Genomic DNA, 57,671 nt, shown 5'->3' with positions numbered 1-57,671 from the left:
CAAGGGTTTCGCGGATGGCAGCCTCCTGCAAGGTTTCATCGGGATCGAGGTGGCCCGCAGGTTGGTTGTACACCTGCTTACCATCCGCTTCTTCATAAACCAGCAGGAAGCGACCAGCGCGTTCAACGATGGTGGCGACAGTGACGTGAGGAGCCCAATTCATGTACTTCATTCCTATATCAATATGGCGTTAGCCCATAGCGGGAAATGCACTTTATGTACGCATCATGCGGTTATTTATCTTCAGGTGAAAGCCTGGATTTGTTCTTGTGGATGATCACAGCTTTGACCGGCGTTTTGGTTTTGCCGCTGGCGGCCTGCGCTGTTTTTGGTTTTCCGGCGGTGTTACCCCGTTTTTTAACCGGTGCTTTAGTGTTTTTATTTCGCACTGATGCCCGAGGTGACGCCTCCGGCGTATGCACGGTTTCCGTGATGTATTTTCCCGGTTCTATGTTTTCAATACTCCAGTTGCCAATCTTCACCCGCACCAGGCGCAAGGTGGGATGGCCTACCGCTGCCGTCATGCGTCGTACCTGGCGATTCCTGCCTTCACTGATTACGATCTCCATCCATTGTGTGGGAATATTTTTGCGTTCGCGGATCGGTGTCTCGCGTTCCCACAGTTTCGGTGCAGGGATAAGCTTTACTTGCGCCGGCAAGGTGATGCCGTCATTGAGGGGAACGCCCTGGCGCAACTGCGTCAAGGCGTAACTGGTCGGAGCGCCTTCAACCTGAACCCAATAGGTTTTGGGCAGTTTGTGCATAGGGTGGGAAATCTGGTGTTGCAACTGCCCATCGTCTGTCAGCAGGAGTAGACCTTCTGAGTCGTGGTCCAGTCGGCCGGCAGGGTACACATTAGGCAGCCGTATGTACTGCGCCAGAGTAGGGCGGTTTTCTGTGTCGCTGAATTGTGACAATACGCCGTAGGGCTTGTTAAATAAAATCAGTTTTGCCATATAAGAACGTCGATTGAGTGGTTAAAAAACAGACTGTCCGTTTCGCGAATGCGAAAAGTTTACATCACTGTTATACTGCGCGCGATTTATCGGACCGGCTTCCTCCTGAGCGGTTTTCAGCAAAAGCCGTTGTCCCACTCGGAGCCTGGCTCGGAGTTTCCCTCTTCCTCCCTATGCAAGGGTGCCTGTCGGCGGGTTCGTTGGCGTGGCGCGCTTTATATTTGCTCGACAGCATGACTAACGGAGTTAACGTAAAAAATGACTGATTCAAAGATTATCTATACCGAAACCGACGAAGCCCCGGCGCTAGCCACTTATTCCTTACTCCCGATTGTCAAAGCCTTCACCCAATCTTCCGGTATCCGGGTAGAAACTCGCGATATCTCTCTCTCCGGTCGCATCATCGCCAACTTCCCTGAATACCTCACCGAAGACCAACGCATTGGCGATCATCTGGCTGAGCTGGGTGAATTGGCGAACAAGCCGGAAGCCAATATCATCAAGCTGCCCAACATCAGTGCATCTGTTCCGCAGTTAAAAGCGGCTATCAAAGAACTGCAAGACAAAGGCTATAAATTACCGGACTATCCGGAAGAGCCAAAAAGCGATACTGAAAAAGATGTGAAGGCACGTTACGACAAGATCAAGGGCAGTGCCGTAAACCCGGTGTTGCGCGAAGGTAACTCAGACCGTCGAGCGCCTTTGTCAGTAAAAAATTATGCGCGCAAGAACCCGCATAAGATGGGTGCCTGGGTGGCAGATTCAAAATCCCACGTTGCGCATATGAGCAGCGGTGACTTCTATGGCAGTGAAAAATCAGCATTAATTGCTGAAGCCGGCAGCGTTCGAATTGAATTATTGGGTGCAGATGGTAGTACTCAAGTACTAAAAGAAAAAACAAACGTAATGAAAGGCGAAATCATTGATGCATCGGTGATGAGCAAAAACGCGTTGCGCCAATTTATTGCACAGGAAATTGACGATGCCAAGCAAAAAGGTGTGTTGTTTTCGCTGCACCTGAAAGCCACCATGATGAAAGTATCGGATCCCATTATCTTTGGTCATGTGGTATCGGTTTTTTATCAGAACGTATTAACCAAACATGCTGATGTATTGAAATCTCTAGGCGTGGACCTTAACAACGGTATCGGTGATCTCTACGCCAAAATCAAACATCTGCCGGCGGAGAAGCAGGCGGAAATCGAAGCGGATATCAAGGCTGTTTATACTCAGCGTCCTTCCCTCGCGATGGTCAACTCCGACAAGGGGATTACCAATCTCCATGTACCCAGCGATGTCATTGTTGATGCCTCCATGCCTGCCATGATTCGCGATTCCGGCAGAATGTGGAATGCTGAAGGCAAACTGCAGGACACCAAGGCGGTCATTCCGGATCGTTGCTATGCCGGCGTTTACCAAATGGTTATCGAAGATTGTAAAAAACACGGTGCGTTTAATCCCGCTACCATGGGTAGCGTTCCTAACGTAGGTTTGATGGCCCAAAAAGCGGAAGAATACGGTTCGCACGATAAAACGTTTGAAATCCCGGCCAACGGAACCGTACGTGTAGTGGATGCGGCAGGTCAGGTGCTGCTGGAGCAGATCGTCGAAGCGGGTGATATCTGGCGCATGTGCCAGGTGAAAGACGCCCCGATTCAGGATTGGGTTAAATTGGCGGTTAATCGTGCGCGCGCATCGAACACCCCCGCTGTTTTCTGGTTGGACTCAGCGCGGGCTCATGACGCGTTACTGATTGAGAAGGTGAAGACCTACCTCAAGGATCACGATACCTCCGGGTTGGAGATTCACATCATGTCACCGGTAGAGGCCACCCAGTTTTCCCTGGATCGGATTCGCCAGGGCAAGGACACAATTTCCGTGACCGGTAACGTATTGCGCGACTACCTCACCGACCTTTTCCCGATCATGGAACTGGGAACCAGCGCCAAGATGTTGTCCATCGTACCCTTGATGAATGGTGGTGGTTTGTTTGAAACCGGCGCCGGCGGCTCTGCGCCGAAGCACGTGCAACAGTTTGTGGATGAGGGCCATTTGCGCTGGGATTCGTTGGGTGAATTCCTGGCTCTGGCAGAGTCGCTCGATCATTTCGGTAATACTACCCATAACGCGAAAGCCAAAGTCTTTGCCAAAACCCTGGACCAGGCGAACGGCAAGTTCCTGGATAACAACAAATCTCCAGGCCGTGCCCCCGGGGAGCTGGATAATCGCGGCAGTCATTTTTATCTGGCACTCTACTGGGCTCAAGCCCTGGCTGAACAGAATGAAGACAGCGACCTGAAGGCTCAGTTTGCCGGACTGGCTAAAACCTTGGCCGATAACGAACAGAAGATTGTCGGTGAACTGATTGCCGCTGCAGGTAAGCCCGTTAACATTGGTGGCTATTACCGCCCTGACAGCGAGCTGACGGCAAAAGCCATGCGCCCCAGTAAAACGTTTAACGAGGCGCTAGCTTCCCTTGGCTAATTGAAATGGTCATATTCCACAACTAAAAAGAAAACCCGGCACAAGCCGGGTTTTCTTTTTGGACGGGTAGATAAGAAACTATTTTTTCTATCTGGCGATGCCTCAGCATTGAAATTCGCTTTATCCTCCCAAACTACCTGAGTAATGATTGAGAAGGCTCAATATCTTTATAGCCTATGGTTATAAATAAATTCAAGCAGCAGAATTTGCCAAGCCGTAAGGCAGTAAACCTCGAACCGATCAGGCGAGAGCCGCTTTTGGCTCGGTGGCTACGGCTGTAATGTTGACAGCGTGTAAACCTTTATCGCCTTTGGTGATTTCAAAGGAAACTACCTGACCGGCTTTCAATGTTTTATAACCGTCCATCTGGATGGCTGAGTAATGTGCAAAGAGGTCTTCGCCTCCCTCATCAGAGAGGATAAAGCCATAACCTTTTGCGTTATTGAACCACTTGACTGTACCTGTAGGCATGATTAAATCCTTCTGCCCCGGCACAAGAGTTTTAATAACCCCTGCACCTTATCGTTATTATTTTCCAAGGAAAAACAGTTCAATATCGTTACAGCTGGGAGGCGATATCGGACGAGTTTTATAAAGCCCTTGGCGTGTTTTTGGGTGTTGGTTAAACATTTTGGAATAATGCCGAGCAAAATGATGATTATTTGAGCGGCGACCATGTGTTTTATCCAACAATTGAACCAAAGTCAAGTCTTCGCCCGTATATAGCCCTGTCAGTGTGAGCGGTATACCATTGGGTTAGAATGGCTCTTAGCCGCTAGAACACTTTCAATTTCTGTTGATTCACTATGAGAAATCCAGACGACCTTCAACTAACCTTAAGTAAAGACGAAGATTCCGACAGCAATGAATTCGATGGGAATCTTGCGGTCCTAGAGGCGAAGCCAAAACTCAAGCGTCCACCCATGTATAAGGTGTTGATGTTGAATGATGACTACACGCCGATGGACTTTGTGGTGGAAATACTTGAGCTGTTTTTCGCCATGTCACGCGAGAAAGCAACCCGAGTGATGTTAACAGTACATATTCACGGCAAAGCTGTTTGTGGCGTCTATACTCGTGATATAGCGGAAACAAAAGCCGCTCAGGTTAATCAGTACGCCAGGGAGCACCAACATCCGCTACTGTGTGAAGTAGAAGCGGTAGAAGATGAAGAGCGGTAATCCTGTTGCAGCAAGTTTCTGTGTGCTGCGTCCAAGTTGCTAGCTTCCAGAGGTTGAATGCGATGTTAAGCAAAGATTTAGAAGTAACCTTGAATCTCGCCTTTAAAGGCGCTCGCTCCAAGCGCCATGAGTTCATGACCGTTGAACATTTATTGCTAGCGTTGATTGATAACGATTCTGCGGCAAGTGTACTGCGTGCTTGCGGTGCTGATCTCACAAGTTTGCGCAAAGAGCTGATTGAGTTTGTTGACTCAACGACGCCGCTTATTCCCGAAAATGATACTGAACGCGAAACCCAGCCTACGCTTGGTTTTCAGCGCGTTTTGCAGCGCGCGGTATTTCATGTGCAGTCATCTGGTAAGCAGGAAGTTACGGGCGCAAACGTACTGGTGGCAATTTTCAGTGAGCAGGAAAGCCAGGCGGTTTACTACCTCAAGCAGCAAAATATTGCACGTATTGATGTAGTGAATTACATCACTCACGGCATTCATAAAGTGGCGGGTCATTCTGAGCACGGCAATGACGCTGGTCACTCTCATGAGCAACAGGATGAAGATGCGATTGGGGGTGATTCCGCTTCGCAAAGCCCGTTGGAAAGTTTCGCGGCTAATCTCAACGAGTTGGCTATGCAGGGGCGAGTTGATCCCTTGGTTGGACGGGAGTTCGAGGTTGAGCGTGTCTGCCAGATTCTTTCCCGGCGCAGAAAAAACAACCCTTTATTGGTGGGCGAATCCGGTGTCGGTAAGACTGCCATTGCCGAAGGTTTGGCTAAACGTATTGTGGATGGAGATGTGCCTGAGCCGCTGGTAAACAGTGTTGTTTACTCGCTCGATATGGGTGCCTTATTGGCCGGAACCAAATACCGCGGCGACTTTGAAAAACGTTTTAAAGGGTTGTTAACAGAACTTAAAAAGCAAAAGAATTCGATCCTGTTTATCGACGAGATCCATACCATTATTGGTGCCGGTGCCGCGTCCGGTGGGGTGATGGATGCCTCTAACTTATTGAAGCCACTGCTGTCGTCCGGCGAAATCCGGTGCATGGGCTCGACTACCTATCAAGAATATCGCGGTATCTTTGATAAAGATCGCGCGTTATCACGGCGTTTCCAAAAAGTTGATGTCAACGAGCCTTCAGTGGATGAGACGTACCAGATCCTCAAAGGACTCAAGAGTCGTTTCGAGAAACACCACAATCTGCGCTATACCGATCCGGCGTTGCGCGCAGCGGCAGAGTTGGCTGAACGTTATATCAATGATCGGTTTTTGCCCGATAAAGCGATTGATGTTATTGACGAAGCAGGTGCTTATCAACAATTGCTGCCACCGAGCAAACGCAAGAAAACCATTGGCGTTGCCGATGTGGAAAATGTGGTGGCCAAGATTGCGCGGATTCCCCCCAAGAGCGTTTCTTCTTCTGATAAGGAGTTGCTCCGTAAGCTGGATGAAAACCTGAAGATGACCGTCTTCGGACAAAACGAGGCGATCGATACATTGGCCACGGCGATCAAGCTGTCCCGTGCAGGGTTGAATTCGGTTGAAAAACCGATCGGTTCCTTCCTGTTTGCTGGTCCTACCGGTGTAGGTAAGACTGAGGTTTGTCGTCAGCTGGCTAAATGCATGGGACTCGAACTGTTACGGTTTGACATGTCCGAGTACATGGAGCGCCATACGGTGTCGCGTTTAATTGGTGCTCCTCCAGGCTACGTTGGTTTTGATCAAGGTGGATTGTTGACGGACGCTGTGACCAAGCAACCGCACTGCGTCGTGTTGTTGGATGAAATTGAGAAAGCGCATCCGGAAGTCTTTAACCTGCTTTTGCAAGTGATGGATCATGGGACGCTGACGGACAACAATGGTCGCAAGGCAGATTTTCGCAATGTCATCTTGGTCATGACAACCAATGCCGGAGCGGAAATTATGAGTCGGCCGTCCATCGGTTTCACGCATCAGGATCACACCACTGATGGTATGGAAGCGATCAAAAAAATGTTTACGCCGGAATTCCGTAACCGTCTTGATGCCATTGTACAGTTTGCGCCATTGACCATTGAGGTCATCAAAACTGTCGTGGATAAATTCCTGATGGAGTTGCAAACTCAACTGGATGATAAGCATGTCACCCTTGAGATTTCGGAGGATGCGCGCGAGTGGCTGGCTGTTCATGGTTACGATGAGAAAATGGGTGCTCGCCCTATGGCTCGCCTGATTCAGGAAAAGCTCAAGAAACCCCTCGCGGAAGAGATACTCTTCGGTTCTCTTGCCAACGGAGGCGGTATAGTAGCGGTGGACCTTGACCCCTATAAGGATCAGCTGGTTCTGGATATCAAGGCGAAGCAGGATTTACAGCCAGCCTGATATTGATCGGTTCCGTCACAGTATGCCAGTAACAACAAAAGCCGCTTAGCGGCTTTTGTTGTTTAAGGAACCGGGATATGAGGGGATGGCTTAGCGCGCGCGGTAGGTGATCCGGCCTTTGCTAAGGTCGTAAGGTGTCATTTCGACTTTGACTTTATCGCCGGTCAGGATGCGAATGTAGTTTTTGCGCATTTTGCCAGAGATGTGGGCGGTAACTACGTGACCATTTTCCAGTTTTACCCGGAAGGTTGTGTTGGGCAGGGTATCGATTACTTCGCCTTCAAATTCAATATTGTCTTCTTTTGCCATGCGGCAGTGTCCTCGGTGTCCTAACGGATGGGGGTAAAAATAGGTGCGAATTGTGCCTGAAATACCCGGTTGCGCCAAGTGAAATGCGGGACAAAAGAAGGGTTTGGTTAGTTTTGTACTAATTTAACCGCATCCATCGGCGGTTTATCAGAAGCTCCAGGGGGCGATACTGGATTTTATAGCGCATTTTTTCGCACTGTTTAATCCAATACCCCAGGTAGAGGTTGGGTAAGCCAAGCGAGCGCGCCTTATCGATTTGCGCCAGGATGGCAAAAACGCCCAGACTCCGCTTGGTTTCATCGGGATCATAAAAGGTGTAGACCGCCGAGAGGCCGTCATCCAGACGATCACAAACGGATACACCGATCAATTTTTCACCCAACCGAAATTCAAGATACTGCGTCACACCCCATTCGCTGGTCAGAAAAGCCTCGTGTTGGGCCTGGGAGGGCGGAAACATATCGCCATCATTGTGGCGTCGGATGATGTAGTCCGCGTAGAGTTCATAGTGCTCATCGGTATTAATGTTGGACACCACTGCAATCGTCAGGTCCTGGTTGCGCTGCCAGCAACGGCGCTGGCTGCGGTTGGGCCGAAACAGATTGACGGGAATACGACAGGAAATACAGGCCTGGCATAACGCGCATTGGGGTCGATACAAATGGCTGCCGCTGCGCCGGAACCCCAACTGGGACAACTGGCTGTACAAGGTGACATCCATCGCCGCATCTGGATCAACGAACAGGGTTGTGGCTTCCTGGCCATCCAGGTAGCTGCAGGGATGGGGCTGGGTGGTAAACAGTTTTAGGGTCGAGAGATCGGTCACTTCTGTCTCCTGATTCCTGAGCGGGTGGAGCAATCATTATCGATATGATGTATTTATAGCTTATCCGGGGTAGGCATCGGTAGCCAGCGGTTTGATCACAGGCGGTCTATCTCACCGTATTATCGGAGTGAATCTGGCGATACTCTTGGCTGGTTCTGCCTACATGTCCATTGAGTGACGCTTCGGCTAAAAGTTCGGAAGCTCGCGGTGTCCCTCAGAGTCTGAGTGCCATACCGGGCTTATTGCCTTCCAGTCATTACCAGTTGGTCCCGCTGCAGGCATATCGGTGAAATCTGACAGGATTCTCTGAAAAGCTTCCCGGGAAATTTCCCGGGCGCCGAGGCTAAAAAGGTGATCGTTGGCCACCTGGCAGTCGATTAGCTCGAACCCCCAGGTTTGCAAGTGGTGGGCAAGGTGAGCAAAGCCGACTTTGGATGCATTATCCGCGCGACTGAACATGGATTCACCGAAGAAAACCCGCCCCAGTGCGATGCCATACAAGCCGCCGACCAATGTGGGTGATTGATCGGGTTGTTGGTGCCAAACCTCAACAGAATGGGCGAGGCCCATGCGGTGGATGTGGGTATAGGCGGCGATCATGGGCTCGCTGATCCAGGTGCCATCGGCATAAGTGCGCGGCGCGGCGCAATGTCGCATAACCATCTCAAAGGCACGGTCGAAGGTAACCTGGTATAAACCCTTGCGCAGGGTTTTGCGCAGGCTGCGCGAAATGTGTAATTGGCTTGGGTAGAGCACCGTGCGCGGGTGAGGGCTCCACCATAAGATCGGATCGCCGGGATTGAACCACGGGAAGATGCCTTTGCGGTATGCGGCCAGGATCCGTTGAGGCGACAGATCGCCGCCAACAGCCAGTAAGCCGTTGGGGTCGTCCAGGGCCAAAGCGACCGGTGGAAACTCGAGGCTGTATGGGTCCAACCAGTGCACGTGGGTCATAGTGTGATAACAAACCGGGCCTGCTGCTGGGCGGCCCGGCGTCCGGCATTATTTAATGATGCGATAACAGGGTTTGTAGTGTCGTCCCGGCAGCTTCATCCGGCTTTGCTCGGCAAAGGAGGTCAGCAGGGCATCTACGGGTTGCATGATGCTGGCGTCGCCGTGTAATTCAAAATGCCCGTGCTCTTCAATTGCCCGTATGCCTTCATCTTTTACATTGCCGGCTACGATGCCAGAGAAGGCGCGCCGCAGGTTGGCTGCTAACAGATGGCTTTCCTGGTTTTTATGCAGCTCCAGATTGCGCATATTGATATGCGTTGGAGCGAAGGGTTGTTGGAAGTCGGGGCTGATCTTTAGCTGCCAGTTGAAGTAGTAGGCATCGTCTGTTTTTTTGCGGAATTCGCGCACGGTTTTGATGCCTTTCAGCATCTCCCTCGCTACCGTTTCCGGATCATTGATAATGATCTTGTAACGGTTCTGCGCATCAGCGCCAATCGTATCGCCGATGAATTGGTGGATATGATCAAAGTAATCGGCGGCGCTGGCCGGCCCGGTAAAAATCAGGGGGAAGGGGATATCGCGGTTATCCGGATGCAGCAAAATGCCCAGAATATACAGGATCTCTTCCGCTGTACCGGCGCCACCGGGAAAGATCACGATACCGTGACCGGTGCGCACAAAGGCTTCCAGACGTTTCTCGATGTCCGGCATGATCGTCAGTTGATTGACGATAGGATTGGGCGCCTCAGCGGCAATGATGCCAGGCTCGGTAATACCCACATAGCGGCCGCCACTGATACGTTGTTTGGCATGGCCGATGGTGGCGCCCTTCATTGGACCTTTCATGGCGCCCGGGCCGCAGCCGGTGCAAATGTCCATACCTCTCAGACCCAATGCGTAGCCCACCTCTTTGGTGTAATCATATTCTCCCCGGCTGATGGAGTGTCCCCCCCAACAAACCACAAGATTGGGATCGCGGCCGGGCTGGAGCAAACCTGCGTTGCGCAGCATATGAAAGACTGCGTCTGTGATGCCCTCACTGGTGCTCAGGTTGAACTTGGCATTTCCACGCAATTCGTCGCTGGCATAGATAACATCGCGCAGCACGGTAAACAGGTGCTCACTGATGCCCTTGATCATCTTGCCATCAACAAAAGCGCTGGCGGGGGCACCGCGTACATCTAGCTTTATCCCGCGTTCCTCCTGAATAATGCTGATGGAGAAATCGCTGTAGCGTTCAAGCAGCTCTTTTCCATCATCCAGGTAATTTCCGCAATTAAGGACGGCCAGTGAACAGCTGCGAAACAGGTTGTATAAACCACTTTGGCTGGCGTCCAGGAGCTTGGATACTTCTATCTTGGAAAGAATATTCAGGGGACCCATCGGGGAGATGATGGCATCGATGGTTTCGTAGTTACCGCTTTCGTGATGAGTGGAGATATAGGGATTGTTGCTATAACTATTTGTCATGCGCGTCTCTTCTACTGCCGGTTTCGGGAGATGTTATTGTCAGTTTAGTGGTATTTCGTTCGTTATGGGGTGATTTTATTGAGATCTGCGATGTTCATTCTGCTTGTCAATAAGGTATCATATAAGATATTTAATGGATTAAAAACCATTTTTTTGTATCTTAAAAGATCTTTTAATAAAAAATCCCATTGATTTTTGATTTCATAAATGATACTTAGCTATTATTTTTGCTACTTAAAGATCCTTTAAGATACATTACAAACCTACTGGGGGTGAAATATGACGCTAGCCTTCCATCAGTTAAGTGATCAGCAGATCCATGATGAGTTGTGTAGTCGCCTGAGGGCGGCTCGGCTTGAGATCAATATTACCCAGGCGGAATTGGCAGAGCAGGCGGGCATCAGCCTGATTACGGTAAAGCGTGCAGAGTCTGCCAAAGGCAACATTACCCTGATGACGTTGATCGCCATATTGCGCGCTTTGGGGCGGCTCGATCAACTGGATAACTTCCTGCCTTTGCCTGCATTGAGTCCACTGCAGCTAAAGGCGGTTGGAGGGCAGCGACGCCAGCGAGCTTCATCGGCCCGCACCGATGTTAATGAGCCGGTAGCTGGCTGGAAATGGGGAGATGAAGCGTGAGTGCGACCCAGGAAAAAAAACCTGCGAAGGTTGATGTGGCGGATGTGTTTATCTGGGGTACGCGCGTTGGTGCCGTGGCTTGGGATGATGAGCGGTCTTTGGGTTTTTTTGAATATGATCCCGCATTTTTACGGGCACCGGTTGAATTGGCACCTTTGATGATGCCGCGAGCGCGGACTATCTACAGTTTCCCGGAGCTTGATCGTCAGTCTTATAAAGGCTTGCCAGGTATGCTGGCAGATGCCCTGCCGGACAAGTTCGGTAACCTGCTGATTGATCGGTGGCTGGAGCAACAGGGTCGTGACAGGTCGAGTTTCAGTCCGGTGGAGCGTTTATGCTACATGGGCGAGCGCGGCATGGGAGCGCTGGAATTTCGGCCGGCAATCAAGCGAGTGCAGGCCAGTCAGCCATTGGAAATTGCCGAGTTGGCCGCCCTTGCCAATCGGGTCTTGTCGGCTAAAAGCCATCTGCATGAGCGGCTCTCTGATGACTTGAGTGATCAGCGCTCGGCGCTGGGGCATATTCTTGCGGTGGGAACCTCCGCTGGCGGCGCCCGGGCCAAGGCGGTCATCGCCTGGAATCCCGAGACGGGAGAAGTGCGTTCCGGTCAAATTCCCGCAGGCAAGGGTTTTGAGCATTGGTTGTTAAAGTTCGATGGCATTGTTGAAAATGCAGATAAAGAATTAAACGACCCCAAAGGATTCGGGCGCATTGAATACGCCTATTATCTGATGGCAACAGCGGCAGAGATCGAGATGTCGGAAAGCCGTTTGCTGGAAGAGGGTGGTCGCGCACATTTTATGACGCGGCGGTTTGACCGGCGTGCCGATGGCGATAAGTTGCACATGCAATCCTTATGTGCAATTGCGCACTACGACTTTAATATCGCCGGTGGTTACAGTTATGAACAGGCCATGCAAATTATCAAGCGATTGAATATGAATAATGAGCAGGCGGCCCTGGAGCAACAATATCGACGCATGGTATTTAATGTGGTCGCGCGCAATCAGGATGACCACACGAAAAATATTGCTTTCCTCATGGATCGGCAAGGGAATTGGCAATTGGCCCCCGCCTTTGATGTGATTTACAGCTACAATCCACGCGGTGAGTGGACGTCGCGCCACCAAATGACAGTCAACGAAAAGCGTGATGATTTTTCGTTGGATGATTTATTGTCCGTTGCAGCTCATGGCAACATAAAAACAGTGCGGGCAAAAAAAATCACTGCCCAGGTTGTTGATGTTGTTCGCGAGTGGAACGCATTCGCTGTGCGCGCCGGCGTGTTCCCGGAATGGCGTGAAGAGATTGCGCAGCATCATCGTCTGGATTGGTAATTAATCGGAGTTTTATGCATGTCTTATTTACCTTGTGTGGAAATTAAGTCGCAACAGCAAGCCGATAGCGCGGTTATCTGGTTGCATGGTTTGGGTGCAGATGGCCATGACTTTGCCTCTTTGGTCCCACAACTCAACTTTCCGAAAAAAGTGTCCACACGTTTTATTTTTCCTCATGCGCCGAGCATGCCGGTCACGATTAATGGCGGATACATTATGCCGGCCTGGTACGACATTCTGGAGATGTCGATTGATCGCAAGGTGGATGTTGTGCAGCTGGAAAAATCTGCGGCGGAGGTTGCCAAATTAATTCTGCGGGAGCAAGAGCGTGGTGTGGCAAATCAGCGCATCATATTGGCCGGGTTTTCCCAGGGTGGTGCGGTGGTTTATCAGGCGGCCCTGTCACACGCTGAGCCATTGGGTGGGTTACTTGTATTGTCGAGTTATTTTGCGACCTATCAAACTATTCAGGCACATCCTGCCAATCAACAAATCCCCATTCTGATTCAACATGGTACGCAGGATAATGTTGTGCCGGAAGCCTTGGGGCAGCGCGCGGTTCAATTGTTGAGTGAGCGCGGATACCATGTTGACTATCAAAGATATCCCATGGCTCATACGTTATGCGCCCCGCAGATTGACGATATCAACCGTTGGTTTGGACGGGTGTTATAGGTTAATACACTGAGATTGCCACAGGGGCAGTCTCAGTGCGGTTTAAGGCAAACTGCGTTACAGTTTTATGATTTCTGATGCAGCCAATAATAAAGCGCCCACACCGTAAAGCTGGGTATCATCAGGAAGGATTTTTTCGGGCGAGGCGCCGACCTGCTGCACCCAGCCGAGCTTGCCTGAATCGTCAACTGCGCTCGCCAACCCCCGCCAGCCGTCATTAACGGCAGGTAAATATTGTTCGCGAGGCAATAAACCATTGTTGATACCCCATGCCAACCCAAAGGTCATAAAACCTGTACCGCTGGTTTCCGGTACATTAAATTCTGTGCTATCCAATAATGATGATGGCCAAAAACCGGAAGGCTGCTGCAATGTGATCAGTTTTGCTGCCATGCGTTGAAAAAGCATTTCATATTTTCTTCGGCGCGGATCATCCTGGGGTATCTGTTCCAATAATAAAGGCAAGCCGGCAAATACCCAGCCGTTGCCGCGACTCCAGAAAATCTTTTTGCCGTTTTTATTGCGTTGCGTTAGGAAGCGGCCGTCGCGGTAGAAAAGGTTTTCTTCCTGGTCAAATAGATAATCCACGGTTGCCTGGTACTCTTCATCGACATAATCCAGATAGGCGGGATCGCCGGTGAGCTTTCCTATTGCGGCCCACACCGGCGGTGCCATAAATAATGCATCGCACCAACACCAACGTCTCTGGCAGGTGGCTTCACCCTGATGAGTCGGATCGGAAGCGTACGCCAGGCTGTTGGTTGCGCGATTGGCCAGGATTTCCTGGAAGGCGTTTTGAGTAGGTTGCAATAAAGACAGGTCATTGGTTCGCTCGGCTACAGAAGCATAGGAGAATGCAATCACTTGATCATCGGCATGCCAGGTTTTTTCGCCAGGCCTCCACCGATTCATTTCGCCTTTGGCGACGACGGCTCGTTGGTAGCGTTCGCTATGCGTGGTATTGGCCCAGCGGTCCAGGCCAACAAAGAGCGCGCCCTGAATCCAGCCATGGGAATACTCGGTGTGATCCTGAAACGTCCGCACATAATCAAAGGTGCCCATATGGGCTAACTGCCAATCGGCGACACGATTGGCAGTTTCAGTGACACTATCGGCATTCGGTGTATTTTTTTCAGTGTTCAAATTGCTGCACGCACTCAGGCACAAAAAACTTAACACGCTGATCAATAGGCCGATGTGGTAAAAATATTTATCTTTCTTCATGACACAGTTTCCTTATTCAAGTAAAAACTTTTCGCAGGCCGAAAAACTAACGGATGTGTGTGCTTGCTATGCAAGCGTGGTTCAAACATTCCCGATAGATTCGCGATAGCCCGCATGTATTGCTTATTGTTATCAAAGTGTCAGGTTTTTTATTCTGTTAAACAGGCTGGGTCGAATTGATAGCCGCCATTCAACCAATCAATTATTTCCGCCGCGTAAGGATCGTTTGGAAAATGCTGATATCGTTTAATCAGCGCTTGTCGCTCCGCAGCGGATAACTTATTTAAACCCGTGTCTTGTAGTAATGCGATATCTTCAATGATCTGACCCGCCAGGGCGGGGCCACAAAGTAGATGGCAAGCATTCACAAACGCCTGATGCGGGTCGTAAGCGGGCCCTTCATGATAAGCCTGAGGCAATGTCATTAGCGGAATGCGCGACAGCCATGATTGATTCATCGGGTTTACGGCGTGTCCTGCTATCTTTCCTTGCAGCTCACTGTGTGATTGATCAAATGCGCGCAGCTGTAAAATATTGGACTTTACCGCGCCGTCATTAACAGGGTAGTTGTCCCATAAAAATGGTTGGCGTTGCAGCAGTTCTGTAACTTCCTGTAAATGTTCTGCCGGATAATGCGTGGAGCATACCTTGGGGCCAGTCCAAAAAATATCAATTCCTGGATCAATCTGCCGTCCCAATGTCATCCAATAGTCTTCGGGGCGCGTGCCAAAGACTTTTTCCAGGACAGGATCAAAGCTGTAATAGGTCGGGCAAAAAATGATATGTTTTGCACTGCTGTGTTCTGCGGCACATTGCACCAACTCACACTGGATTTTGGCCAGGTGGGGCAGGTCGCCGCGCATATCATCAAATAAAAGGCATAACAGATCGGGTTGCAGTTGGTTTAGCTGGCGAATTTTTTTTATCAGCTTGAGGTTTCGTTCAGGATAGGGCTCAAGGTAGAGTTCATAAGGGCTTAATCCCAAGCCGAAATCAATGTGGTGTTGCCGGTAAGTATCGCGCAACGCTTGCAGTTGCGAAAACCTGATATCTGGCCAGTTCTCCTGCCAGTGCTTGCGCAAAAAAGCGTCATCTTTTGGTGCATAAATATAGTAATGAAAACCTGTGCTGGCTAAAAAATCGGCATAACTCACGCGGGACTGCCATGACCAGCTGCGCCCAAAAAAACCTTCAATGACGCCGAGTTGCGACGGTGAATTTTTATTCACGTAATAAGTGCTCCATCAAATAATAGTAAGCACAGCATAATCAGCAGGTTTGATGAAAGAAAGAAATCCGGCATGTGCATATGAATGCCGTAGAAATTATTATCGGGAACCACAGCTAACCGGTCTGGTCGACTTGAGAGCGAATTGACACTTAGGGACCATCTGCCTATGATAGCGGGCTTTTTGCACCGTCGAATTTTATGTCAGCCCTGCCTTTGAGGCGCCTTTCTTTACCGAGCTTTACCCGAATATCCAGCAGGTAAGCCCGGTCAGGGAGGTGGGCAGGGTTGCGTCGCGCTATGTGTTTGTCAATACCGCAAGGGGACATAGATCCACCCATCGGTAGCCAGACCACAACAGGAATCAACCCAATGCAGACTTGTACTTACGGAGTGCTCCATGGCTAGCCGCACTGATTTACCGTCCTGGCAAGCGCTTGTTGCCCATGCGCAACAGATGAAAAAGCGCCATATTAAAGAATTGTTTAACGAAGACGATTCCCGCTTTAGTAAATTCTCCATCGAACTTCCGCACCTGCTGTTCGACTACTCCAAGAACCTGATCACCGATGAAACCAAAGCTGCGTTGCTGGCTTTGGCCCAAGAGACTGAAGTCGAGTCCTGGCGAGACAAAATGTTTGCCGGTGAGCACATTAATCGCACAGAAGACCGGGCGGTAATGCATGTAGCGCTGCGCGATCAATCCACTCAGCCCATTATGATTGACGGTCAGGATGCTCGTCCGGCGATCAACGCCGAACTGGAGCGTATGCGCAAACTCTCAGAAGAAGTGCGCTCCGGTAACTGGCTGGGATATACAGGCAAACCTATTACTGATGTTGTCAGTATTGGTATTGGCGGCTCCAACCTTGGCCCGCTGATGGTGACAGAAGCGCTCAACGCTTATAGTGACGGCCGCCTTGCCATGCACTATGTCTCCAACGTGGATGGTGTGCAGGTCGCTGAAGTCCTGGCTCAACTGAATCCCGAAACCACGCTGTTTGTTATTTCCTCCAAAACCTTTACCACCCTTGAAACCATGACCAATGCGCGCACCGCCGAGCAATGGTTTCTCAAGGCAGCGAAAGAGCGTAGCGCCATCGCGCGTCACTTTGTTGCTGTGTCTACCAACCGCAAACTGGTTACTGAATTCGGTATTGCGGAAGAAAATATTTTTGATATGTGGGATTGGGTTGGCGGTCGTTTTTCTTTGTGGTCTGCCATCGGCCTGCCCATTGTATTGTCCCTGGGCTATGAGCGGTTTAGCGAGTTGCTGCAAGGGGCATACGAAATGGATCAGCATTTCAGGCAAGCGCCCCTGGCGGAAAACGCGCCGGTTATGCTGGCTCTGATCGGCATCTGGAATCGCAATTTCCTCAATTACAGCGCCCAGGCGCTCTTGCCTTATGACCAATGTTTGCACCGTTTCCCGGCTTACATGCAGCAGGCGGAGATGGAGAGCAATGGCAAATCCGTTAATTGGGCCGGCGAGCAAATTCCCTATGGCAGTGTTCCCCTGGTGTGGGGCGAAGTTGGCATCAATGGCCAGCACGCTTTCTACCAGATGCTTCACCAGGGCACAGATATCATTCCGGCGGATTTTATCGGTTCTATCGCCAGCAACATTGATGTGCCAGGGCACCATGATGCTTTGATGGCAAACTTCTTTGCCCAGTCCCAGGCCATGATGCAGGGTATCGATGCTGAGCAAGTGCGCAGCGAATTGCGTACCAAAGGTTTATCTGAAGCGCGTATAGCGGAACTGGTGCCGCAAAAAGTACACCGGGGCAATCGTCCCACGAATACGTTGCTGCTGAATAAAGTGGACGCCCGGACATTGGGTGCGTTGATTGCGCTTTACGAACACAAGATCTTTGTCCAGGGCATTATTTGGGAAATCTACTCATTTGATCAGTGGGGTGTGGAGCTGGGCAAGGTTCTTGCTGCAGGTATCCAGCCGGAATTGGCGGCGGATAAAGCGGTCAGCGCCCATCACGATGCCTCTACCCGCAATCTGATAGACTACTACAAGCAAGCAAAACACAAACAGCAGTAATCTCGGCTGTTGGGAGTGAGAGAAGAGCTGCGGCTATCCTGTGACAATGTATTGCGGGAAGCCACAGCGGCTGTTTTGGCAGCCATTAAAGATCACCAATGTTGATCGCCAAGAGAAAAGGTACTGCATGTAACCGGTGCTCACGGGGTGGAAGGTTGGTAGTGATACCAATTCACTCTATCTATGAGTGTCGAGTGATTTAACCGGTGCCCAGCTACCGGTATCGAGGCTGATGATTCTGAAGCCAACAATTGACAGTACCTGTGACTTTTGCAGTGGCTTTATCAACTGTTACTGCATCCCGTGGCAGCCTTATCGAGAAATGGTACCAACATGACCGACCCGAGACTCGTCGACATTACCGACCGAATCATTGAGAGAAGTCGCGCGAACCGCGCGGCTTATTTGGAGCGCGTGGCCAGGATGCGTAGCAATGGCCCCGCTCGTAAGCGTTTATCCTGCGGTAATCTGGCTCATGGTTTTGCCGCCTGCGGTCAAGAAGATAAGCACGCGCTGGCTGAAGGTGATGCTCCCAATCTGGGCGTCGTTTCGGCCTATAACGAAATGTTGTCCGCGCACGTTCCCTATGGCACCTACCTGGAACCCATCAAGAAAGCCGCCCATGGCATAGGCATGACGGCACAATTTGCCGGTGGTGTGCCGGCGATGTGTGATGGCGTTACCCAGGGGCGCGATGGCATGGATATGTCCTTGTTCAGTCGTGATGTGATCGCCATGGCGACCGCTGTAGCTCTGTCGCACGATATGTTTGACGGTGTGATGTGCCTGGGAATTTGCGACAAGATCGTACCGGGCCTGTTGATCGGTGCCTTGTCGTTCGGCCAGTTGCCGACCATATTTATTCCCGGCGGGCCAATGACCCCGGGCCTGCCCAACGCAGAAAAAGTGCGTGTGCGCCAGCTGTTTGCTGAAGGTAAGGTTGGCCGTAAAGAGTTACTTGAAGCAGAGAGCGCCTCTTACCACGGTGCAGGCACCTGCACATTCTACGGCACTGCCAACAGCAACCAGATGTTGATGGAGATTATGGGGCTGCACCTGCCGGGCAGTTCTTTTGTTAATCCCGATACGCCGTTACGCGACGCCTTGACCAAAGCGGCGGTTCAACAACTTGGCAGTATTACTTCAGCCAAAGGCAATTACACACCGCTGGCCGATATCGTTGATGAAAAAGCAATTGTCAACGGTATGGTTGGTCTGATGGCGACAGGCGGTTCAACCAATCACGCAATCCATATTATGGCCATCGCCCGGGCGGCGGGTGTTATTGTCAATTGGCAAGACCTCTCCGATATCTCTGATATTACTCCCCTGATGTGCCGCATTTACCCTAACGGTCTGGCTGATATCAACCGGTTCCAGGCGGTGGGCGGAATGGGTTACTTGATGCGCGAATTGCGAGCCGCTGGTTTGCTGCACGATGATGTTAAGACGGTAATGGGTGAGGGCGGTTTGGCGCCTTACTGCAAGGAACCCTTCCTTGAAAACAACGAGATTGTCTGGCGCGACGCACCGGAAGAGAGTCTTGATGACGCTGTATTGCGTCCGGCTTCCAAGCCGTTCAGCCCGGAAGGTGGTATGAAGCTGCTGAAGGGTAACCTGGGGCGCTGTGTTATCAAGATTTCGGCCGTAAAACCGGAATACCGCAAAGTAAAAGCCCCCGCCGTGGTTTTTCACACCCAGGAAGATATGCAGTCCGCCTTCAAGCGGGGCGAACTGGACAAAGACTTCATCGCCGTGGTGCGTTTCCAGGGTCCCAAAGCGTGCGGAATGCCTGAGCTGCATAAATTGACCCCTGCATTGGGCGTATTACAGGACCGCGGCTTCCGCGTTGCGCTGGTTACTGATGGCAGGATGTCTGGCGCGTCTGGTAAGATTCCCGCCGCTATCCATTTGACGCCTGAAGCATTGGATAATGGCCCTATCGGCCTGATTCAGGACGGCGACATGATCGAACTGGATGCAGAAACCGGCAAACTGGAATTGTTGGTGAGCGAAGCAGAGTTGCAAACCCGGCAACATGCACAAGTGGATTTATCCGGCAGTCACTACGGCATGGGGCGCGAGCTGTTCGCTCCCTTCCGCGCCACAGTAGGATTGGCCGAAGAGGGTGCTACGGTCTTTAACTGGTAGCCGTAGCCGTTGGTTATTGCAGTCATACGTCATGCAGCGATGACTGCGATAACACCGCACATCAACCGATCTAGAAGTCGAACACAGGATTAACCCCCATGCTCGAAGCATTTGATTTTGTCATCTTTGGCGGCGCCGGCGATTTGGCTCTGCGTAAACTGGTTCCTGGTTTATACCGCGCCCATCGCAATGGTGAATTACCCGAAGGTACCCGCATTATCCCTACCTGCCGCAACACCCAGGTTGTCGCGGAATATAAAGATAAGGTACGCAAGGCCGCGCAGGAACATTTGCGTGAAGGCGAATTTGTTGCCGCTGACTGGGACAAATTTGCCCAATGTATTCACCCGATCTTCGTGGATATTGCAAAAAAAGATGAGCATTGGGAAGAGCTTGCCGCATTACTGAACAGCGGCAACAAACAGCGAGTGTTCTATCTGTCTACCCCACCTTCTGTTTTCAGTGTGTGCTGTAAACATTTGTCAGAGATGAATTTGATCACCAAAACTGCTCGCGTCGTGGTGGAAAAGCCGCTCGGCTATGACGCGGTTAGTGCTGAAGAAATCAACAGCCAGATTGCTGAATATTTTGATGAAAACTGCATCTTCCGCATTGACCACTACCTGGGCAAAGAAACGGTGCAGAACCTCCTGGCATTGCGTTTTGCCAATGGCATGTTCGAGCATCTATGGGATGCCAAAACCATCGACAACGTGCAGATCACCATCTCTGAAACGGTTGGCCTTGAAGGTCGCGCCAGTTTCTACAACGATGCCGGTGCACTGCGCGATATGGTGCAGAATCACATCCTTCAATTGTTGTGCCTGGTGGCGATGGAGTCACCGAACAAGATGACCGCCGAGCGTATCCGCGCAGAAAAACTAAAAGTATTGGAGAGCTTACGCCCGTTAACAGGCAATTCAGTGCGCTTCAATACCGTGCGTGGTCAATACGCGGCGGGCGAGATCAATGGCAAGGCCGTGCCGAGTTACCAGGAAGAATTGGGTAACTCCAGTTCCATCGAAACCTTTGTAGCCATTCGTGCGCATATCGATAATTCCCGTTGGGCGAATGTTCCGTTTTACCTGCGTACTGGTAAGCGCATGAAACAACGTTTTGCTGAAATTGTTATTCAGTACAAAGATGTTGCACACCGTGTTTACCCTGAATCCGCCGGTCGTACCGTACCGAATCGCCTGGTGATTCGCTTACAGCCGGAAGAAAGCATCAAAATTATCATGACCTCCAAAAACCTGGAGAAGCACGAAACTGAATTGCGCCCGGTGGTTCTGAATTTCAATTTTGCGGATACCTACAAAGATTTTTTCAGCGATGCATATAAGCGTTTGATGCTTGATGCTGCTGCCAATGACCCGAGCCTGTTTATTCATCGTGCCGAAGTAGCCGCCGCCTGGTCCTGGATTGATCCGATTATCGAGGCCTGGCAACGCCCGGAAAACAATCCGCAGTTTTATAAAGCGGGTGGATGGGGTCCCCGTGGGGCGGACGAGATGATCCATGCCGATGGGCGTGAATGGTTCAATATGGACGACGTATTTGCCAGCGAGGACGTTTAATGCTTGTTGAGAAATTATTTGATAGCCGCGCAGACATGATTGCGGCCTTGCAGAAAGAATGCCTTGCCGCTTTGCGTGAAGCCGTAGACGAGCGCGGTGAAGCAACCTTTATGGTCTCCGGCGGCAGTTCACCAGAGCCTCTGTATAAAGCCTTGAGTTCAGCGGATCTAAAATGGGAGTCCGTCTATGTAGCCTTGGTTGATGAGCGCTGGGTGGATTTCGACAACGAAAAAAGTAACGAAGCGTTTATTGTTCGCACCCTGATGCAGAACAATGCGGCAAAGGCTAATTTGGTCGGCATGAAGAATACTGCAGAGACACCGGCAGCTGGATTGGCTGATTGCGAAAATGCGTACCAGCAATTGGCGCAACCCTTTGATGTCACCATACTCGGTATGGGATCTGACGGCCATACCGCGTCGCTGTTTCCCCATGCTCAGGGGTTGTCCGAAGCGTTGGATGTAAACAGCGAAAGTCTGTGTGCTGCGATCACCGCCAAACAAAGCGAAGTCACAGGTACAGCGGTTGAACGGATGACCTTGAGCCTGGCTGGATTGCTGCGTTCGAAGTCCTTGCTGCTATTAATCACCGGCGAGGAAAAGTTAAATGTTCTGCGTCAGGCACAGGCGGGTACAGATGTGAATGAAATGCCCGTACGCGCAGTACTTCAGCAGCAACAAGTGCCGATTACCGTTTATTGGGCACCTTAAGTATTTGCAGCGAAACAGATAGACCAACCATATTTTTTACATATCAGGTAATGAGGGATAAATAGTGGGTTTACCAATCAACGAAATTGTCAAAGTCGCCCCCGTCGTACCCGTCATGGTGGTAGAGCGCATTGAAGATGCTGTGCCTTTAGCGCAAGCACTTTATAACGGCGGTTTGAAAGTTCTCGAAATTACCCTGCGCACTCCCTGTGCCCTGGATGCTATCACCGCCATGGTCGAAAACCTCCCCGCTGATGCGGTGATCGGTGCAGGTACCATTATTACGCCTGCTGATCTGGAAAAAGCCGTTAAAGCCGGTTCCACCTTTCTTGTCAGCCCTGGCACCACGCCAGCACTGATTGAAGCCGCAAAAGCTTCTGCTGTGCCATTGTTGCCCGGTGTGGCCACGCCAACGGAAGCCATGCATTTATTGGTAGAAGGCTTCACCCATCAAAAATTCTTCCCGGCAGAAGCGGCCGGTGGTGTGCCGATGTTGAAGTCGATCGGTGGTCCGTTGCCGCAAATTACGTTTTGTCCAACCGGTGGAATTGATTTGGCCAAGGCGCCGACCTATCTGGCGTTGCCCAATGTGGCCTGTGTCGGCGGTACCTGGATGGCGCCCAAGGAGTTGATGAAAGCGGGTCGATGGGACGAGATAGAGCGCCTGGCTCGCGAAGCGGCCAGCCTGCCTCGCTAAACCTGACTACCCTATGCGCGTGTTGCACCTGACACGCGCATTTATTTTTTTAACGTTATTGCATTAAAACCCACATCTGTGGCGTTGATAAATTAACTGGAGAACCTGTAATGACTATCAGAGTAGCTATCAATGGATATGGCCGTATCGGCCGAAATGTCTTACGCGCACTGTATGAATCTGGCAAGCGCGAGCAAATTCAAATTGTAGGTATCAATGACCTGGGCGATGCTAACCTGAATGCCCACCTGACCAAATACGACTCCGTTCACGGCGCATTTAATGGTAGCGTGGTTGTGGATGGTGACAAGATGATCGTGAATGGCGATGCTATTCGCATTACCTCTGAGCGCGACCCGGCTAAATTGCCCTGGGCTGAATTGAAGGTTGATGTGGTATACGAATGTACCGGTATCTTCACCAGCAAAGAAAAGGCAGGTCAGCATCTGGCGGCGGGTGCCAAAAAAGTCATTATTTCAGCTCCAGGCACGGACGTTGATGCGACCGTTGTATTCGGTGTGAACAACAATGTGTTGAAAGCTACCGATACCGTTATCTCTAATGCATCCTGTACCACCAACTGTCTGGCGCCTATCGCCAAAGTGCTGAATGACAACTTTGGTATCGTGCAAGGCTCGATGACCACAATCCATTCCTACACCAACGATCAGGTGCTGTCTGATGTATTCCACAAAGACATCTACCGCGCCCGTTCAGCTACTCAATCCATGATTCCGACCACAACCGGTGCAGCTAAAGCCGTTGGTCTGGTATTGCCGGAATTGAAAGGTAAGCTGGATGGTATTTCTGTGCGTGTGCCGACCATCAACGTTTCGCTGGTTGACCTGAACGTGCTGGTTGAAAAAGACGTGAGCGTAGACGCCATCAATGCGGCTATGCAGGCAGCTGCTACCACTGAAATGCCCGGCGTGTTGGCCTACGTTGACGAGCCACTGGTATCGGTTGATTACAACCACAACCCGCATTCTTCCAACTATGATGCCCTGCAAACCAAGGTGTATGGTAAGTGGGTGAAAGTATTGGCCTGGTATGACAACGAATGGGGCTTCTCCAATCGCATGCTGGATAACACGCTTGCCCTGATGCAAGCTAAATAATCCGAGAGAGCGTTATGTTAAGACGTACAAAAATCGTCAGTACCCTGGGGCCAGCATCAGAGTCGGCAGAGGTGCTGGAACAATTGATTTTGGCTGGCGTGAACGTGGTTCGTTTGAACTTCTCTCACGGCTCGCCGGAAGATCATCGTCGCCGTGCGGAAATGGTGCGTGACATTGCCGCCAAGCATAAGCTGTACGTGGCCGTGTTGGGCGATCTGCAAGGTCCCAAGATTCGTGTTGCACGCTTTGCTGAGGGTAAGATTCAGCTGAAAGTAGGCGACAAATTTATTCTTGATGCGGCACTGCCACGCGATGCCGGCGATCAGCACCAGGTGGGTATCGACTATAAGGAACTGCCCAATGACTGTCGCCCCGGCGATAAGCTGTTGCTGGATGACGGCCGGGTTGTGCTGGGCGTGGATCGTATCGAAGGCACCAAGATTTACTGCACCACGCTGGTTGGCGGTCCTTTGTCTAACAACAAGGGTATTAACCGGCAGGGCGGCGGCTTGACGGCTCCTGCACTGACAGAGAAAGACCTGGCAGACATCAAGACCGCTGCTGAGATCGACGTGGATTACCTGGCCGTTTCTTTCCCGCGCAGTGCTGAAGATATGAATTATGCGCGCTCCCTGATGGAAGCCGCCGGTGGTAAAGCCGGTCTGGTTGCCAAGGTGGAACGCGCAGAAGCCGTCGCGGATGACGCCGTACTGGATGACATTATCCGGGCGAGTGACGCGGTAATGGTTGCCCGCGGTGACCTGGGTGTGGAAATTGGTGATGCTGCATTGATTGGTGTTCAAAAGCGTATTATCGAGCGCTCCCGTGCACTGAATAAAGTGGTGATCACCGCGACCCAGATGATGGAATCCATGATCAACAGTCCGCTACCAACCCGTGCAGAAGTCTTCGACGTGGCTAACGCCGTGCTGGATGGTACCGATGCAGTGATGCTGTCAGCGGAAACAGCGGCGGGGAATTTCCCGGTGCAAACCGTTGAGGCCATGGTACGTATCATCATCGGTGCAGAAAAACATCCGATGGCAAGCTTCAGCAAGTACCGCATGGATGAAGAGTTCACATCCATCGATGAATCCATTGCACTGGCTGCTATGTATACCGCGAACCACCTGGATAAAGTGAAAGCCATTATTGCCTTCACCGAATCCGGCAGCACACCGCGCCTGATGTCAAGAGTGGGTTCGCAATTGCCGATCTTTGCATTCTCTCGCCATATGCACACCCAACGCCGCGTTGCACTTTATCGCGGCGTCTATCCGGTGCCTTTCGATACGGCGAGTACACCTTGCGCAGATGATTATTTACGTGCAGTGAATAATCTGAAGGATGCTGGTGTCCTGGTGGATGGTGATTTGGTTATCCTGTCGAGCGGTGACACGAATTTGCTTGGCGGCACCAACACGATGAAGATCCTGCGGGTCGGCGCTAAGCTTTAATCGCTGAATCTTCTCGGTTATGCGCAATCCAAAACGGCAGCTTGTCTGCCGTTTTTTATGTCGGTATTGTGTGTTTTTTATTCATCAGTAGCATGATCACCACGGAGTTCTCGTGTTCAGATATTTCGTCTTGTTGTGTATTGGAGCCTCTCTGAGTGCCGCTGTGTTTGGCCTGGAATTTAAGGGACAGTGGCAGCAGGGCGCTGTCTTATTGGGGCGTGTTCCGACAGGTACACAAGTTGAATTTATGGACCGAAGTGTACGTGTGACCGAGGATGGCCAGTTTGTTATCGGTCTGGGACGTGATGCAAAACCCCAAGCCATTGTGGCCACCATTGATGCGAGTGGAAAACGGCAGGAGCATACATTTGATGTTGCTGCGCGAGATTACAATATCCAGCGGGTGACAGGTGTCCCGCAGCGGACAGTGACTCCGTCGCCGGAGCAGATAGAACGCAGCCGCCGCGAGGCGAAGATGGCAGCAGACGCACGCAAGGTAGATTTACCTCTGCGGAATTTTGCACAAGAATTTGAATGGCCCTTGGTAGGGCGAATTACCGGGGTGTACGGTAGCCAACGATTTTACAATGGTGAGCCCAACTCTCCCCATTATGGAATAGACATCGCCGCCCCGACTGGCACCGCAGTACGGGCGCCGGCTGGCGGTGTGGTGACGCTGGTCCATCCCGATATGTTTTTTTCCGGTGGCACCCTGATTGTCGACCATGGTCACGGTTTATCATCGACGTTTATCCACCTCCACAAAATTCTGGTCGAAGAGGGTGATCACATTGAGCAGGGGCAGGTGATTGCACAAGTCGGCGCGAGCGGTCGCGCCACGGGGCCTCATCTCGATTGGCGCATGAATTGGTTTGGAGAGCGGGTTGATCCCTCATTGATGGTGGGGCCGATGCCTGAACAGAAGCCGGCTGCGTCCAAGGAATAGTCCCTGATATTCCCGGCGTTAACCTATGGTGGCCATAGCGCAAGGCTAGAGACAGCCTCCTGCCCGACAGTGTAAGATACCGCCCTTTTAAACCTCTTGACCGTCGCCCGCGAGCGGCGGTTTATGGATCAAGCAGAGTCAGTGTCATGATCGATAAAAAACTTCTCAGCATTTTAGTCTGCCCGGTCAGCAAGGCCGAGTTGGAATATCAACCGGAAAAACAGGAACTGGTCTGCTGGGCAAGTGGCTTGGCTTATCCGATTCGTGACGGCATTCCTGTCATGCTTGAAAGTGAAGCTCGCCAATTGACGAGTGAAGAAAAAGCCCAACGTAATAGCTGATTGCTGTCTACCTTTTCCCTTGCCATGCAGAGTTGATGAACGATCTATGAAGAGCGCAGAAATTCGTGACGCTTACTTGAAATTTTTTGAGAGCAAAGGGCACACCATTGTTCCCAGCAGCTCATTGATTCCGGGTAATGACCCCACGTTGCTATTCACCAATGCGGGGATGGTGCAGTTTAAAGATGTATTCCTGGGCGGCGACAAACGCAGCTACACCCGTGCAGCCAGTTCCCAGCGATGTGTGCGTGCCGGTGGCAAGCATAATGACCTTGAAAATGTGGGCTACACCGCAAGACACCATACATTTTTCGAGATGCTGGGTAACTTCAGTTTTGGTGACTACTTCAAGCGTGATGCCATCCAGTTTGCCTGGGAATTTTTGACAGAAGTCTTGAAGCTTCCCAAAGAGCGTTTATGGGTAACAGCACATATTTCCGACGATGAAGCAGCCGATATCTGGGTAAAAGAAATAGGCGTAAGCCCTGATCGTATTTCGCGTCTTGACGCGGATAACTTCTGGCAGATGGGTGATACAGGTCCTTGTGGTCCCTGTACTGAAATTTTCTATGACCATGGTGAAGATATTCCCGGTGGCCCTCCCGGCAGTGAAAATGATCACCTGGATCGTTACATTGAAGTCTGGAATGTGGTGTTCATGCAATATGAACGTCAAACCGACGGCACCCTGATTCCCTTGCCCAAGCCCTCTGTTGATACCGGTATGGGCCTGGAGCGTATTGCTGCCGTCATGCAGCATGTGCACAACAATTACGATATCGATTTATTCCAGCACCTGCTAAAGGCGGCGGCGCAAGCTACCGGTACCCAGGATATGGAAAATAAATCCCTGCGGGTTATTGCCGACCATATTCGTTCCTGCTCATTCCTGATCAGTGATGGTGTTCTCCCCTCCAATGAAGGGCGCGGCTACGTTCTGCGCCGCATCATTCGCCGCGCGACTCGCCATGGTAACCAGTTGGGTCAAAAACAGCCTTTTTTCCACAAGTTGGTTGCGGCATTGGCCGACGTTATGGGGGATGCTTATCCGGAACTGGTAAAAAACCGTGCGCATATAGAGCGCATCCTGTTGCAGGAAGAAGAGCAATTTGAAAAGACGCTGGACAAGGGAATGGCTGTGTTGGAAGACGCTCTGGCAAAGCTGAATGGTTCAGAAATCCCCGGTGAGGTGGTCTTCACACTTTACGACACCTACGGTTTTCCACTGGACTTGACCAATGATATCGCTCGCGAGCGTGGCTTGACGATTGATATGCCCGGTTACGACAAGGCGATGGAAGCTCAGCGCGCCCGTGCCCGTGCTGCTGGCGCTTTTAAGGTGGACTACACCGCCGCCGGGTTGGATGTTCCGGCCACAGAGTTTATAGGCTACAGCTCTCTGGCAGAGCAGGGTGTGATCCTCGCGCTGCTAAAAGGCGGTGCAGCAGTAGATCACCTCAGTGAAGGTGACGATGGTGTGGTTGTTCTGGATCGCACGCCCTTCTATGGTGAATCGGGCGGACAGGTGGGTGACTCCGGGTATATTGAGAGTGGTTCCAGTCGCGCAGAAGTCCGGGATTGCCAAAAACAGGGTGATAGTCATTTGCATATTGTGCATGTGCTGCAAGGAACCCTGCGTGTAGGTGACACGATTAAGGCTAAAGTTGATGAGAACGTGCGTCAGGCTACGGCCTTAAATCACTCTGCCACACATTTATTACATGCCGCCTTACGTAAAATACTGGGCGAGCATGTGACGCAAAAAGGTTCGTTGGTGGATTCTGAGCGTCTGCGTTTTGATTTCTCCCACTTCGAAGCTGTTAAGCCTGAGCAATTGAAAGCGATTGAAGTGCTGGTTAACGACCAGATCCGTGCGAACAGTGCGGTAACGACCGACCACTGTGATATGGATGAAGCCAAAGCCAAGGGTGCAATGGCGTTATTTGGCGAAAAATATGGTGATCGGGTGCGCGTATTGACCATGGGTGAAGGTTTTTCCGTGGAGCTTTGCGGGGGTACGCATGTCAGTCGTACTGGTGATATCGGCTTGATGCGAATTACCTCAGAGTCAGGTGTTGCCGCAGGTGTCCGGCGTATTGAGGCGGTAACCGGAGCCAAGGCGCTGGCTTTGTTCGACAATCTGGATCAATTGGTGGAGAGCGCCACCCGCACACTTAAAACGAATCGCGATAACCTCATTGAAAAAATCGAGCAATTGACCAATCAAAATCGCAAGCTGGAAAAAGACCTGGCGCAAATGAAGACTCGCCTGGCCACTTCCGGCGGTGGTGATGTGCTCGGTCAGGCGCGCGATATCGAGGGGATTAAAGTGCTGGCACTGAATCTGGAGGGTGCCGATAGTAAATCGCTGCGCGACACCGTGGACCAGTTCAAGAATAAGCTGGGCAAAGCAGTTGTTCTGCTGGCGACGGTAGAAGAGGACAATAAAGTAGCCCTGGTTGCTGGTGTAACCCAAAACCTCACCGATAAAATCAAGGCCGGCGATTTAATGCGCCATGTGGCTGAACAGATCGGCGGCAAGGGCGGTGGCAGACCGGATATGGCGCAGGGTGGTGGCAATGATGTCCCCGCGCTGGAAAGCGCTTTGGCTTCTGTTGTCTCCTGGGTGGAGCAGCAACTGAAGTCTCATTAACTGTAAGGAAACGTGAAAATAGCGCTTATTTTGCGCTTTTTTGTTGTGATTGATTAACTTTTCGAGCAATTTGTTGTTTAATTGCCCGCCGTTTGCGGTGCGCTAATTGTGGCTTCTGTTTCATTTTAATGAGGGATAGGCTGGGAATGAGCTTATTGGTTCAAAAGTATGGTGGTACCTCCGTGGGGTCCATCGAGCGTATAGAAGCTGTCGCCGATAAAGTGGCCGCTTTCCGCGCCCAAGGCCACGACATGGTCGTGGTGTTATCCGCTATGAGTGGCGAAACCAACCGCCTGATAGGGTTGGCCCAACAAATTCAGCAGACACCAGACCCGCGTGAACTGGATGTTTTGGTGTCTACAGGAGAGCAGGTAACCATTGCTCTTTTATGTATGGCGTTGAAAAAGCGCGGTGTGGACGCAAGATCCTATACTGGCGGCCAGGTTCGCATCCTGACAGACAATGCTCATACCAAGGCCCGCATTCAGGCTATCGATGAAACCAACATGAGAGCCGACTTACAGGCTGGTCGTGTGGTCGTGGTAGCGGGATTCCAGGGGGTAGATGAGCAGGGCAATATCACGACATTGGGTCGTGGCGGTTCTGACACCACCGGTGTGGCATTGGCCGCCGCACTCAAAGCCGATGAATGCCAGATCTATACCGATGTTGACGGCGTATATACCACTGATCCTCGTGTTGTCGAGCGTGCGCGCCGGCTTGAAAAGATTACCTTTGAAGAAATGCTGGAGATGGCCAGCCTGGGCTCAAAAGTCCTGCAAATCCGCTCGGTGGAATTTGCCGGCAAATACAACGTGCCCCTGCGTGTACTGTCCAGTTTCAAAGAAGGCCCAGGTACCCTGATTACCCTCGATGAGGAAAACTCTACAATGGAACAACCGATTGTCTCCGGTATTGCATTTAACCGCGATGAAGCAAAAGTGACTGTTGCCGGTGTGCCTGATACACCCGGCGTAGCGGCCAAAATCCTGGCTCCGATTGGTGCGGCTAACATCGAAGTCGATGTGATTGTGCAAAACGTTGCAGCGGATAACACTACCGACCTGACGTTTACCGTGCATAAAAACGATATGAACAAAGCCGTCGCTGTGCTGCAAAGCGTGGCCAAAGAAATTGGCGCACGGGAAGTTCGCAGTGATGACAAAGTCGCCAAGGTGTCTATAGTTGGAGTAGGTATGCGTTCCCACGCTGGTGTGGCGTCGCGCATGTTTACTGCCCTGGCGCAGGATAGTATTAATATTCAAATGATCACGACCTCTGAAATCAAGATTTCGGTGATTATTGATGAGCGTTATCTGGAGTTGGCTGTGCGCAGTTTGCACACCGCATTTGGCCTGGATGCCGAGCCGTCGGAGAACAGAGTGCGGGGGTAATAGTTACTCCGCGCGGCGAATAACAAGCAAGACTCTAGCGGTACAGTAAGGCTGTTTGGTGAGCTACAAACAGAAAATTTTGGGGGTTTCTTCCTTTTCGCTAAAAGTAGACGATACTTATTCCGGAGCTAAGCAGTTCTGGTAGCGACAGGGGTTAGTCGAGAGACGGCGAAGGACATTGGAGTCTCAGTCGTACTCTTACAGGATGAGTGAAGGAGATTAAAGATGTTGATTTTGACCCGCCGTATTGGCGAAACCTTGATGGTTGGTGATGAAGTAACCGTAACTGTACTGGGTGTGAAAGGTAACCAGGTTCGTATCGGTGTAAACGCACCTAAAGATATTGCAGTGCATCGCGAAGAAATTTATCAGCGTATTCAACGCGAAAAGCAAAATCAGGATGAACAGCCTAACTAATCACCTCCGTGGTGTTTGGCTTGTTTGTATAACCTGCTTTGTGTGTGCTCGCGGCGGAGATAGCCTAATAAGCCGCCGCGCAGTTCACTATGAAACTCTTCCCTTTGTTTACCTATTTTATATTATCAGGCTTACGCCGAAGACGGCGCATTAGCGGTATAAAATTCATATCAAGCCTTTGATTTTTTTTGAAATATGGTATTATGCCGCACCTGTTGAGACGGCGATCCACTCTTACGCCGGCTGAAATTTTTATAGTTTTCAACAGGTTACAAATTGATCATTTGATTGATTTGATTTAATCCGGAGAGGTGGCCGAGTGGCCGAAGGCGCGCCCCTGCTAAGGGCGTATACCCGTTAAACGGTATCGAGGGTTCGAATCCCTCTCTCTCCGCCATATTAAAAAGCCCGGTTATCGCTAACCGGGCTTTTTTATTTTGTGTGGAGGTATTTCGGAATTCGTTTGTCATTAGGGTAAATGTTTCGAAAGCGCATGACAAATTGGCAGGAGAGCCAATTTGCACAGCGAAGCTGCCCGAAGGGTGAGCCATAGGGATGTGGCGAATGAATCTTCCCTGTAGCTCCCTCAATTCATCCATGAATTGAGGGTTTCGAAACATTTACCCTAACGCCAAACTCGCATTGTGTGAGCATCCGTCCTTACAAAGAATTTATTTTAGTTATTTCTTCATTTAATTTTTCCAGCGAATTTTGATATTCGATAACGCGCCTGCGCTCATTGGTTACAATTTCCGCAGGAGCTTTCTCCAGGAAAGCAGGATTACTCAGCTTCGACGTTATTTTGTCAATTTCTTGCTGGAGTTTGCCCTGTTCCTTTTTGAGTCGGGCAATTTCCGCATCTTTATCGATTAGATCTGCCATTGGCACCAGGATTGTCATACTGCCGATGACTCCCGAAGCCGAAAATGGCCCTTCTTCGATCGGCTCCAGCCATGAAATATTTTCAATGGATGCCATTTTCTTCAATAGCGGCTGGTTTCGATTTAGCACTTCCTTGTAATCATGGGATGCGCCTTTAATATAAATCGGTAAATCCTGCCCGGGTGGTACATTGTATTGTCCGCGAATATTGCGCACCACGAGGATCAATCGCTGTATTGCATCAACTTCATAACTTGCTCCGGCATCAATGCGATTCTCATCCGCTTGTGGATACTGACTCAACATAATGGTGTCACCGGTTGCTCCGGCGAGAGGTTTGATTTTCTGCCAGATTTCTTCGGTGATAAAAGGCATTAGCGGATGGGACAGACGCAGAATGGTTTCCAATACGCGAATCAGCGTGCGGCGGGTGCCTTTCTTTTGTGCGGCGCTGGCGTTTTCGTCCCATAACAGTGGCTTGGATAACTCCAGGTACCAGCTACAGTATTCGTCCCAGACGAATTCATAAATGGCTTGGGCCGCCAGGTCCAAACGGTATGTGTCCAGCGCTGTGCATACGGTTTTTTCGGCCAGTTGCAGTTTGCTGATGATCCAGCGATCCACTACCGACAATTCGTAATCTTGCGAGCCATCCTGGCCGCAATCCTGATCTTCACATTGCATCAGTACATAGCGGGTCGCATTCCAGATTTTGTTACAGAAATTGCGATTGCCTTCGACCCGGCCCATATCAAATTTGATGTCACGTCCGGTCGATGCAAGTGAACAGAAGGTAAAGCGCAGTGCATCGGTGCCATAGGCGGCAATGCCGTCAGGAAATTCCTTGCGGGTTTGCTTTTCAATCTTGGCTGCATCCTGTGGCCGCATCAAACCGGTGGTGCGTTTTTGGACGAGGGTTTCAAGGTCGATGCCATCGATAATATCCAAAGGATCGAGCACGTTGCCCTTGGACTTCGACATTTTCTGCCCTTGGCTATCGCGAACCAGTCCATGCACGTAAACCGTTTTAAACGGAATCTGCGCTTGCCCCTGGTCGTCTTTTACCAGGTGCATGGTCAACATAATCATCCGGGCAACCCAGAAGAAAATAATATCGAAACCTGTCACCAATACATCAGTAGGGTGGAATTTCTTTAGAAAATCGGTTTGTTCGGGCCAGCCTAATGTAGAGAAGGTCCAGAGTCCGGAGCTGAACCAGGTGTCGAGTACGTCTTCATCCTGTTGCAATGGCAGGTCGGCAGCCAAATTATATTTTGTGCGCACCTCGGCTTCGTTGCGGCCAACGTACACCTGGCCATTTGCGTCATACCAGGCGGGAATGCGGTGGCCCCACCAAAGCTGCCGGGAAATACACCAATCCTGGATATCGCGCATCCAGGAAAAGTACATATTCTCATATTGCTTGGGCACAAATTCGATCCGCCCGTCTTCCACGGCGGCAATAGCCGGTTCCGCCAGGGGTTTGGTGCTGACATACCACTGATCGGTGAGCCAGGGTTCAACCACTACGCCAGACCGGTCGCCACGCGGTACCTTCAGGGCGTGGTCATCAATTTTTTCCAGCAGGCCGACATCTTCAAAGGCAGCGATGATTTGTTTGCGCGCTTCGTAACGATCCAGACCGGCAAATTGGGTTGGCAGGCTGCTGTCCACCTGTGCATTTACGCTGCCGTCGACGTTGAATATTTGCGCGCCGGGCAGAATGGCAGCATTCTTATCCAGAACGTTAATCAACGGCAGGTTGTGGCGTTTACCGACTTCATAGTCGTTGAAGTCATGGGCCGGTGTGATCTTGACGCAGCCAGTGCCGAATTCACGGTCCACATAATCATCGGCAACAATGGGGATTAATCGGTTTACCAGCGGCAGTACAACGAATTTACCAATAAGCGAACGGTAGCGTTCATCTTCAGGATGAACGGCCACGGCGCTGTCGCCCAGCATGGTTTCGGGCCGGGTAGTGGCGACTACCAGATAATTTTTTCCATCTGCGGTGGTGGCGCCATCAGCTAACGGATAACGCAGATGCCAGAGGTGACCTTTTTCGTCGTGGTTCTCCACCTCCAGATCGGAGATGGCGGTGTGTAATTTCGGGTCCCAGTTAACCAGCCGTTTGCCGCGATAGATCAAGCCATCATCGTGCAAGCGAACGAACGCTTCCTGCACCGCGCGCGATAGTCCTTCGTCCATGGTAAAGCGCTCACGGCTCCAATCCACAGAAGACCCAAGGCGACGGATCTGGCGAGTAATCGTACCGCCAGATTGCTCCTTCCATTCCCATACCTTGTTCAAAAATGCTTCACGCCCCAAGTCGTGACGGCTGACGCCTTGCGCTGCGAGCTGACGTTCTACGACCATTTGTGTGGCGATGCCCGCGTGATCAGTACCTACCTGCCAAAGCGTGTCGTCACCTTTCATTCGACGATAGCGAATCAAGGCATCCATCACTGCATTATTGAACCCGTGGCCCATATGCAGGCTGCCGGTGACATTGGGTGGGGGAATCATGATGCAGTAAGGATCCCCCTCACCGCTGGGTTTGAAGTAACCCTTTTCTTCCCAGGTTTGATACCACTGATTCTCGATGGCGTGGGGCTGGTAGGTTTTATCCATGGAACTGTGTAACCCTGATGTCGTTTGATAACGGAAATGAAAAATGATAAGGGGTCGGATTATACATGCCGAGGCGCTGGTGGCCTAGGTTTCAGGCTTGCAGGGCGTGATCAGGATCTGTTTTGGTGGGGCAGCTTTGTTGCATAATGGGCTCCCCCTTGGGCTTGGTCCTATCCTATAGTTTATTGTCAATCCGGCTTGCAGGAAGTCCGGTCAGGTATGAATTCATGGCATTACTCGATCAACCAAAAAAGAATTTTTATAAGTTCAGATACTATTTGCGTGGTGGGCTGAACTATCTCGTCCATCCTAAAGTATGGCAGCGCCGATTGGATGAAATATTGAGGTCGTTTGATCAGCTGAGCCCAGCCGAGCAACAAGCAATCATGCAGCGTGTTAATTATTACAACAAATTGCAGTCACCATTTGTGTTGCCGGAAAAACTGAATTTTGAAAATCAGCTGTACAGCGGCAAGAAAAGTGCCGCTTATACACTGGATTTTAAATCATTGATCCGTTATTTCCCCAAGGATATTTCTTACTCCTACCTTTTTGGAGATATTGTTGATGTGCCGGATGTTCCCACTTTTTTAAAAAGCCGACCGATTTGTGCTGATCAAAGCAATCAGAATTCGGTGTTGTTGAAGTTGAACAAGATTCGGCATTACTATGTGGTGAAAGATAAGATTAAGTTCGAGGATAAAATCCCAAAATTGGTATGGAGGGGAAAGTCTAATAGGCCCGAAAGAGTCAAGCTGTTGGAAGAGTATTTCGACAATCCGGTTTGTGATTTTGGCGATACCCACCACAAAAATAAACGTACCATTTATGAGCGGCCCTTCCTCACTATTCCCCAGCAATTGGAATATCGTTACATATTAAGTATAGAGGGTAATGATGTTGCCACTAACCTGAAGTGGATTATGGCTTCCAACTCATTATGTTTCATGCGCAGACCGCGATTTGAAACCTGGTTTATGGAGGGGGCATTGATTCCGGATTTACATTATGTGCTTCTCAAAGATGATCATTCAGATTTGGAAGAAAAAGTTAATTTTTATAACGAACATCCAGAAGAGGCGCAACAAATAGTCGCTAACGCTAACGACTATATGAAGAAGTTTTTTAATGAAGGCACAGAGTTGTTGATATCTCTTCTGGTGATGGATAAGTATTTCAGGTTATCTAAGGAATCTCTGAAAAATTCCCAAAATTTGGCACAATAGCGCAACCACAACCACCGGTGAACACCATGAGCCAATTGCCCTTGCCGAAGTCGAATACGCCATCAAAAAACGCACCACCTGCCGAGAAAAATTCCTGGCTCGACTGGAAGAGCTTTTTCCGTGGCAAAAACTAAAGCAGCAATTGAGCAAAGATTACCAGAAAACCGGGCCCGGTAGGCCATATTCACTTTATGCAGCTGGTGTAAAATCTCAGCGATCCGGAGATGGAAGACTACTTGTACGAAGTTGATTCCATGCGTCGTTTTGCCCTCCTACGGTTGTGTGAAAGCATCCCTGACGAAATCACCATCCTTAACTTTCGCCAGTATGTTGAAACCCACAAATTTGGCAAAAGGATATTCGACACGATTAATCAGCATTTAGCAGATAAGGGGGGTGCGGCTGCGCGAGGGTGCTATTGTTGATGCCACCATTATTGCTGCGCCAACATCCACCAAAAATGCAGACGGCGAACACGATCCGGAAATGCATCAGGTTAAGGAGGGTAATGAGTGACATCATGGAATGAAAATGCACATCGGTGTCGATGACCACCTTGGTTTAATTCACAGCATCGCCACGGTGGCAGCCAATGAGCTCGATATTACCCGAACCGATAAATTGCCGCACGGTGATGAGCAGCGCGTATGGAGTGATGCAGGCCATCTCGGGGTAGACAAACGAGAAGAGCATACCACTCGTCTGGTGGATTGGTTTATTGCGATGCGCCCTGGTAAACGGGCGAAGCTAGCCAAGCCAGATCCATTGGCGCAGGCAGAAAAAATGAAGGCCAGCGTACGGGCAAAAGTAGAACATGCCTCTTTCTACATCAAGCGCGTGTTTCATTACAGCAAGGTTCGCTATCGCGGGTTGGAAAAAAATACCAACCGTTTATATGTGTTGGCGGGTTTGGCAAACCTGTTGCGGATGAAATCGTGCTTACTGCCCTAGGGGTAGTCCGCCTGTAATGTGCCGCCACGGTGAATTACAGGCGAAAAAAATAAAAAACAGTGGGTTTGCTTGCAAAATTTTTGCGATTCTCTTTTGCGGAGTATGATGTTTTAAAAAGAGATAATTTTTTAGAGGGTCCCTAAAAATTCTTAATTTCTCCATATGCTAATCATTATCTGTTCATCGGTAGATTCTTTTAAAAAGTATTTACAATGCTTTAAGCATTATAGGCATATATTGATTGAAATTTACATTCGTTAGGCGCTATAGTGGTCAAGTAAATTTAGCCACAGTTTAAGCGATACTCGCGTATGCTCGTTCAGCCATTACTGGCGACAAGCCTCCGTTGTGTCTGTGCGGCCTCGTTTGACTGTAGTAACTCAGCACATAATTCGCTATTGAAAATTCAGCTTCCTTAAAATTTCGATAGCCGAATGTCGGTGCCCACTCGGTTTTTAAACTTCTAAAGAACCGTTCCATTGGTGCATTGACGCTCCTATGTCAAGAGACGCTTCTAATTTTTGATAAATCGTTCAAGATGAGAGGGTAAACCTCTCTAGCTATGTATCGTTTCAGGCATCGATAAATTTCTTTAGTTGTGAGTCCTTCTGTAGTCCACCGAGCAACATATTGTCTCGTTCTCGGATCACTGCGAGCCCTAACTAGAGTTATCGTCCAAAGCGCATTGTTAGCTGCTCTGTTACCTCCTCGACTTAAACGGTGCCGCACAGTCTTACCCGATGACGCTGGTAATGGATTTACACCACACAATGCAGCAAGAGCAGATTCATTCTTGAGGCGTTCAGGGTTATCACCGGCAACCGTAACTAGGGTAGCAGCTGCATATGGCCCGATACCCATCCGAGAACGGAGGCTTTTGCAATGCTCCTGGGTGAGCATATCCAGACTTTTATCCAAGTGATCAAGCTCCTCAGCGAGCGTCATCCAGCGCTTGGCAAGCTTAACGTTGCCATAAGTGTATAGCAGACTCGATCTTCCAAGGGAGCGCACCGATATGCAAGCCTTTGCACACTCATAAGGCTTGGTCCGCCAAAGACGCTCGCGGACTTCTTGCGGAGCACTTACTAGCAGCGCTCGAATCTGGTTCATAGCTTGCGTCTTGGCTTTTACAGCACTGCGTCTGGCAACCGCTACCATTCGGATTTCTTCACATGCTCCGCTTTGATTTTTAGGAATAGCCGTCGCTGTTCCAGCTAATACCGCTCGGGCAGCATTTTCAGCATCCAATGGATCTGACTTACCTTGCATTCTGCGTTTACTGCGATCGGGCCGATTAACCTCAATCACTACTACGCCCTGACTTGCTAAAAACCGGTAGAGCGCTGCACCATAAGTTCCAGTACCCTCGATTCCTGCGCGTGTTAGCTTGCCAAATGTGGTTGCCCAGTGAAGCAAATCAGCATAGCCATGTGAGTTTACCGAAACGCACCATGTTCCGAGTAAGTTGCCAGATTGATTTATTGTGGCAGCAACATGGACATCCAGATGAGTATCCACTCCTAAAATAACTTCTCGCGATTCTGACGGGTTCATGGGTTAGTCTCCAGAGTGAATAGCCTGGCATTACCAACCTTAACCTCAGGACAGGACACTCAGGATGCAGCACAAGGCTCCTATTAGGTCACTTTAGCTAAGCCCAGTAATGTCTGGGTAACACTGCATTTAGTTGACAGGTCAATGCAAAGGCATGCAAAGAGCCAATCCCAGCACGGGTCAAACCAAAGCAGTGTTCGTAAGCATAGTAGACTGAGTATCCCAACAGTTGCCGCGACGATTCATGCTCTGCTCAATCTGATAGCGCCATAATAATTGCCGATAACTTTTGCTGGTGTAATGGCAACCCTGGCCTGAATGAAACATCAAGCTTTTGGGCCTTCCTCGTGCTTCAAACGCCAGCTCACTGTCGGGCGACAAAGAAAACGCCCAGCCAATCGGGCTGCGTGCAAATAAATCCAATACAACGGCAAGCGGGTACCAATCCAAATGTAAGTCACACCGCCACGCCAGGCTTGATTTGGCTTTGGCGCAGTAAATTGCCGATCCAATTTATTTGGGATAACAACATGCTCTTGCTCTGCCTTTGTAGTTGTATTTCGGTACTTGGCAACTCACTAATTCCAGTTTTTTCATCAGCTTGCTGGCTCGATAGCGGCTTAGCTTAGTTCCTCTGACGGTCACCATCTCTGCGACAGTTCTGGCACCCGCAGAACCGTGGCTTTGCGCATGAACACCACGCACTTCACTTAGTAAATGAATCGTCTCGCATCAATATCGCTCGGCCTTTCTGACCAGTATCGATAGCTACTGCGATGAATACCAAATGCATTGCATAAAATCTTTACGCTGTAGCTCTGCTTGAGTTCGTAAATTATCGCAAACTGTTCAGCGAGTCGGATATCAAGAGAGCGGTAGCCTTTTTTAGAATTTCGTTTTCCGTTTCAATGCGTTTTCTTTTCCAGCTCCCGAATGCGCTGTTGCTCAGGAGTGACGGGAGCGCCTTTCGTCGGCTGCCCGCAGTTGTTTAACCCCTTTTATCCATCGTGGATAAACCTACTCCCATAGATTCTGCTGCATCGTGAATGGTGTAACCTTTCTCTACAACCAGCTGCGCGGTTTCATGGCGAAATTCAGGGCTAAATGTTAGTCTGGTACGTTTGCTCATTGGGCTCCTATTAATTGTGTGAAGCGATAATATCACTTCTAATTGGGAAGCCAAATTCACTATGCCACTACACACCAATAATATCGCTGATCGACTCGAAGGCTCTTACAAATAATTTTTGAGATAATTTTCGGGATGGAAATAGTTTTATTAATGTCTCATTAACGGGAACAGGCAGCTTTTTTCGATGGCTAGCTTTATTCTGTTTATCCGCTAAGGTATAATTAATCGCCGGTTTGGCGCCTAACTTTTAACATAAGGATTATTTATGAGATATTTAGTGTTTTTTCTAGTGGGTTTCGCATTTAATACTGTTCAGGCGGTTGAATGGTTAAATAAAAGCAATAATATTGGAACCTTTATGGGTTATGAAGATGGATATAATCAAAAGGATGCTATGTACTTTTGCCGCGAAAATAATCGAACGGATGGCACTACAGTTGTAGGAAAAGCGATTGTCAAACAAGGTAGAAGCGGCCCTCTCAGTACAGCAGTTTGCTATATTCCTTGGGGTGGAAAAGAAAACTCTCGTAAAGAAAACTTTGACCTTTTAGTCTTACCTGAAGGCTGGCGTTTCAGTCATATAGATTCACAGGCATCGCTGATTAACTTGGATTCCTACGAGCGAGGCAACCCTCCCAAAGCAACCTATGGTTGCGCCCATTATCCTACTGGGATAATTGGTAAATACTTTGTAGAGCACAATGCATGCTATTACCCTTATGGTGGAAAGGAGCGGAAAGAAACAAATAAGGAAAGGTTTCGAGTCCTCACATATTGCAATACTGGCATCAGTCATATTGGTAATGGCTACTGCAATACGCCATTGAATGGTTATTGACCATTTAAAAGTTTTCTACCAAGGCGGGATGTTCGCACCACTCGGTGGGGCGTCCTCCCGAGGATGTTACGTAAGAGCAAAAAATCGAACAAAAATTAAGCACTCTTTTCAAATTCAATCGGGCTGTTGTATGTTCTGGTCCAGCAAAACCGGGCAGGTTAATCTGAGCATTTCAAATTGAACCGGTGACACGCTTCCGTTAGCTGTATGTGGCCGATCTACATTGTAATACTTAATGTAAGCTGCAACATCTGTCTTCGTATGGTTACGTGTCGGCTGCGGCACCTTGAAAATCCAGTCGTGCTTCAGACTACCAAAGAATGGCTATACCACCGCATTATCCCGACATGCACCTACATCGCCCATCAATGCCTTTAGCCCATAACTTTCACGCAATTTGGGTAGCGTCGACCTGCATATTGCGAACCTCTATCATCGTGAAAGACTAAACTTTTTGGTGGCCGCCTTAGGTTTACAGCTTTGATCGTTGCCTTGCAAATCTAATCAGTCGTCACACGCTTGTCGATATACCAGCCCGCTATCCAACGTGATAAAAGATCCATCACAACCGCTAAGTACATCCAGCCTTTCGCAGTTTTTAAGTAGGTGATATCGCCTGTCCATACCTTGTTTGCAGCAATTGGGTTAAAAATTTTTGATTGCAAATTCCCTGCAGTCTGATCGCCATCTTTGCGCTTTGTTGTTGCCTCGTACGCAAGGCGCTGTTTCGCAATCAAATTCAGCGTTTTCATCAGCGACGTGCTTTGTCACGGCCTATTTTGAAACTTTCTTTGTGCAATTTTTTTGCCAGCTCTCGGCTACCCAGGCTGTCCCTGCTTGCATAGACCAATTCTTTCGCTCGGCGATACAGAGTCAGGTCAACAGCAGTGAGGGGTGCGCCTCCCACGCACAGAAGCCGGCTTGTCAACCTGCATGATCCTACAAGCCCGTACCGAATAGCCGGTCGATTGCTTGTCTATGAAAGTAAACTTTACTTCATTTCCCTCACGAAGACGGCGCTGGCCTTTTTAAAATCTCTTTCTCCGTACGCAGCTCTTATTCAGGGTCAGTACTTTCTCATCCATCTGCTGCTTGTGAAGCTCTTTTCAGCGATGCAGTATGTTGGCTGCTATGCCTGGTGATTTCGCGGCTTCCGGAACTGAATACCTTTGCTCAAACACAAGAGCAAGTGCTTCGTCTTTAAACTATTTCAGGTATTGTTTGTAACTGCGCTTTTGACTCATACTGACACCAATGGTTGAGGGTTATTGTCTCTCATCAATGTGTCCTGTTCCATTAGACCACTACAGTATCGGCGTCTAAAGTGTACTCACTCACATCCGTAAGTGCGATGTGGCGCTAACGCCCAAATGACTGCAATTAATGGTGAATTTTCAATGAAAACAAAAAAAATACTGATAATACGTTTCCGACGGGTGGGGGATGCGGTGCTCTCGACGGTGCTCTGCACAAGTCTGCGTCGTAGTTTTCCGAATGCACAAATTGATTATGTGTTGAACGAGGGCATTGCGCCTTTGTTTGAGGGGCATCCGGATGTGGATAATATTATTACCTTTACAGAGAAAGAGAACGCAAATATTCTGCTGTACGCCAGAAAAGTTTGGCAAATCATGCGTAATTGTCACTACGATGTCATTATTGATACTCGAAGCACCATTAAAACGCTATTTTTCCCGTTGTTCTCTCCATCGACACTGTATCGTATTGGTACTAAGAAAAAATACAATCTTTTTTTGCATAACTATCGGATAGATAACCGTTCCGACAGTAGTGAAAACGTAATCCTTCGTCTACTAAGATTGCTGAAACCCTTGGAGGCTATAGGAAGTATCCAGTATTGCAAAGACTTTACGCTGGCGTTGCCGGACGCGGAAGTTGCAAGCTTTCGTCAAAAAATGTCAGCGTCTGGCGTAGATTTTGGGCGGCCAGTGATAATAGCCGCTGTGACGGCCCGGCTGGCTCATAAAGTATGGGATAAAGATCGCATGAAAGAAATTTTGCGTCGCATGATTGAAAAATATCAGGCGCAAATCATCTTTAACTACGGCAATGCTGAGGAAGTTTTTGCAAAAGCGCTTCACCACGACATGCATGATGACCCCAATATCTTTACCAATATCGAAGCTTCATCCTTGCGCGAATTAGCGGTAATGATGGCAAACGCTGACTTCTTCTTTGGTAATGAGGGTGGGCCGCGGCATATATCACAAGCTTTAGGGTTGCCGTCCTATGCCATATTTCCACCGGGAATCTCTAAAACACTCTGGCTGCCGATGACGGAAGAGCAGAAATGCTTGGGTATAAGTCCTGATGATGTATGCTCGCACAAAGAACAAAAAAACATGAGCTATAAGCAGCGGTTTGATTTGATTACTGTTGAACAGGTATGGCAGGGGGTGGATTCCATATTGCAGCGATATGTGGGTAACAAAGCTCATTGACGCCAGGCGGTGTGTTGGCGTGCCTGGATATAAAAACCATCATATTCTTCAGTTGGTCTCGCTCCAATTACTATCCTTCCCTGGATGGCATTTCATCCGTTTACAGGTCGCGGATTAAATAGACAGGCGAGCCGGAAATACTGACGCTGCCCAGCGTGTTTCCGTCGCGCTCAAGGGCGTAAGAGTAGCGAAGCTCAGAGGGTATCGGGTGTACGCCTTGCTCGGCCCAGCCCATAACAATTGTGCGTTCTGTGGTTTGAAATTCCATCAAATAAAGGCCGTTGTCGCTGGGTAGCTTGCGAATAAAATCCGCTTTGCCCAGCAGTTGTATAAAAATTTGCAGCGCGTTAAATGCAGGTCTTTGACGAAAATTGTCTACATCATCGATCAGGCCATAACCGTGCGCAGATAAACGCCACCAGAAAACCTGATCCACATAGCCGGAACAAAGCGTAATAACGAGATAGCGCAGCATATAATTTGCATACTCGTCTTCTGTTTCTCCGGGTTCTTCTCTGCGCCATTTGGGAGTTGTGTAAGGGCAGCCAATCGGTGACCAAATGCCAGCATATTTCACCGGCCAATTAACTTCTGACACAATAACCTTGTCATCGCAGCGATCTGACCATTGGGCAACGGCTTTAAGAAGTGCGCATTTTTCAAGTGTTGCGAAGCGACCCTGCTTGCTTTCCGGAGCGCCCCGGCGGTCGACATACAACAAATGCGAGAGAGCATGGAGCCGGTTTCCGGATGGTATTGCATTGAGTGCTGCTATAACGGGATGGTACTCAAAATCAATACAAGCCGGACCGGTTAACTTGATGTGTGGATAACGCTGTTGTAACGCAAACGCCGGTGCCATCAGTACACCGTATTCCTGCGCGCTCCAGATGCCCCACTTAACCCGGTTACTGGCATGTGTGACTTCTATATGAGCCACCTTATCCGCAATGGCACCAATCACTATTTCCAGGAAAGCGGACCATTGCTCTGGGTGTAAGACGGCCTGTCGATCTTGCAAGATGGCAACCATGATCTCCACGCCTTCTTTGTGCAAATCCTCCACTAACGCGATTCCCCGGTGCCAGTCTTCATGGGTTTCATGATGCGCAAAGCGAATCAGTACGGGTATATTTCCCAAGGCTTTCAGTAGCGACAACTCGTGCGAAATATATTCTGCTTTCGGATGTAGCGCGACGCCTACACGGCCGTGCATTGAAACGGTTTGTTGGTAGCGTTGCTTGAGCAGTTGCTGATAACGTTTATAGATACTGGGAGCACTGGTGGCCGATTGCCACATCATGGATAGCATGTAGCCCCACTTGCGATTTTTATTTTTCTCTTTGCCTCCCAGGACGATCATGGGTTGTGCAGATTTTTCATCCCACAGCCAAATGTCTTGCAGTGGCGGATAGGTGGAGCGAACTTTAGGCCGCTTTTGATCTCGCCAATAGCGAATAGGGTGACGCCACTTGCTGCTACGCCTGTGTCCCCAAAATCGTTTGCGGGCTTTTTGTTCCTGCTTTTCAAAATCTTTCGGAACATCCTGATGATTATAGTAAATCATCTTGAAGATTTTCAGATACGCCCCGGGAAGAGCAATGCGTGCTACATCAAATGCACGTTGTTTGGTGGTGAGCTGCTCGTTGGGGTAGTTGGCTCTATTTAAATCAATAAATTGTGGCTGAAGCCAGGTTCCGTCCCCACTGCGTGGCAGCAAGATGTTTTGATTGCCCATGTCCCCATGCATAAATCCTGCATCGTGCATGGCTTTGATGGCCGGCGCGACCACGTGAAGCAGTTCAATCAAGGGAGCATTATCGCGTTGATCGTAGTAAATATTTGCCAAAGCATCGCGAAAGGAAATGCCAGGTTCAAACAAGCAGACATAGTAACTTTCAAGTAAGCGGCCATTCTCCCAGCGTTCGCGCCAGGCAATAGGTGAGGGCGTGCCTATGCCTTTTTCTTGCAGGTACATGGCCGCGCGAAAGGAACGCTCAGCTTTTGATCCGTGACGTTTGTCATACCAATCTTTCAAATAGCTTTGGCGTTTGAATACTTTGATGGTCGCAATAATTTCACCAGCTGCAGTACGGAGGGGCGTGCGGATAACGTAGTCTGCGCCATGAGAAATTTTTTCTGCCCGGGGAAATTTGATCAGTGCAGAAAGGTCAGATAGCTGTTCGAGAAGCAGCGGTTGATCAAATGCGGGAGCGGTAGCCCCTGTGTAGTGGACAACTTTTGAATCAGTCATAACAATGTCTTGGGAGGATTGCAAGGTAACATAAAAAACCCATTTTACTTCCTTCGCTTGAGTATATGCTATCAGTTTGTCAGTATCTGCCTGTGTACTCAGTCGTCTTCATCAGATATTTGCGAGATCGTCATGGAAACCGTCCGGATTGTTATACCTCTCTATAAGACCCATCTTGATCCACTTGAACGGATGAGCCTTGAGCGCAGCCTGAGTGTGTTAAAGAGTCATGCTTTTTCTATTGTGTGTCCCAGTAATCTGGACCTGACTCCGCTAATACCAGTTTTTGCAGCGGTCAAACACGATGTTAGGCGCTTTGATCCGGAGTTTTTTAACGGTATTCAGGGCTACAATCGCTTAATGCTCTCACGTGAGTTTTACGCGGCTTTTTCCGATTGCAAGTACGTACTGATTTGCCAAACCGACGTATTTGTCTTTTCGGATCAGTTGTTATTCTGGTGCGAAAAAGGCTACGACTATATCGGCGCCCCCTGGATTGCGTCTCCCCAAAACAGGGTCAAAAGAATATTTTATGCGATGGAAAATTTCTTCACCGGAAAAGATAAGTCTTCCCATCACTTCTTCAAGGTAGGCAATGGTGGCTTTTCCCTGCGTAACGTTGAGACCATGTTGCGCATTGTTAGCCAGCTGAAAGACAAGGCTGAATTTTTCGCTAGCCATAAGGACGAAAAGAAATACCATCAGGAAGACGTATTTATTTCAGTCTACGCACCCACCCAAATCCCTGGCATCAACATTCCAGGATATGCAGAAGCGGTGGGTTTTTCTATGGATAGAAAACCTCACCTCGCTTATCGGTTAAATGGCGGTAAATTGCCTTTTGCATGTCACGGGTTTAACAAATCCAAAGTAAAGGATTTCTGGGAGCCGATTATTCTTGGCTTTCAGGATAATGCGAATAAGAAATAGCGCTTCTTTCGTAGCGATTTATTTTCCCCAATAACCCAGGTTTTTTCTGATCTTGAACTTACGCAACAAGTTCCAGGGTTTGGGCCGGGCATTTTTTCCGCCTTCGGCGATAAATTGATCTATTGCATCCAGAATTCGTTCTGCTGAGCGGCCGTCGCGATAGGGGTGAATTTCCTTGCCGAAGTGATCAATGGCATCCATCAGTTCCTTGGGGCGCGATAGCGCGCGCTCAATCGCTGGTTCGAAATCTGCCGGATCATCAATATCGATTAATTGCGGGCCGGGACGACGGTTCTTGAAGGTAACAACAGGTTTTCCGGTCAGCAGGAATTCACTCAGTGCGGATGAGGTGTCAGAGCACATCATGTCCGCTTGCGGAAACAGTTCCAGAATATTGTCGTTGGTGGCGAAGGTGAGATGTTCGCTCTCCAGGGCTTTGAACTTCGCTGCCGTTTCTGCATGCATCTTGGGATGCAAGGTAACGATCCACTGCCAGCGTCCCGATTGCGATAAGCGTTTGACTTCGGGGTGCAGGATTTCGGCGGCACTCCACGAGGGTGAAAAAGTGGAGTGGTAAAGGACGACCGGTTTTTCTTTTACGGGTGGTAATTCCGGGGACAGGTTTTGGAAAAAGCCATCCAGCTTGGGCCAGCCGGTTTCAACCACGCGGAAATATTGCAGCTTGTCCGCCAGCGCCTGAAACGCTCGTGTGTCATGCGGGCCGGTAGTGCAATACATATCAAACAGGCCGCGAATATAAATGTGTCGCGGTTTGCCGGCATCGAAGCCGTGAAATGTTTGTACTTTTACACCGGGAAAAAAATGCGGCACCAGATTATTCGGTGTAATAACAGCGATGGGATTCCATTGCTTTACTTCTTCCACAGAATTTAACAGCTTATCAGTGGCCAGCAAATCCTCTGCACCTGGCCCGCCGAAGAACCACGCAACTTTATCGCCGCGGGCTTTTATCGCTTCATCGATAGGACGCATGATGGCTAGCGTATAACGTTCTGAACCGTAAAATAAATAATGTTTTCCCATGAGTATTTACCTGACTCGGTTCATGGCAAGTGCGATGGAGGATTGCTTCCCTGCGCGCTGGGAAGTTTCAGCTGTAAATTATTCCACACCTGCACAGCCAATATTCCCGTCATACACGGCGGTGTTTCACTGCTGTGTTCCGGCAGTAAGCGACAGCTGCGTTTATGGCAGGGTACGCAGTCCAGTGGGTTTTCCATTTGCAAGTTGCAGGTGTGCGTGCCGATTAAGCCAACTTTGGTGGGTGATGTGGGACCATAAAGTGCGATGGTCGGTGTTTCAAGCGCGCCAGCCAGGTGGGAGAAGCCGGTATCCAGGCCGATTACGCCGGCGGCTTCAACAAGTTTTTCTGCAATGGTAGTGATCGATAATCGTTGTTGTGGGCGGGTGGCTGTGGGGCAAACCGCAATAATCTGGTCGGCGATAACGCGCTCGCTCTCGCTGCCCCAAATAATTTCCAGGTTGTAACCCTGTTCCACCGCCATCTTCGCCAGGCTTTGCCAGTGTGTTGCGCTCCACAGCTTGGTGGTCCAGCTGGTGCCGATAATAAATACCAGCTTATGGCTATTTTTTTGTACCCGTGCAAAGTTCTGGTTAATGCCAAAGTTCAAGGTAGCTGGCGGTGCGTAGTTAAAAATACTGGCGAATAGCTGGCGGGTTCGCTCTACGGCGTGCTGCTCTTTGGATACCGCGTGAGTATGTGAGTAAAACCAGCTGCTGATGGATTCGCGCGCCGATTGTTTATCGTATCCGTGTCGGATGTCGGCGAGAGCGGTGCGGGTGACTAACGCACTTTTTAATAAACCTTGCGCATCAATCACGCAATCGTAGTGCTCACGTTTTAGCGCTTTGCGCCACTGGCGAAATGCGCTCCAGCTGGACCCATTTTTTTGTTTCATCCAACGGCGTAAATCAATGGGAATTACCTTCCGAATGGCGGGATGCCATGCCGCAATTTCAGCAAAACCTTCTTCCACAACCCAATCGATCACCACCTCGGGATGCTTCTCCTTGAGGTCGGTAATGGCGGGGAATGTGTGAAAAATGTCCCCCATAGAGGACATTTTTATCAGCAGGATTTTCATGCAGGCTCGCTGTGGCTGATGACCAATTTACTGGTAATTCTGGTAAGACTTTTCTTCAACCAGCTCAGAACCAAACGCCAGGTTGATATCTTTTTTGACCGCAGCGCGTTTGTCGTTGGTGAAATACACCGCGCGTGCCAGTTCAATAAATTTTTCGGTGAAATCTTTGGCGCGCTCGCAATCGCGAATATCGTCTTCAATAACCCACAGCTGTTGATTAATGTTTTTAAGTGAGGCTTGCAAGGGTGCCAGTTTGGCTTTACCGGCTTGGTCGAGTAATTCGTCGACGGTGTTGTTGAGAACATCCAGTTCATGTTTGACGTTAGCGAGTTTGCCTGCGTCGGTGATATTGGCGGCTTTGATTTCAAGAATGGTGATCTTGTCAATGAGTTCGCCGAGGGAAATAGGTGCTTGAATCAACATGGTCCGGGTCTCTTTTTAGCTGTTTTCACAGGGCGCACATCTTAACAAAAGCCATCGCTTGTGTATCGGTTCGTGTGCGATGGAAGACGTGATAAGGGTCCTGTGCCCCTTAACCCTGAAATCCCTGACCACTGTTTGCGCGATTGTTCGGCTGAGGTTGCCCGCACGCCTGGTTGGCCGGCACAGTAACGTCCATCATCTTGGGGTTGGGTAGTTTCAGATTGTTCATCAGCTCTACATAGGCTTGTATGTCCCTGACCTGCAAACGTGGATTATGCGCGGCCTCTTCGGCAATAGTGCTGAGTGTCCAGCCTTTATAGTCGTGGGCGGGGTAGACGATCGTGTCCTCCGGCAGATGCAGTAGCTTGTCGAACAGACTGTGATACTGGTCTGTCGCGCTACCGTTTTGAAAGTCGGTACGTCCGGTGCCACGGATAAGCAGCGTGTCGCCGGTGAAGACGTAGGTCTGGCCCTGATGATCCAATAAAAAACTATAGGAATCGTCGGTATGGCCAGGGGTAAATAACGCTTTTAGTGTCAGGGAGCCAATATTTACCTCGTCGTCATCCTGTAAGGGCTGGGATACGCAGGCGGAATTTGATTTTTCACCCAGCAGCGTCACACAGCCAGTAGCATCGCGCAGATCGCCCGCTCCGGTAACATGGTCGGCGTGGGTGTGCGTATCCAATACGTAAACGAGTTTGAGATTCAGCTCTTTGAGTAGCTGTAAATATTTAGGTACATCTTCCTTTACCGTGTCAATCAGAGCTGCCTCGCGCGTCTCTTCGCACGCGATAAGGTAGGTGTAGGTGCTGGATTCACGTTCAAAGAGTTGGCGAAAAATCATAGTAACCTCGTCGGCTGTCGAAGGATGAAGAACGCTGTATGTACACCGCTTGCGTAGGTCGCATTAGCCGGAGGCGTAATCCGACCTACAATGTTTTACTGATCAGTGTGACCAATGTGATTGCCAGCAAGCTTATGGCAAAAATCTTCTGTAATACCGCATTGGCAACCTTGTGGCCAATGGCTTGGCCGGCCACCATGCCCAGTACACCGCCGGCGGCAACTAAACCCAGTAGCCGCCATGGATTATGTTCAGTCATCAGCAAATGGCTGATGAATCCGGAGCTACTGACCAACGCAATAATCACCAACGATGTGCTGACTGCTTGCGCCATGCTGATAGGGCTTAATATCAGCAACAGTGGCACAATTAAAAAACCGCCACCGACACCGAACAAGCCCGATAACAAGCCCACCACCAGGCCGCCAACCAGCAATCCGCTGAAGCAGCGTGGGCGTAATTCGAATTGGCCAGTTCTGCTCAGGTTGCACAGTAAGTCAAGTGGCGGCGTTTGCATAAAATTCCCCGCGCGTACCACCTCGGCTGCCTGTGGGTCACGCTTGGCGGTGTGCCACATGCGCCCTGCAATGATTGCGGCCAGCAGGCTGAAGCTGGCCAGCAACCAGGGTTCGGGAATCTGGAAACCCAGCCACTTACCAAGGGGTGCCGTAATAGCGCCGACAAGGGCGAGGATTACACCGGGCTTCCATAGAATGGTACGTTGTCGCATGCTGAGGCGCGCACTGCCATAAAAGGTACTGGCGGCGACGGCGCCAAGTGACAAACCGACGGCGTCGGTCATCGGCAGTCCCGCCAACAACATCAGGAGCGGCACGGCAAAAACGGAACCGCCTGCACCGGTCAACCCCAGCATCAATCCAATTAACACACCGATCAGCAGTAACATCAGCAAGGCCCTGAACTTGTAGATTTATATCGTTCATCAGCGGAGCCGGTGAATACTTACTTATTCCAGGGCGCCCGCGCGAGCAGCATGCCCATGGCACATAGATCTGTAATGCCGGCAAATACCAGTCCTGCGCCGACAAACGCGGAGAGCCCATAAAAGGCGGGATGCATCCATGTGCCCAGAATCACCCCAATCAGTACCAGCACACCGGCAGCCGTGCGTACCTGTTGCTCTAGCGACATCGTTTTGCGATGGTTTTTGGTGACCGGAATATTGGCCTGCTGAACCGCATTCATACCGCCATCAATAATGCAAAGCTCGGCATTCACATGGCCCTGTAATTGGTCGGCGGCTTTTTCAGCACGCTTGCCGCCCTGACACAACAAGTAGACGCAAGAACCTTGCTTACCGTGTTTTACCAGTTCGTTTTGTAAACGTTCCGGTGTGAGTTCATGCAAGGGAATGTGCAGGGCGCCGGGCAGGGCAGTAGCCGCGACTTCGGACGCGGTACGCACATCCAGCACGCACAGGTTGGTGCTGGGGTTGGCGAATAACTCAACCGGGTGGATGCGTTTGTGATTCATGGCGTTACCTCAATGGTAGCTATTCGGTCGGACAATAAATGGATTGCAGTACAGCAATGATTCTGGTGGCTTCATCACCGCAGAGTTGGTAGTAAACCGTTTGTGCTTCCTTGCGAGTAACCACCAACTTCGCTTCGCGCAGGCTCGCCAGGTGTTGCGACAAAGCGGATTGACTGAGCGGTACCTTCGCATTCAACTCACCGACGGACATCTCTCCGTTCACGAGGGTGCAGAGGATCATCAGACGATTCTCGTTCGCCAGAGCTTTCATCAAAGCCGCCGCCTCACGGGCGTGGGCCTGTATTGCCAACAGGTTTTCTGTATCAAGTGTCTGGGTATTCATAAGTTGGCCAGTGATTGAATTTTGCTCATTATATTAGATTTAATTAAATTAGATATATCTAATTTAGATTTATTTAATTTAAAAAAAGAGTTATGTCGTCGGTTTGGGTTATGAGGTCCTGCTTGCGGGGAAAAGACTCCTGACGGGTTCTGTCAAAGCATGGGCTTAAGCTGCACGGGTCAAGTCAAATTTTAGGGATGCGCACTATGGCTCAATTACCTGCTCACAAGCGTTTGTATCGTCTGGATAAGTTCATCGTACCGGTCGGCGCCCTTGAAGAGTTCCTTGCCAAGGTCAAAAGCACCCACCAACTACTGCGCAACCAGGCCGGTTTTATTCAGGATTTTCTGCTCGAACGCCCCTTGTCTGATGAAGCCATCCAGATAGCGACGCTGGTGGAATGGCAGGATCAGCAATCTATCGACAACGCTCGTCATGCGGTGATGGCGGCGCACAAATCCAGTGACTTCAACGCGCAAGCATTTACAGACCGGCTCGGCATCAAGGTGGAGATGGGCAGTTATCAACCCATAGCCATGTAGGTAGTAGATAAGACGGTGATCAACTAACACGACCAAACCAAGCGAGGGATTTATGAGCAACGATAACCCCAGTATCATTTCGCATTTATCTATTGGCACTAACGACTTTACCCGCGCCAAGGCGTTTTACGATGCCGTGTTACCCAGCCTGGGTATCGGCATCGTTATGGAGCACCCGGACGCTGTGGCTTACGGCAAACAGTATCCCGAGTTTTGGGTGCAGGTGCCGATCAACGGCAAACCCGCCAGCGTCGGCAACGGCTTTCACATCGGCTTCTTCGCCAATAATAAAGAAGAGGTCCATGCCTTTTACGATGCCGCCATTGCGGCGGGTGCCACCTGCGACGGCCCACCCGGCCCGCGCCCGCTCTACGGCGACCCCTACTATGGCTGCTACGTTCGCGACCCCGAAGGCCACAAAATTGAGGCGGCGTATTGGGATCAGGAATTGAGTATGCAGCTGTACGGCCACTGACTATCGGCTTTCGCCAGCGGGATAACAGAGTCGCTGACAGGAGCCTCGTTATCCCGCATTCATAGCGTATAATGCCCGCCTTTTTCCCGTTCCAGTCCATGAACAAAACCCATGAACAAAAAAGGCGCACCATGACCGTTCGTACCCGTATTGCCCCATCTCCCACCGGCGACCCGCACGTCGGTACCGCTTACATTGCGCTCTTTAACCTGTGCTTCGCGCGTCAACACGGCGGCCAGTTTTTGCTGCGCATCGAAGACACCGACCAAACCCGCAGCACGCCAGAGTCTGAGAAAGCTATCCTGGACAGCCTGCGCTGGCTCGGCCTGGATTGGGACGAAGGCCCGGACGTCGGCGGCCCCCACGGCCCCTACCGCCAAAGCGAACGCATGGGCATGTATCGCCAATACGCCGAAGAGCTGGTGGCTAAGGGCCACGCCTTCTATTGCTTCGCCACCGCCGAAGAACTGGACGAGATGCGCCGCGAACAACAAGCGCGCGGTGAAACCCCCAAATACGACGGCCGTGGTCTGTTGCTGTCCGACGAAGAAGTGCAACGCCGCCTGGCCGCAGGCGAGCCCTACGTGATCCGCATGAAGATCCCGGAAGAGGGCGTCTGCGTTATCGACGACATGCTGCGCGGTAAGATCGAGATCGAATGGTCACAAGTGGACATGCAAGTACTGCTCAAAGGCGACGGCATGCCCACCTACCACCTGGCCAATGTGGTCGACGACCACCTGATGGAAATTACCCACGTCATTCGCGGCGAAGAGTGGATCAACTCCGCGCCCAAGCACCTGAAGTTGTACGAATACTTCGGCTGGCAAGCGCCGGTACTGTGCCACTTGCCGTTGCTGCGCAACCCGGATAAATCCAAGCTCAGCAAGCGCAAAAACCCCACCAGCATCCTGTACTACAAGCATATGGGCTACCTGCCCGAAGCCATGCTCAATTACCTTGGCCGCATGGGCTGGTCCATGCCCGACGAGCGCGAAAAATTCACCCTCGCCGAAATGCAGGAACACTTCGACATCAACCGCGTCTCCCTCGGCGGCCCGATCTTCGACGTGGAAAAACTCAGCTGGCTCAACAGCCTGTGGATTCGCGAAAACTTCACCATCGAACAACTCTCCGAACGCCTGCATCAATGGGCCTTCAATAAAGACATGCTGCTGCAGGCCTTGCCCCACGCCCAGCCGCGCATGAACACCCTGAGCGACTTTGCCCCACTGGCCAGCTTCCTGGTATCCGGCATGCTGAATGTGGCGGAAGCCGACTTCGCCGCCAACAAGCTGCCAGTCGACAAACAAAAGGAGCTGTTGCAATTCGCCCTCTGGCGCATGGAAGCCCTGCGCACCTGGGAGCGGGACGAGATCTTCAACGAACTCAAACTGCTGGCCGAACAAATGGGCATCAAACTCAAGGACGCTCTGGCGCCGATCTTCGTCGCCATCGCCGGCACCACCGCCTCCTTCTCGGTCATGGACTCCATGGTCATCATCGGCCCCGACATGAGCCGCGCCCGCCTGCGCCACGCCGTTAATGCCTTAGGTGGCTTCGGCAAAAACAAGCAAAAAGACCTGGAAAAGGTCTACAGCGCCTTGGGCCAAACCACGGAAGAAGCCGCGCCGGACGCTTGACAGTCGAAAGTCTGGTGATACAATGCGCCCCGCTTCAGGACGAAGCCCAAGCAATACCTTGGGGCTATAGCTCAGCTGGGAGAGCGCAACACTGGCAGTGTTGAGGTCAGCGGTTCGATCCCGCTTAGCTCCACCAAATTGATAGTTGACCGACGAGGTCAGCTAATTTGATGTGAAGGGGTCCAATGGGCCCCTTTTTCATTGGCCAGATGCCTGTGAGACATCAAAGAAAAGCAAATACCTGTTCATGAGTTGATCTATTGCTAGATCGACACTTTTTAATATCGGGTATTTTTTGCTGTTTTGTCAAATTTTCTTTTTATTTTTCTCTGTAATACCCACTTCTTGGAAGCGAAAGCTTATTCACCTGCATTCTCACGCGGCTAATTTTGGTTTTAACGTAACCTCTCGTGGTTTTTAAGACTGTATGCCCAAGTAATTCCTGCACCGCAAAAATATCTGGATTTTCTTCATCTTCAAAATTGCACAGGGTTGTGGCTGTTGTATGCCTGATTCGATGTGCACCGATTCGCATACTGATATGAGCAGATAGTCGCTTCATGAACCCCGTGATACACGCCCCGGTCATCGCCCCTGGATTCTTCGGATCAGGCTTGTAGCGCGAGTTGAACCTGCATACATTAAATAATTTGTCAGTGGGGCGCATTAGCCGCCCCAAGGCGTTTTCATTTCGCCTGATTAGGTATTTAACGTCTTCTACGAGCTCCTCGGCTAATGGAATTGACCACTCCTTTCGCGTTTTTGAGCCCCTGTAGCTAGCGATCAGAATCCTGTTCTCAAGATCGATATCCTGTAGCTCTATACTCACAATTTGCCGTCGGCGAATCCCGGTGTAGTAAAAAAACCGAATGACCAGAAGCCAAAACCATGCTGGAGGTAACACATCTGGATGAGTCTTCAGGAAAGTAAATGCTGCTGCAAATACATCTGTGTCAATTGTTTTGGGTGGTGCCGAAGGTTCAGGTGCTCTTTTTACGCGAGCAAACCAATCTTTTTCCCAAAAGCCTTCCTCAAGTGCCCAGGCACCCAATAGCCTCAGGTATCGTAGATAGCTGTTGTAGGTTATCGGTTTTGCACGAGCAACGTTTAGCACTTCATCCTTGAAGGTCGCGAGAGCTTCATAATCAATGTCCTGTATGTCATCAATGCCGGATCTCATATCGAACAACCTTGCCGCCACGGTGATTGCCTTGGCGGTGTCTTCATTGTAGACATTCAGTCCAATATACATCCTGGCAATATCGCTCATCCTCATGTCTCTTAAAGCTCCTAATTTGATCTAAAAAGGTGTATTGGTTATCACGAATGAGAATAAATAGCATTATTTCATAAATTTGCAACTTTTGGCGCCAATCAATCATATGCTCGGATCGGCCGGCTTCAGTAGTTTGTTTGGTTGAGGCAGTTCGGCGCCTGCTGGGAAAATTCGCTCATAGGGAATAATCCACCCGTTGAGTTTCGAGGTGCGGGTACCGCTGCCCGTGTCTACGAGGTAAGGGTGGACATTGAGGTGGGTTAGGGCCGTCTTTTTGTGTACCTTCAATCGATTGAATCGCTTCTGGAGCTTCGTGTACGAGTCTTCTCCGAGCTGCGCGTATTTGCAGTAGTGCTTGAATATTCGAGGCGTTACCAGGAAAACGCCTTCGTCGACGAAGTGCACGGACGCTGTTGTGTTGTTCGCCGCAAGACGCTGGCTTAATACGCCTTCGCAAACCCACTCCCAGAACTCCGTCGCGACGTCCTCGTGCCACTCGGTGGTCCGAATCGTCGCGGATGCCATCGGATCTTTTGGGGGCGCTTTAGGAGGGGTTTCTCTGGATTCAGTCGACGTGTCCCTGGCTGGCGGGAGAGGCGAGTGGGGGAGTGTATTCACCGAAGGTTCGGAGCCAGATTCTTCCGGGGTCGGCTCGATTTCTATCTCGGCTGCAACGGGCAATTCAGTATCGTTCGATACTGTCCCATACTCATCAGACGCTGTTGTATCAGCCTCACGCATGTCTTGCTTAGCCTCAGCTGATGCTGTGTCAATGTCCGGTGCTGGAGCAGATTCGCGCGTAGCCGGTTTCTCTGGGACAATTTCTCGAATTGATTGACGCTGAGGCGTCGGAGTTGGCGCAGCTTCGTCGTCTGGCGCAAAGATTCGGATAACACCGTCAAAACTCTGCGGCAGCCTCACGGGTAAAAACAATCGGCGGGTTTTGAATTTGAGGCAGGTTAATGTATGCGAAAATTTTCCCTGATTATCTTGCACATTGATTTTCCAAATTGCTTTGCCATCCGGTGTGGGCAAAGCAAATCCATGCTCTTGCAGCACGTCATAAATGCGCACAGGATCAGACGGAATTCCTGTTGCGCCAATGTCTTCAAATGATTTGACTAGCAATTCCGCCAGCGGTCGGCACACCAGGTAAACATCTTCATTGGCAACCCAACCCATGCCGCCGTCTTTATTGATTTTGATTGCGCCATCGCTTAATAACTGTCGCAGTTTTTGTATCAGCCGATCAGCCAGACTTTCGCGCGCGCCGGGGAAACGCAGGTCGGCATTGGTAATATCGGTGTTTGCACCGGTGCTTGCCCGATCCGCCTGGGTAACGATATCGCCAATGACCTGGCTCTCGTAGGTATCACCCCAGATCGACGCAAGCGTTTGTGACATTACGACAGAATGTTGCGCCAGCCAGGCTCTCGCAATTTGTGGAATGATATGGGAGTACAGCGTAACACCCATACGCTGATGCGCTTTGTATTCACATTCCTGGAATACGATGCCGTACGACACTGCGCCAGTTTCATAGATGGGTTCACTGTGCGGGTTCCACAGTTTCTGTGTACCGTCGGGCATGTTCAACACGATCTGAAAACGCGTCAGAATTTTTCCGATATCGTGTAGCAGGCAAGCAACGAAAACACCGTAGGTCCAATGGTGTTCTTCTCGGGCCATGTCTTCCGGATTGCCGCCTAGCGGTAACTGGTAACTCTTACGAATATGTAACGCAGTCGCGGTAACTTCTAAGGTATGTTTCAGTAGGCCACCAGGGCCACAGTGGTGATTATTCTCGCTCGCCGGTGCCAGCTGGACCGCCTCAGCGAGTGTGTGCACCGGTTGGCGATACAGCACGTCGAAGTGGTTCTCCGAGATACCCACCGTCCGATACAGCTGTGTCAGCCGCTCATCAAACCCGACAAGCTCCAGGAGTGTTGTTGACCGCAGTGGCGGAAGCGCACGCATGTCCAATTCATCGAATGCAATGGGGGCAGCCTTGGGTGTGCCTAACGGGAGAACCTGGGGCAGATTAAAAAACGTTTTTAGCAGATTCATTTGAGGCGATGCTCGCACCACTTTCTGATCACATCACGCGCGGGATAACCTGCGTCAGCCATATAACAATGCGTGGTGCCAGCACCTTGTTTAAAATCAATGTATTTCTCTTCCAGTGGATTCCAGATAGTTTGCTCGCCGGATGTTTCGGACCGCGTTGCACGATAGTGCCAACACTCCAGTTCCGAGATACGGCGATAGAGCAACCGCAGGTAGGGTGACTCCGCGGAGCGCTGAAACACCGCGACGATGTCCCACAGCACCACTTCCAACTCTTTGTTGAGTGCCGCATTCTGTTCATACTCGAAACCTGCAAACCGCCCCAGGAGTTCTTCCAGGTGCGGCAGCCATTTTTCTTTTTTGAGCGCTTCGAGCGCTTGCAGGATCGATGTTGTTTCCGTCAGTGACGTCATAT

47 protein-coding genes, 2 tRNA genes and 4 pseudogenes (1 of these 53 running past the window's edge) are annotated in these 57,671 nt (G+C 50.2%); 28 read left to right on the top strand and 25 right to left on the bottom strand.

Annotated features, from left to right (window positions below):
- Together ACSV5M_RS16310 and ACSV5M_RS16305 are read right to left on the bottom strand one after the other, a co-directional pair.
- Positions 1-163: the 5' end (the start) of an NUDIX hydrolase gene (locus ACSV5M_RS16310; protein ID WP_439177403.1), read on the bottom strand. 275 nt of this gene lie to the left of the window's left edge; the window shows 163 of its 438 coding nt (coding positions 1-163); its start codon is at positions 161-163; its stop codon lies beyond the left edge, outside the window.
- Between the two features lie 70 nt (positions 164-233).
- Entirely contained in the window at positions 234-956 is a 723-nt protein-coding gene (locus ACSV5M_RS16305) for a pseudouridine synthase (protein ID WP_439177401.1), read from the bottom strand.
- Between the two features lie 258 nt (positions 957-1,214).
- Here ACSV5M_RS16305 and ACSV5M_RS16300 point away from each other — a divergent pair, with 258 nt between their 5' ends.
- On the top strand, positions 1,215-3,440 hold the full coding sequence (locus ACSV5M_RS16300; RefSeq protein ID WP_439177400.1) for an NADP-dependent isocitrate dehydrogenase: 2,226 nt from the start codon (positions 1,215-1,217) through the stop codon (positions 3,438-3,440).
- Positions 3,441-3,680: 240 nt separating this feature from the next.
- Here ACSV5M_RS16300 and cspD read toward each other — a convergent pair whose 3' ends face one another.
- Complete coding sequence (gene cspD / locus ACSV5M_RS16295) at positions 3,681-3,911, bottom strand: cold shock domain-containing protein CspD (RefSeq protein ID WP_439177398.1); 231 nt, start codon at positions 3,909-3,911, stop codon at positions 3,681-3,683.
- Between the two features lie 335 nt (positions 3,912-4,246).
- Between cspD and clpS the strand changes: the two genes are divergently transcribed.
- Positions 4,247-4,621 carry an ATP-dependent Clp protease adapter ClpS gene (clpS, locus tag ACSV5M_RS16290; RefSeq protein WP_439177396.1) on the top strand — a complete coding sequence of 125 codons (375 nt, stop codon included), beginning with the start codon at positions 4,247-4,249 and terminating at the stop codon, positions 4,619-4,621.
- A gap of 62 nt (positions 4,622-4,683) precedes the next feature.
- Positions 4,684-6,978 (top strand): ATP-dependent Clp protease ATP-binding subunit ClpA, encoded by a 2,295-nt coding sequence (gene clpA / locus ACSV5M_RS16285; protein ID WP_439177395.1) that lies wholly within the window; start codon positions 4,684-4,686, stop codon positions 6,976-6,978.
- A gap of 90 nt (positions 6,979-7,068) precedes the next feature.
- Here clpA and infA read toward each other — a convergent pair whose 3' ends face one another.
- The 4 genes from infA to ppnN form a co-directional block, all read right to left on the bottom strand.
- Complete coding sequence (gene infA, locus ACSV5M_RS16280) at positions 7,069-7,287, bottom strand: translation initiation factor IF-1 (protein ID WP_049722125.1); 219 nt, start codon at positions 7,285-7,287, stop codon at positions 7,069-7,071.
- A gap of 118 nt (positions 7,288-7,405) precedes the next feature.
- Positions 7,406-8,113, bottom strand: coding sequence for an arginyltransferase (locus ACSV5M_RS16275; protein ID WP_439177393.1), 708 nt, complete (start codon positions 8,111-8,113; stop codon positions 7,406-7,408).
- 186 nt (positions 8,114-8,299) lie between these two features.
- On the bottom strand, positions 8,300-9,067 hold the full coding sequence (gene aat / locus ACSV5M_RS16270; protein ID WP_439177392.1) for a leucyl/phenylalanyl-tRNA--protein transferase: 768 nt from the start codon (positions 9,065-9,067) through the stop codon (positions 8,300-8,302).
- A gap of 48 nt (positions 9,068-9,115) precedes the next feature.
- Positions 9,116-10,537 carry a nucleotide 5'-monophosphate nucleosidase PpnN gene (gene ppnN, locus ACSV5M_RS16265; protein ID WP_439177391.1) on the bottom strand — a complete coding sequence of 474 codons (1,422 nt, stop codon included), beginning with the start codon at positions 10,535-10,537 and terminating at the stop codon, positions 9,116-9,118.
- Positions 10,538-10,816: 279 nt separating this feature from the next.
- On the opposite strand from ppnN, the gene ACSV5M_RS16260 reads away from it, so the two are divergent.
- Genes ACSV5M_RS16260 through ACSV5M_RS16250 form a run of 3 tightly spaced genes read left to right on the top strand, consistent with a single transcriptional unit; the run spans position 10,817 to position 13,188 of the window.
- Positions 10,817-11,176 (top strand): helix-turn-helix domain-containing protein, encoded by a 360-nt coding sequence (locus tag ACSV5M_RS16260; protein WP_439177390.1) that lies wholly within the window; start codon positions 10,817-10,819, stop codon positions 11,174-11,176.
- Positions 11,173-12,513 (top strand): type II toxin-antitoxin system HipA family toxin, encoded by a 1,341-nt coding sequence (locus tag ACSV5M_RS16255; protein ID WP_439177388.1) that lies wholly within the window; start codon positions 11,173-11,175, stop codon positions 12,511-12,513. The genes ACSV5M_RS16260 and ACSV5M_RS16255 overlap by 4 nt, the downstream gene beginning before the upstream one ends.
- An 18-nt stretch (positions 12,514-12,531) precedes the next feature.
- On the top strand, positions 12,532-13,188 hold the full coding sequence (locus tag ACSV5M_RS16250; RefSeq protein ID WP_439177387.1) for an alpha/beta hydrolase: 657 nt from the start codon (positions 12,532-12,534) through the stop codon (positions 13,186-13,188).
- A gap of 57 nt (positions 13,189-13,245) precedes the next feature.
- Here ACSV5M_RS16250 and ACSV5M_RS16245 read toward each other — a convergent pair whose 3' ends face one another.
- Together ACSV5M_RS16245 and ACSV5M_RS16240 are read right to left on the bottom strand one after the other, a co-directional pair.
- Entirely contained in the window at positions 13,246-14,412 is a 1,167-nt protein-coding gene (locus tag ACSV5M_RS16245; RefSeq protein WP_439177386.1) for a glycoside hydrolase family 88/105 protein, read from the bottom strand.
- 149 nt (positions 14,413-14,561) lie between these two features.
- Positions 14,562-15,641 (bottom strand): beta-N-acetylglucosaminidase domain-containing protein, encoded by a 1,080-nt coding sequence (locus ACSV5M_RS16240; protein ID WP_439177384.1) that lies wholly within the window; start codon positions 15,639-15,641, stop codon positions 14,562-14,564.
- A 399-nt stretch (positions 15,642-16,040) separates the two neighbouring features.
- Between ACSV5M_RS16240 and pgi the strand changes: the two genes are divergently transcribed.
- From pgi to ACSV5M_RS16175, 13 genes are all read left to right on the top strand, one after another.
- Entirely contained in the window at positions 16,041-17,696 is a 1,656-nt protein-coding gene (pgi, locus tag ACSV5M_RS16235; protein WP_439177382.1) for a glucose-6-phosphate isomerase, read from the top strand.
- A gap of 333 nt (positions 17,697-18,029) precedes the next feature.
- The gene (edd, locus tag ACSV5M_RS16230) at positions 18,030-19,847 is read left to right on the top strand and encodes a phosphogluconate dehydratase (RefSeq protein ID WP_439177381.1); all 1,818 of its coding nucleotides are present in this window, start codon (positions 18,030-18,032) and stop codon (positions 19,845-19,847) included.
- A 98-nt stretch (positions 19,848-19,945) separates the two neighbouring features.
- Positions 19,946-21,424, top strand: a complete 1,479-nt coding sequence (zwf, locus tag ACSV5M_RS16225; protein WP_439177380.1) for a glucose-6-phosphate dehydrogenase — start codon at positions 19,946-19,948, stop codon at positions 21,422-21,424.
- On the top strand, positions 21,424-22,134 hold the full coding sequence (pgl, locus tag ACSV5M_RS16220) for a 6-phosphogluconolactonase (RefSeq protein WP_439177378.1): 711 nt from the start codon (positions 21,424-21,426) through the stop codon (positions 22,132-22,134). The genes zwf and pgl overlap by 1 nt, the downstream gene beginning before the upstream one ends.
- 64 nt (positions 22,135-22,198) lie before the next feature.
- Positions 22,199-22,831, top strand: a complete 633-nt coding sequence (gene eda / locus ACSV5M_RS16215; RefSeq protein ID WP_439177377.1) for a bifunctional 4-hydroxy-2-oxoglutarate aldolase/2-dehydro-3-deoxy-phosphogluconate aldolase — start codon at positions 22,199-22,201, stop codon at positions 22,829-22,831.
- Positions 22,832-22,941: 110 nt separating this feature from the next.
- Positions 22,942-23,949 (top strand): type I glyceraldehyde-3-phosphate dehydrogenase, encoded by a 1,008-nt coding sequence (gene gap / locus ACSV5M_RS16210; protein ID WP_439177376.1) that lies wholly within the window; start codon positions 22,942-22,944, stop codon positions 23,947-23,949.
- Positions 23,950-23,963: 14 nt separating this feature from the next.
- Positions 23,964-25,406 (top strand): pyruvate kinase, encoded by a 1,443-nt coding sequence (gene pyk / locus ACSV5M_RS16205; protein WP_439177375.1) that lies wholly within the window; start codon positions 23,964-23,966, stop codon positions 25,404-25,406.
- 112 nt (positions 25,407-25,518) lie between these two features.
- A complete protein-coding gene (locus ACSV5M_RS16200; protein WP_439177373.1) occupies positions 25,519-26,352 on the top strand; it encodes a M23 family metallopeptidase in 834 nt (277 codons plus the stop codon).
- A gap of 146 nt (positions 26,353-26,498) precedes the next feature.
- The gene (locus tag ACSV5M_RS16195; RefSeq protein WP_439177372.1) at positions 26,499-26,693 is read left to right on the top strand and encodes a Trm112 family protein; all 195 of its coding nucleotides are present in this window, start codon (positions 26,499-26,501) and stop codon (positions 26,691-26,693) included.
- 46 nt (positions 26,694-26,739) lie between these two features.
- A complete protein-coding gene (gene alaS / locus ACSV5M_RS16190) occupies positions 26,740-29,346 on the top strand; it encodes an alanine--tRNA ligase (protein WP_439177371.1) in 2,607 nt (868 codons plus the stop codon).
- A 146-nt stretch (positions 29,347-29,492) separates the two neighbouring features.
- A complete protein-coding gene (locus ACSV5M_RS16185; RefSeq protein WP_439177370.1) occupies positions 29,493-30,740 on the top strand; it encodes an aspartate kinase in 1,248 nt (415 codons plus the stop codon).
- 225 nt (positions 30,741-30,965) lie between these two features.
- Complete coding sequence (gene csrA / locus ACSV5M_RS16180; RefSeq protein ID WP_087466259.1) at positions 30,966-31,157, top strand: carbon storage regulator CsrA; 192 nt, start codon at positions 30,966-30,968, stop codon at positions 31,155-31,157.
- A gap of 305 nt (positions 31,158-31,462) precedes the next feature.
- Positions 31,463-31,554 (top strand) — tRNA-Ser (locus tag ACSV5M_RS16175).
- 263 nt (positions 31,555-31,817) lie between these two features.
- On the opposite strand, the gene ACSV5M_RS16170 is transcribed toward ACSV5M_RS16175, so the two are convergent.
- Complete coding sequence (locus ACSV5M_RS16170; protein ID WP_439177368.1) at positions 31,818-34,673, bottom strand: valine--tRNA ligase; 2,856 nt, start codon at positions 34,671-34,673, stop codon at positions 31,818-31,820.
- Positions 34,674-34,900: 227 nt separating this feature from the next.
- On the opposite strand from ACSV5M_RS16170, the gene ACSV5M_RS16165 reads away from it, so the two are divergent.
- Together ACSV5M_RS16165 and ACSV5M_RS16160 are read left to right on the top strand one after the other, a co-directional pair.
- Positions 34,901-35,899 carry a glycosyl transferase family 90 gene (locus tag ACSV5M_RS16165; RefSeq protein ID WP_439177366.1) on the top strand — a complete coding sequence of 333 codons (999 nt, stop codon included), beginning with the start codon at positions 34,901-34,903 and terminating at the stop codon, positions 35,897-35,899.
- Between the two features lie 34 nt (positions 35,900-35,933).
- Positions 35,934-36,850: pseudogene (locus ACSV5M_RS16160) on the top strand (IS5 family transposase).
- Positions 36,851-37,144: 294 nt separating this feature from the next.
- Here the strand turns inward: ACSV5M_RS16160 and ACSV5M_RS16155 are convergent.
- From ACSV5M_RS16155 to ACSV5M_RS16145, 3 genes and pseudogenes are all read right to left on the bottom strand, one after another.
- Positions 37,145-37,339: pseudogene (locus ACSV5M_RS16155) on the bottom strand (IS3 family transposase); the annotation flags it as partial.
- A gap of 12 nt (positions 37,340-37,351) precedes the next feature.
- Complete coding sequence (locus tag ACSV5M_RS16150; RefSeq protein WP_439177364.1) at positions 37,352-38,404, bottom strand: IS110 family transposase; 1,053 nt, start codon at positions 38,402-38,404, stop codon at positions 37,352-37,354.
- 219 nt (positions 38,405-38,623) lie between these two features.
- Positions 38,624-39,533: pseudogene (locus ACSV5M_RS16145) on the bottom strand (IS3 family transposase); the annotation flags it as partial.
- A 268-nt stretch (positions 39,534-39,801) separates the two neighbouring features.
- Here ACSV5M_RS16145 and ACSV5M_RS16140 point away from each other — a divergent pair.
- Positions 39,802-40,374: a hypothetical protein gene (locus tag ACSV5M_RS16140; protein WP_439177363.1), complete on the top strand. Its 573-nt coding sequence runs from the start codon at positions 39,802-39,804 to the stop codon at positions 40,372-40,374.
- Positions 40,375-40,488: 114 nt separating this feature from the next.
- Here the strand turns inward: ACSV5M_RS16140 and ACSV5M_RS16135 are convergent.
- Positions 40,489-41,618, bottom strand: a pseudogene (locus ACSV5M_RS16135) (IS3 family transposase).
- A 126-nt stretch (positions 41,619-41,744) separates the two neighbouring features.
- Here ACSV5M_RS16135 and ACSV5M_RS16130 point away from each other — a divergent pair.
- Positions 41,745-42,836, top strand: coding sequence for a glycosyltransferase family 9 protein (locus tag ACSV5M_RS16130; RefSeq protein ID WP_439177361.1), 1,092 nt, complete (start codon positions 41,745-41,747; stop codon positions 42,834-42,836).
- A gap of 100 nt (positions 42,837-42,936) precedes the next feature.
- Here the strand turns inward: ACSV5M_RS16130 and ACSV5M_RS16125 are convergent, their stop codons facing one another.
- Positions 42,937-45,090, bottom strand: a complete 2,154-nt coding sequence (locus tag ACSV5M_RS16125; protein WP_439177359.1) for a lipopolysaccharide kinase InaA family protein — start codon at positions 45,088-45,090, stop codon at positions 42,937-42,939.
- Between the two features lie 132 nt (positions 45,091-45,222).
- Here ACSV5M_RS16125 and ACSV5M_RS16120 point away from each other — a divergent pair, with 132 nt between their 5' ends.
- Entirely contained in the window at positions 45,223-46,020 is a 798-nt protein-coding gene (locus ACSV5M_RS16120) for a DUF5672 family protein (RefSeq protein ID WP_439177357.1), read from the top strand.
- Positions 46,021-46,038: 18 nt separating this feature from the next.
- Here the strand turns inward: ACSV5M_RS16120 and ACSV5M_RS16115 are convergent, their stop codons facing one another.
- The 7 genes from ACSV5M_RS16115 to ACSV5M_RS16085 all read right to left on the bottom strand — a co-directional run bounded on the left by ACSV5M_RS16115 (position 46,039) and on the right by ACSV5M_RS16085 (position 51,253).
- Positions 46,039-47,064, bottom strand: a complete 1,026-nt coding sequence (locus ACSV5M_RS16115; RefSeq protein ID WP_439177356.1) for a CDP-glycerol glycerophosphotransferase family protein — start codon at positions 47,062-47,064, stop codon at positions 46,039-46,041.
- Between the two features lie 20 nt (positions 47,065-47,084).
- Entirely contained in the window at positions 47,085-48,146 is a 1,062-nt protein-coding gene (gene waaC / locus ACSV5M_RS16110; RefSeq protein WP_439177355.1) for a lipopolysaccharide heptosyltransferase I, read from the bottom strand.
- 27 nt (positions 48,147-48,173) lie between these two features.
- Complete coding sequence (locus ACSV5M_RS16105) at positions 48,174-48,569, bottom strand: DUF6165 family protein (RefSeq protein WP_439177354.1); 396 nt, start codon at positions 48,567-48,569, stop codon at positions 48,174-48,176.
- A gap of 109 nt (positions 48,570-48,678) precedes the next feature.
- Positions 48,679-49,416 (bottom strand): MBL fold metallo-hydrolase, encoded by a 738-nt coding sequence (locus ACSV5M_RS16100; RefSeq protein WP_439177353.1) that lies wholly within the window; start codon positions 49,414-49,416, stop codon positions 48,679-48,681.
- An 85-nt stretch (positions 49,417-49,501) separates the two neighbouring features.
- Positions 49,502-50,323, bottom strand: a complete 822-nt coding sequence (locus ACSV5M_RS16095; protein WP_439177352.1) for a sulfite exporter TauE/SafE family protein — start codon at positions 50,321-50,323, stop codon at positions 49,502-49,504.
- Between the two features lie 56 nt (positions 50,324-50,379).
- Positions 50,380-50,910 (bottom strand): rhodanese-like domain-containing protein, encoded by a 531-nt coding sequence (locus ACSV5M_RS16090; protein ID WP_439177350.1) that lies wholly within the window; start codon positions 50,908-50,910, stop codon positions 50,380-50,382.
- A 19-nt stretch (positions 50,911-50,929) separates the two neighbouring features.
- Positions 50,930-51,253, bottom strand: coding sequence for an ArsR/SmtB family transcription factor (locus tag ACSV5M_RS16085; RefSeq protein ID WP_439177348.1), 324 nt, complete (start codon positions 51,251-51,253; stop codon positions 50,930-50,932).
- 206 nt (positions 51,254-51,459) lie between these two features.
- Between ACSV5M_RS16085 and ACSV5M_RS16080 the strand changes: the two genes are divergently transcribed.
- The 4 genes from ACSV5M_RS16080 (at position 51,460) to ACSV5M_RS16065 (ending at position 54,049) form a co-directional block, all read left to right on the top strand.
- Positions 51,460-51,795: an antibiotic biosynthesis monooxygenase family protein gene (locus ACSV5M_RS16080; RefSeq protein WP_439177347.1), complete on the top strand. Its 336-nt coding sequence runs from the start codon at positions 51,460-51,462 to the stop codon at positions 51,793-51,795.
- 52 nt (positions 51,796-51,847) lie between these two features.
- A complete protein-coding gene (locus ACSV5M_RS16075) occupies positions 51,848-52,270 on the top strand; it encodes a VOC family protein (RefSeq protein WP_439177346.1) in 423 nt (140 codons plus the stop codon).
- 131 nt (positions 52,271-52,401) lie between these two features.
- On the top strand, positions 52,402-53,913 hold the full coding sequence (gene gltX, locus ACSV5M_RS16070; RefSeq protein ID WP_439177344.1) for a glutamate--tRNA ligase: 1,512 nt from the start codon (positions 52,402-52,404) through the stop codon (positions 53,911-53,913).
- 60 nt (positions 53,914-53,973) lie between these two features.
- Positions 53,974-54,049: transfer RNA gene (locus ACSV5M_RS16065), tRNA-Ala, on the top strand.
- 183 nt (positions 54,050-54,232) lie between these two features.
- Here ACSV5M_RS16065 and ACSV5M_RS16060 read toward each other — a convergent pair.
- From ACSV5M_RS16060 to ACSV5M_RS16050, 3 genes are all read right to left on the bottom strand, one after another.
- Complete coding sequence (locus ACSV5M_RS16060; protein ID WP_439177341.1) at positions 54,233-55,183, bottom strand: tyrosine-type recombinase/integrase; 951 nt, start codon at positions 55,181-55,183, stop codon at positions 54,233-54,235.
- Between the two features lie 108 nt (positions 55,184-55,291).
- Positions 55,292-57,256: a MobH family relaxase gene (gene mobH, locus ACSV5M_RS16055; RefSeq protein WP_439177339.1), complete on the bottom strand. Its 1,965-nt coding sequence runs from the start codon at positions 57,254-57,256 to the stop codon at positions 55,292-55,294.
- A partial coding sequence (locus tag ACSV5M_RS16050) for a hypothetical protein (RefSeq protein WP_439177338.1) occupies positions 57,253-57,671 on the bottom strand: 419 nt, incomplete at its 5' end. The genes mobH and ACSV5M_RS16050, both read right to left, overlap by 4 nt.

Source organism: Cellvibrio sp. ARAG 10.3 (assembly GCF_051846955.1).
Taxonomy (GTDB): domain Bacteria; phylum Pseudomonadota; class Gammaproteobacteria; order Pseudomonadales; family Cellvibrionaceae; genus Cellvibrio.
Note: the sequence above shows the minus strand (reverse complement) of the source record. Positions and strands in the feature narration are given on the sequence as shown.

Coding starts and splice junctions, on each gene's coding strand:
- ACSV5M_RS16305 (WP_439177401.1), bottom strand. CDS start 956: ATGGCAAAACTGATTTTATTTAACAAGCCCTACGGCGTATTGTCACAA.
- ACSV5M_RS16300 (WP_439177400.1), top strand. CDS start 1,215: ATGACTGATTCAAAGATTATCTATACCGAAACCGACGAAGCCCCGGCG.
- cspD (WP_439177398.1), bottom strand. CDS start 3,911: ATGCCTACAGGTACAGTCAAGTGGTTCAATAACGCAAAAGGTTATGGC.
- clpS (WP_439177396.1), top strand. CDS start 4,247: ATGAGAAATCCAGACGACCTTCAACTAACCTTAAGTAAAGACGAAGAT.
- clpA (WP_439177395.1), top strand. CDS start 4,684: ATGTTAAGCAAAGATTTAGAAGTAACCTTGAATCTCGCCTTTAAAGGC.
- infA (WP_049722125.1), bottom strand. CDS start 7,287: ATGGCAAAAGAAGACAATATTGAATTTGAAGGCGAAGTAATCGATACC.
- aat (WP_439177392.1), bottom strand. CDS start 9,067: ATGACCCACGTGCACTGGTTGGACCCATACAGCCTCGAGTTTCCACCG.
- ppnN (WP_439177391.1), bottom strand. CDS start 10,537: ATGACAAATAGTTATAGCAACAATCCCTATATCTCCACTCATCACGAA.
- ACSV5M_RS16260 (WP_439177390.1), top strand. CDS start 10,817: ATGACGCTAGCCTTCCATCAGTTAAGTGATCAGCAGATCCATGATGAG.
- ACSV5M_RS16250 (WP_439177387.1), top strand. CDS start 12,532: ATGTCTTATTTACCTTGTGTGGAAATTAAGTCGCAACAGCAAGCCGAT.
- ACSV5M_RS16245 (WP_439177386.1), bottom strand. CDS start 14,412: ATGAAGAAAGATAAATATTTTTACCACATCGGCCTATTGATCAGCGTG.
- pgi (WP_439177382.1), top strand. CDS start 16,041: ATGGCTAGCCGCACTGATTTACCGTCCTGGCAAGCGCTTGTTGCCCAT.
- edd (WP_439177381.1), top strand. CDS start 18,030: ATGACCGACCCGAGACTCGTCGACATTACCGACCGAATCATTGAGAGA.
- zwf (WP_439177380.1), top strand. CDS start 19,946: ATGCTCGAAGCATTTGATTTTGTCATCTTTGGCGGCGCCGGCGATTTG.
- pgl (WP_439177378.1), top strand. CDS start 21,424: ATGCTTGTTGAGAAATTATTTGATAGCCGCGCAGACATGATTGCGGCC.
- gap (WP_439177376.1), top strand. CDS start 22,942: ATGACTATCAGAGTAGCTATCAATGGATATGGCCGTATCGGCCGAAAT.
- pyk (WP_439177375.1), top strand. CDS start 23,964: ATGTTAAGACGTACAAAAATCGTCAGTACCCTGGGGCCAGCATCAGAG.
- ACSV5M_RS16195 (WP_439177372.1), top strand. CDS start 26,499: ATGATCGATAAAAAACTTCTCAGCATTTTAGTCTGCCCGGTCAGCAAG.
- alaS (WP_439177371.1), top strand. CDS start 26,740: ATGAAGAGCGCAGAAATTCGTGACGCTTACTTGAAATTTTTTGAGAGC.
- ACSV5M_RS16185 (WP_439177370.1), top strand. CDS start 29,493: ATGAGCTTATTGGTTCAAAAGTATGGTGGTACCTCCGTGGGGTCCATC.
- csrA (WP_087466259.1), top strand. CDS start 30,966: ATGTTGATTTTGACCCGCCGTATTGGCGAAACCTTGATGGTTGGTGAT.
- ACSV5M_RS16170 (WP_439177368.1), bottom strand. CDS start 34,673: ATGGATAAAACCTACCAGCCCCACGCCATCGAGAATCAGTGGTATCAA.
- ACSV5M_RS16165 (WP_439177366.1), top strand. CDS start 34,901: ATGGCATTACTCGATCAACCAAAAAAGAATTTTTATAAGTTCAGATAC.
- ACSV5M_RS16150 (WP_439177364.1), bottom strand. CDS start 38,404: ATGAACCCGTCAGAATCGCGAGAAGTTATTTTAGGAGTGGATACTCAT.
- ACSV5M_RS16140 (WP_439177363.1), top strand. CDS start 39,802: ATGAGATATTTAGTGTTTTTTCTAGTGGGTTTCGCATTTAATACTGTT.
- ACSV5M_RS16130 (WP_439177361.1), top strand. CDS start 41,745: ATGACTGCAATTAATGGTGAATTTTCAATGAAAACAAAAAAAATACTG.
- ACSV5M_RS16125 (WP_439177359.1), bottom strand. CDS start 45,090: ATGACTGATTCAAAAGTTGTCCACTACACAGGGGCTACCGCTCCCGCA.
- ACSV5M_RS16120 (WP_439177357.1), top strand. CDS start 45,223: ATGGAAACCGTCCGGATTGTTATACCTCTCTATAAGACCCATCTTGAT.
- ACSV5M_RS16115 (WP_439177356.1), bottom strand. CDS start 47,064: ATGGGAAAACATTATTTATTTTACGGTTCAGAACGTTATACGCTAGCC.
- waaC (WP_439177355.1), bottom strand. CDS start 48,146: ATGAAAATCCTGCTGATAAAAATGTCCTCTATGGGGGACATTTTTCAC.
- ACSV5M_RS16105 (WP_439177354.1), bottom strand. CDS start 48,569: ATGTTGATTCAAGCACCTATTTCCCTCGGCGAACTCATTGACAAGATC.
- ACSV5M_RS16100 (WP_439177353.1), bottom strand. CDS start 49,416: ATGATTTTTCGCCAACTCTTTGAACGTGAATCCAGCACCTACACCTAC.
- ACSV5M_RS16095 (WP_439177352.1), bottom strand. CDS start 50,323: ATGTTACTGCTGATCGGTGTGTTAATTGGATTGATGCTGGGGTTGACC.
- ACSV5M_RS16090 (WP_439177350.1), bottom strand. CDS start 50,910: ATGAATCACAAACGCATCCACCCGGTTGAGTTATTCGCCAACCCCAGC.
- ACSV5M_RS16085 (WP_439177348.1), bottom strand. CDS start 51,253: ATGAATACCCAGACACTTGATACAGAAAACCTGTTGGCAATACAGGCC.
- ACSV5M_RS16080 (WP_439177347.1), top strand. CDS start 51,460: ATGGCTCAATTACCTGCTCACAAGCGTTTGTATCGTCTGGATAAGTTC.
- ACSV5M_RS16075 (WP_439177346.1), top strand. CDS start 51,848: ATGAGCAACGATAACCCCAGTATCATTTCGCATTTATCTATTGGCACT.
- gltX (WP_439177344.1), top strand. CDS start 52,402: ATGACCGTTCGTACCCGTATTGCCCCATCTCCCACCGGCGACCCGCAC.
- ACSV5M_RS16060 (WP_439177341.1), bottom strand. CDS start 55,183: ATGAGCGATATTGCCAGGATGTATATTGGACTGAATGTCTACAATGAA.
- mobH (WP_439177339.1), bottom strand. CDS start 57,256: ATGAATCTGCTAAAAACGTTTTTTAATCTGCCCCAGGTTCTCCCGTTA.